This is a genomic window from Mycobacterium sp. NPDC006124 (assembly GCF_040614235.1).
Classification (GTDB): Bacteria; Actinomycetota; Actinomycetes; order Mycobacteriales; family Mycobacteriaceae; genus Mycobacterium.
The window spans coordinates 226,777-283,602 of the sequence record NZ_JBEXUA010000001.1 but is presented as its reverse complement, the minus strand read 5'-3'; the positions used below and the strand labels follow the sequence as shown (position 1 = coordinate 283,602).

Annotated in this window: 57 protein-coding genes (2 of these 57 cut by a window edge); 23 read left to right on the top strand and 34 right to left on the bottom strand. The window is 69.2% G+C overall.

The window, feature by feature from the left end:
- The 4 genes from ABZ195_RS01385 to ABZ195_RS01370 form a co-directional block, all read right to left on the bottom strand.
- Positions 1-1,082 carry the 5' portion of an amidase family protein gene (locus ABZ195_RS01385; protein WP_355214177.1) on the bottom strand. 388 nt of this gene lie to the left of the window's left edge, so the window shows 1,082 of its 1,470 coding nt (coding positions 1-1,082); its start codon is at positions 1,080-1,082; its stop codon lies beyond the left edge, outside the window.
- 117 nt (positions 1,083-1,199) lie between these two features.
- The gene (gene katG, locus ABZ195_RS01380; protein ID WP_355214175.1) at positions 1,200-3,443 is read right to left on the bottom strand and encodes a catalase/peroxidase HPI; all 2,244 of its coding nucleotides are present in this window, start codon (positions 3,441-3,443) and stop codon (positions 1,200-1,202) included.
- Positions 3,444-3,479: 36 nt separating this feature from the next.
- Positions 3,480-3,935: a Fur family transcriptional regulator gene (locus ABZ195_RS01375; RefSeq protein WP_355214173.1), complete on the bottom strand. Its 456-nt coding sequence runs from the start codon at positions 3,933-3,935 to the stop codon at positions 3,480-3,482.
- Positions 3,936-4,030: 95 nt separating this feature from the next.
- A complete protein-coding gene (locus ABZ195_RS01370) occupies positions 4,031-4,486 on the bottom strand; it encodes a MaoC family dehydratase N-terminal domain-containing protein (protein WP_355214171.1) in 456 nt (151 codons plus the stop codon).
- Between the two features lie 173 nt (positions 4,487-4,659).
- On the opposite strand from ABZ195_RS01370, the gene ABZ195_RS01365 reads away from it, so the two are divergent.
- From ABZ195_RS01365 to ABZ195_RS01350, 4 genes are read left to right on the top strand one after another with little or no spacing between them, the layout of a single operon-like run.
- Positions 4,660-5,826: a glycosyltransferase gene (locus ABZ195_RS01365; protein ID WP_355214169.1), complete on the top strand. Its 1,167-nt coding sequence runs from the start codon at positions 4,660-4,662 to the stop codon at positions 5,824-5,826.
- A complete protein-coding gene (locus ABZ195_RS01360) occupies positions 5,750-6,742 on the top strand; it encodes a hypothetical protein (protein WP_355214167.1) in 993 nt (330 codons plus the stop codon). The genes ABZ195_RS01365 and ABZ195_RS01360 overlap by 77 nt, the downstream gene beginning before the upstream one ends.
- Complete coding sequence (locus ABZ195_RS01355) at positions 6,739-7,560, top strand: galactosyltransferase-related protein (protein ID WP_355214165.1); 822 nt, start codon at positions 6,739-6,741, stop codon at positions 7,558-7,560. Before ABZ195_RS01360 ends, ABZ195_RS01355 begins: the two co-directional genes overlap by 4 nt.
- Positions 7,561-7,599: 39 nt before the next feature.
- A complete protein-coding gene (locus ABZ195_RS01350; RefSeq protein ID WP_355214163.1) occupies positions 7,600-8,283 on the top strand; it encodes a GAF and ANTAR domain-containing protein in 684 nt (227 codons plus the stop codon).
- Between the two features lie 10 nt (positions 8,284-8,293).
- On the opposite strand, the gene ABZ195_RS01345 is transcribed toward ABZ195_RS01350, so the two are convergent.
- Positions 8,294-9,001, bottom strand: a complete 708-nt coding sequence (locus ABZ195_RS01345) for a HemK2/MTQ2 family protein methyltransferase (RefSeq protein ID WP_355214161.1) — start codon at positions 8,999-9,001, stop codon at positions 8,294-8,296.
- Positions 9,002-9,150: 149 nt separating this feature from the next.
- On the opposite strand from ABZ195_RS01345, the gene ABZ195_RS01340 reads away from it, so the two are divergent.
- Together ABZ195_RS01340 and ABZ195_RS01335 are read left to right on the top strand one after the other, a co-directional pair.
- Positions 9,151-10,368 (top strand): FAD/NAD(P)-binding oxidoreductase, encoded by a 1,218-nt coding sequence (locus tag ABZ195_RS01340; protein ID WP_355214159.1) that lies wholly within the window; start codon positions 9,151-9,153, stop codon positions 10,366-10,368.
- Between the two features lie 51 nt (positions 10,369-10,419).
- A complete protein-coding gene (locus ABZ195_RS01335; RefSeq protein ID WP_355214157.1) occupies positions 10,420-10,812 on the top strand; it encodes a nuclear transport factor 2 family protein in 393 nt (130 codons plus the stop codon).
- Between the two features lie 58 nt (positions 10,813-10,870).
- Here ABZ195_RS01335 and ABZ195_RS01330 read toward each other — a convergent pair whose 3' ends face one another.
- The gene (locus tag ABZ195_RS01330; RefSeq protein WP_355214155.1) at positions 10,871-11,227 is read right to left on the bottom strand and encodes a VOC family protein; all 357 of its coding nucleotides are present in this window, start codon (positions 11,225-11,227) and stop codon (positions 10,871-10,873) included.
- 104 nt (positions 11,228-11,331) lie between these two features.
- Positions 11,332-11,511: a DUF6131 family protein gene (locus ABZ195_RS01325; protein ID WP_149483929.1), complete on the bottom strand. Its 180-nt coding sequence runs from the start codon at positions 11,509-11,511 to the stop codon at positions 11,332-11,334.
- A 110-nt stretch (positions 11,512-11,621) separates the two neighbouring features.
- Between ABZ195_RS01325 and ABZ195_RS01320 the strand changes: the two genes are divergently transcribed.
- Both ABZ195_RS01320 and ABZ195_RS01315 read left to right on the top strand, forming a co-directional pair.
- Positions 11,622-12,290 (top strand): response regulator transcription factor, encoded by a 669-nt coding sequence (locus ABZ195_RS01320; RefSeq protein WP_355214154.1) that lies wholly within the window; start codon positions 11,622-11,624, stop codon positions 12,288-12,290.
- 151 nt (positions 12,291-12,441) lie between these two features.
- Positions 12,442-13,650: a GGDEF domain-containing protein gene (locus tag ABZ195_RS01315; protein ID WP_355214152.1), complete on the top strand. Its 1,209-nt coding sequence runs from the start codon at positions 12,442-12,444 to the stop codon at positions 13,648-13,650.
- A gap of 8 nt (positions 13,651-13,658) precedes the next feature.
- On the opposite strand, the gene ABZ195_RS01310 is transcribed toward ABZ195_RS01315, so the two are convergent.
- Together ABZ195_RS01310 and ABZ195_RS01305 are read right to left on the bottom strand one after the other, a co-directional pair.
- Positions 13,659-13,913, bottom strand: coding sequence for a DUF6480 family protein (locus ABZ195_RS01310; RefSeq protein WP_355214150.1), 255 nt, complete (start codon positions 13,911-13,913; stop codon positions 13,659-13,661).
- On the bottom strand, positions 13,910-14,071 hold the full coding sequence (locus tag ABZ195_RS01305; protein ID WP_355214148.1) for a hypothetical protein: 162 nt from the start codon (positions 14,069-14,071) through the stop codon (positions 13,910-13,912). The genes ABZ195_RS01310 and ABZ195_RS01305 overlap by 4 nt, the downstream gene beginning before the upstream one ends.
- Before the next feature lie 102 nt (positions 14,072-14,173).
- On the opposite strand from ABZ195_RS01305, the gene ABZ195_RS01300 reads away from it, so the two are divergent.
- On the top strand, positions 14,174-14,827 hold the full coding sequence (locus ABZ195_RS01300) for a heme-binding protein (RefSeq protein ID WP_355214146.1): 654 nt from the start codon (positions 14,174-14,176) through the stop codon (positions 14,825-14,827).
- A 71-nt stretch (positions 14,828-14,898) separates the two neighbouring features.
- A complete protein-coding gene (locus ABZ195_RS01295; RefSeq protein ID WP_355214144.1) occupies positions 14,899-15,333 on the top strand; it encodes a nitroreductase family deazaflavin-dependent oxidoreductase in 435 nt (144 codons plus the stop codon).
- An 18-nt stretch (positions 15,334-15,351) separates the two neighbouring features.
- On the opposite strand, the gene ABZ195_RS01290 is transcribed toward ABZ195_RS01295, so the two are convergent.
- A complete protein-coding gene (locus tag ABZ195_RS01290) occupies positions 15,352-17,016 on the bottom strand; it encodes an ABC-F family ATP-binding cassette domain-containing protein (RefSeq protein ID WP_355214142.1) in 1,665 nt (554 codons plus the stop codon).
- Positions 17,017-17,082: 66 nt separating this feature from the next.
- Between ABZ195_RS01290 and ABZ195_RS01285 the strand changes: the two genes are divergently transcribed.
- Complete coding sequence (locus tag ABZ195_RS01285) at positions 17,083-18,075, top strand: glycoside hydrolase family 6 protein (protein ID WP_355214140.1); 993 nt, start codon at positions 17,083-17,085, stop codon at positions 18,073-18,075.
- Positions 18,076-18,077: 2 nt separating this feature from the next.
- Here ABZ195_RS01285 and ABZ195_RS01280 read toward each other — a convergent pair whose 3' ends face one another.
- Positions 18,078-18,755: an IF2 family translation initiation factor gene (locus tag ABZ195_RS01280; protein WP_355214138.1), complete on the bottom strand. Its 678-nt coding sequence runs from the start codon at positions 18,753-18,755 to the stop codon at positions 18,078-18,080.
- Between the two features lie 26 nt (positions 18,756-18,781).
- On the bottom strand, positions 18,782-19,339 hold the full coding sequence (locus ABZ195_RS01275) for a CsbD family protein (protein WP_355214136.1): 558 nt from the start codon (positions 19,337-19,339) through the stop codon (positions 18,782-18,784).
- 219 nt (positions 19,340-19,558) lie between these two features.
- Between ABZ195_RS01275 and ABZ195_RS01270 the strand changes: the two genes are divergently transcribed.
- Complete coding sequence (locus ABZ195_RS01270) at positions 19,559-20,368, top strand: DNA-formamidopyrimidine glycosylase family protein (RefSeq protein WP_355214134.1); 810 nt, start codon at positions 19,559-19,561, stop codon at positions 20,366-20,368.
- Here ABZ195_RS01270 and ABZ195_RS01265 read toward each other — a convergent pair.
- Positions 20,365-21,186 carry a YhjD/YihY/BrkB family envelope integrity protein gene (locus tag ABZ195_RS01265; protein WP_355214133.1) on the bottom strand — a complete coding sequence of 274 codons (822 nt, stop codon included), beginning with the start codon at positions 21,184-21,186 and terminating at the stop codon, positions 20,365-20,367. The genes ABZ195_RS01270 and ABZ195_RS01265 overlap by 4 nt on opposite strands.
- A 24-nt stretch (positions 21,187-21,210) precedes the next feature.
- Between ABZ195_RS01265 and ABZ195_RS01260 the strand changes: the two genes are divergently transcribed.
- Positions 21,211-21,885: a CDP-alcohol phosphatidyltransferase family protein gene (locus tag ABZ195_RS01260; RefSeq protein ID WP_355214131.1), complete on the top strand. Its 675-nt coding sequence runs from the start codon at positions 21,211-21,213 to the stop codon at positions 21,883-21,885.
- Here the strand turns inward: ABZ195_RS01260 and crtI are convergent.
- Positions 21,794-23,338 carry a phytoene desaturase family protein gene (gene crtI / locus ABZ195_RS01255; RefSeq protein WP_355214129.1) on the bottom strand — a complete coding sequence of 515 codons (1,545 nt, stop codon included), beginning with the start codon at positions 23,336-23,338 and terminating at the stop codon, positions 21,794-21,796. The genes ABZ195_RS01260 and crtI overlap by 92 nt on opposite strands.
- On the bottom strand, positions 23,335-24,453 hold the full coding sequence (locus ABZ195_RS01250) for a glycosyltransferase family 2 protein (protein WP_355214128.1): 1,119 nt from the start codon (positions 24,451-24,453) through the stop codon (positions 23,335-23,337). The genes crtI and ABZ195_RS01250 overlap by 4 nt, the downstream gene beginning before the upstream one ends.
- Positions 24,454-24,545: 92 nt before the next feature.
- On the opposite strand from ABZ195_RS01250, the gene ABZ195_RS01245 reads away from it, so the two are divergent.
- A complete protein-coding gene (locus ABZ195_RS01245; protein WP_355214126.1) occupies positions 24,546-25,337 on the top strand; it encodes a carotenoid biosynthesis protein in 792 nt (263 codons plus the stop codon).
- A gap of 10 nt (positions 25,338-25,347) precedes the next feature.
- Here ABZ195_RS01245 and ABZ195_RS01240 read toward each other — a convergent pair whose 3' ends face one another.
- Complete coding sequence (locus ABZ195_RS01240; protein WP_355214125.1) at positions 25,348-27,600, bottom strand: EAL domain-containing protein; 2,253 nt, start codon at positions 27,598-27,600, stop codon at positions 25,348-25,350.
- Positions 27,601-27,780: 180 nt separating this feature from the next.
- Between ABZ195_RS01240 and ABZ195_RS01235 the strand changes: the two genes are divergently transcribed.
- A complete protein-coding gene (locus ABZ195_RS01235; protein ID WP_355214124.1) occupies positions 27,781-28,521 on the top strand; it encodes an SDR family oxidoreductase in 741 nt (246 codons plus the stop codon).
- 10 nt (positions 28,522-28,531) lie between these two features.
- On the opposite strand, the gene ABZ195_RS01230 is transcribed toward ABZ195_RS01235, so the two are convergent.
- Positions 28,532-28,816, bottom strand: coding sequence for a hypothetical protein (locus ABZ195_RS01230; protein WP_355214123.1), 285 nt, complete (start codon positions 28,814-28,816; stop codon positions 28,532-28,534).
- Positions 28,817-29,085: 269 nt separating this feature from the next.
- Here ABZ195_RS01230 and malQ point away from each other — a divergent pair, with 269 nt between their 5' ends.
- A complete protein-coding gene (gene malQ / locus ABZ195_RS01225) occupies positions 29,086-31,089 on the top strand; it encodes a 4-alpha-glucanotransferase (RefSeq protein ID WP_355214121.1) in 2,004 nt (667 codons plus the stop codon).
- Here malQ and ABZ195_RS01220 read toward each other — a convergent pair.
- From ABZ195_RS01220 to ABZ195_RS01150, 15 genes are all read right to left on the bottom strand, one after another.
- Positions 31,082-31,762: a YoaK family protein gene (locus ABZ195_RS01220; RefSeq protein WP_355214119.1), complete on the bottom strand. Its 681-nt coding sequence runs from the start codon at positions 31,760-31,762 to the stop codon at positions 31,082-31,084. The genes malQ and ABZ195_RS01220 overlap by 8 nt on opposite strands.
- Positions 31,763-33,349 carry a gamma-glutamyltransferase gene (locus ABZ195_RS01215; RefSeq protein ID WP_355214117.1) on the bottom strand — a complete coding sequence of 529 codons (1,587 nt, stop codon included), beginning with the start codon at positions 33,347-33,349 and terminating at the stop codon, positions 31,763-31,765.
- A gap of 51 nt (positions 33,350-33,400) precedes the next feature.
- Positions 33,401-34,117, bottom strand: coding sequence for an amino acid ABC transporter ATP-binding protein (locus tag ABZ195_RS01210; protein ID WP_355214895.1), 717 nt, complete (start codon positions 34,115-34,117; stop codon positions 33,401-33,403).
- Between the two features lie 61 nt (positions 34,118-34,178).
- Entirely contained in the window at positions 34,179-34,970 is a 792-nt protein-coding gene (locus tag ABZ195_RS01205) for an amino acid ABC transporter permease (RefSeq protein ID WP_355214115.1), read from the bottom strand.
- A 3-nt stretch (positions 34,971-34,973) separates the two neighbouring features.
- Positions 34,974-35,816 carry an ABC transporter substrate-binding protein gene (locus tag ABZ195_RS01200; protein ID WP_355214113.1) on the bottom strand — a complete coding sequence of 281 codons (843 nt, stop codon included), beginning with the start codon at positions 35,814-35,816 and terminating at the stop codon, positions 34,974-34,976.
- A gap of 134 nt (positions 35,817-35,950) precedes the next feature.
- Positions 35,951-36,628 carry a TetR/AcrR family transcriptional regulator gene (locus tag ABZ195_RS01195; protein WP_355214111.1) on the bottom strand — a complete coding sequence of 226 codons (678 nt, stop codon included), beginning with the start codon at positions 36,626-36,628 and terminating at the stop codon, positions 35,951-35,953.
- A 94-nt stretch (positions 36,629-36,722) separates the two neighbouring features.
- Positions 36,723-37,736, bottom strand: a complete 1,014-nt coding sequence (locus tag ABZ195_RS01190; RefSeq protein WP_355214109.1) for a zinc-binding dehydrogenase — start codon at positions 37,734-37,736, stop codon at positions 36,723-36,725.
- A 13-nt stretch (positions 37,737-37,749) separates the two neighbouring features.
- Positions 37,750-39,261, bottom strand: a complete 1,512-nt coding sequence (araA, locus tag ABZ195_RS01185) for an L-arabinose isomerase (protein WP_355214107.1) — start codon at positions 39,259-39,261, stop codon at positions 37,750-37,752.
- Complete coding sequence (locus tag ABZ195_RS01180; RefSeq protein ID WP_355214105.1) at positions 39,258-39,971, bottom strand: L-ribulose-5-phosphate 4-epimerase; 714 nt, start codon at positions 39,969-39,971, stop codon at positions 39,258-39,260. The genes araA and ABZ195_RS01180 overlap by 4 nt, the downstream gene beginning before the upstream one ends.
- Complete coding sequence (gene araB, locus ABZ195_RS01175; RefSeq protein ID WP_355214103.1) at positions 39,968-41,659, bottom strand: ribulokinase; 1,692 nt, start codon at positions 41,657-41,659, stop codon at positions 39,968-39,970. The genes ABZ195_RS01180 and araB overlap by 4 nt, the downstream gene beginning before the upstream one ends.
- Complete coding sequence (locus ABZ195_RS01170; protein ID WP_355214101.1) at positions 41,656-42,684, bottom strand: LacI family DNA-binding transcriptional regulator; 1,029 nt, start codon at positions 42,682-42,684, stop codon at positions 41,656-41,658. Before ABZ195_RS01170 ends, araB begins: the two co-directional genes overlap by 4 nt.
- Positions 42,681-43,682, bottom strand: a complete 1,002-nt coding sequence (locus ABZ195_RS01165) for a sugar ABC transporter permease YjfF (protein ID WP_355214099.1) — start codon at positions 43,680-43,682, stop codon at positions 42,681-42,683. The genes ABZ195_RS01170 and ABZ195_RS01165 overlap by 4 nt, the downstream gene beginning before the upstream one ends.
- A gap of 7 nt (positions 43,683-43,689) precedes the next feature.
- Entirely contained in the window at positions 43,690-44,778 is a 1,089-nt protein-coding gene (locus ABZ195_RS01160) for an ABC transporter permease (protein WP_355214097.1), read from the bottom strand.
- A complete protein-coding gene (locus ABZ195_RS01155) occupies positions 44,775-46,313 on the bottom strand; it encodes a sugar ABC transporter ATP-binding protein (RefSeq protein WP_355214095.1) in 1,539 nt (512 codons plus the stop codon). Before ABZ195_RS01155 ends, ABZ195_RS01160 begins: the two co-directional genes overlap by 4 nt.
- Positions 46,314-46,409: 96 nt before the next feature.
- Positions 46,410-47,396, bottom strand: coding sequence for an ABC transporter substrate-binding protein (locus tag ABZ195_RS01150; protein WP_355214093.1), 987 nt, complete (start codon positions 47,394-47,396; stop codon positions 46,410-46,412).
- 282 nt (positions 47,397-47,678) lie between these two features.
- On the opposite strand from ABZ195_RS01150, the gene chvE reads away from it, so the two are divergent.
- Genes chvE through ABZ195_RS01130 form a run of 4 tightly spaced genes read left to right on the top strand, consistent with a single transcriptional unit; the run spans position 47,679 to position 51,806 of the window.
- The gene (gene chvE / locus ABZ195_RS01145) at positions 47,679-48,788 is read left to right on the top strand and encodes a multiple monosaccharide ABC transporter substrate-binding protein (RefSeq protein ID WP_355214091.1); all 1,110 of its coding nucleotides are present in this window, start codon (positions 47,679-47,681) and stop codon (positions 48,786-48,788) included.
- Positions 48,789-48,817: 29 nt separating this feature from the next.
- The gene (gene mmsA / locus ABZ195_RS01140; protein WP_355214893.1) at positions 48,818-50,326 is read left to right on the top strand and encodes a multiple monosaccharide ABC transporter ATP-binding protein; all 1,509 of its coding nucleotides are present in this window, start codon (positions 48,818-48,820) and stop codon (positions 50,324-50,326) included.
- The gene (gene mmsB, locus ABZ195_RS01135) at positions 50,327-51,565 is read left to right on the top strand and encodes a multiple monosaccharide ABC transporter permease (RefSeq protein ID WP_355214089.1); all 1,239 of its coding nucleotides are present in this window, start codon (positions 50,327-50,329) and stop codon (positions 51,563-51,565) included.
- Between the two features lies 1 nt (position 51,566).
- The gene (locus ABZ195_RS01130; protein ID WP_355214087.1) at positions 51,567-51,806 is read left to right on the top strand and encodes a hypothetical protein; all 240 of its coding nucleotides are present in this window, start codon (positions 51,567-51,569) and stop codon (positions 51,804-51,806) included.
- On the opposite strand, the gene ABZ195_RS01125 is transcribed toward ABZ195_RS01130, so the two are convergent.
- Entirely contained in the window at positions 51,803-53,404 is a 1,602-nt protein-coding gene (locus tag ABZ195_RS01125; protein WP_355214085.1) for a sensor domain-containing diguanylate cyclase, read from the bottom strand. The genes ABZ195_RS01130 and ABZ195_RS01125 overlap by 4 nt on opposite strands.
- A gap of 161 nt (positions 53,405-53,565) precedes the next feature.
- Between ABZ195_RS01125 and ABZ195_RS01120 the strand changes: the two genes are divergently transcribed.
- Entirely contained in the window at positions 53,566-54,501 is a 936-nt protein-coding gene (locus ABZ195_RS01120; protein WP_355214083.1) for an SDR family oxidoreductase, read from the top strand.
- 8 nt (positions 54,502-54,509) lie between these two features.
- Positions 54,510-55,352, top strand: a complete 843-nt coding sequence (locus tag ABZ195_RS01115) for a helix-turn-helix transcriptional regulator (RefSeq protein ID WP_355214081.1) — start codon at positions 54,510-54,512, stop codon at positions 55,350-55,352.
- Here ABZ195_RS01115 and ABZ195_RS01110 read toward each other — a convergent pair.
- Positions 55,349-56,284, bottom strand: coding sequence for a D-2-hydroxyacid dehydrogenase family protein (locus ABZ195_RS01110; RefSeq protein WP_355214079.1), 936 nt, complete (start codon positions 56,282-56,284; stop codon positions 55,349-55,351). The two genes, ABZ195_RS01115 and ABZ195_RS01110, sit on opposite strands and share 4 nt — an antisense overlap.
- Positions 56,285-56,427: 143 nt before the next feature.
- Between ABZ195_RS01110 and budA the strand changes: the two genes are divergently transcribed.
- A protein-coding gene (gene budA / locus ABZ195_RS01105; protein WP_355214078.1) for an acetolactate decarboxylase crosses the window boundary here: on the top strand, positions 56,428-56,826 show its 5' portion. It continues 330 nt past the right edge of the window; only the first 399 of its 729 coding nucleotides appear in the window; the start codon lies at positions 56,428-56,430; its stop codon lies off the right edge, out of view.

Below are 56,826 nucleotides of genomic sequence, written 5' to 3'. Positions count from 1 at the left end.
GTGTGCTCGTGGCGCCGCTCGACGGCGGCCACGTAGTCCACGCCGCCGGTCGCGCGGCCCAGGGCGGCCATGATGAGCGTGTCGCGCTCGAAGGAGTCGTCACCCGCTGCGGTCCGCCGCTTCGCCTCGGCGACCTCGTAGGCCACGTGGACGAACCAGGTGAGCAGGAAGTCCTTGGCGAGCACGGCGTCGTCGTAGGGCGCCCGGGTCAACTCCTCGACGTGGTGGCCGAGCTCGGTCAACGTCCGCACCGTGGCCGCCACCGCTTCGACGGCCTCCGGATGCGGTGCGGCCGTGATCGCCGACGGCACGCGGACGCCGATCCGGAGCCGACCCGGGTGCTCTCCGACGCACGACGAGAACGACGCCTCCGGAATCCCCGGCACGTACGGGCCGACCGGTTCACCCCCGCGAAGGACGTCGAGCATGCCCGCGGTGTCGCGGACCGTACGGGACACCACGCCCTGCACGGCCGCCCCGTGCATGGGTTCACCGTGCGCCGGCCCCGACGGCGTCAGTCCGCGTCCGGGTTTGAGGCCGACCAGACCGCAGCACGCCGCCGGGATGCGAATCGAGCCGCCGCCGTCGTTGGCGCCCGCACACGGCACCACGCCCGCCGCGACCGCCGCGGCCGAGCCGCCGGAGGAACCGCCGGGCGTGCGATCCGGATTCCACGGATTGTGGGCCGGCCCCCAGGCGACGGGCTCGGTGATTCCCTTCGCGCCGAACTCAGGGGTGTTGGTCTTGCCGAAGATGACCAGCCCGGCGTCGATCCAACGCTGCACGACGGTCGAGTGCTCGGTGGCAGGGGTGGACGTCAGCGCCCGCGAGCCTGCCGAGGTCGGCAGGCCCGCGTAGTCCTGCGCCAGGTCCTTGATCAGGAAAGGGACGCCGGCGAACGGGCCCTCGAGCTGCTCGGTCGGTGCCGCGGGCACGTCGCGGACGATCGCGTTGAGCTGCGGGTTGACCGCCGCGGCGCGGTCACGGGCCAACGCGAGCAGCTCCGCGGCCGACACCTGGCGTTGCGCGACCAGCTCGGCCAACCCCGTGGCGTCGTGGGCGCGGTACTCCTCGAAGTTCATCGTCCGACTGTAGGGGCCGCGAGCCCCACGCACCGCGAGTTCTAGGTCGCGCCCCGAGACGACGACCGGGCCGGATCCCGAGGGATCCGGCCCGGCGTCATCGTGCCGAGTAGGCGATCAGCTCAAGTCGAACCGATCGTTGGTCATGACCTTCACCCAGGCCGAGACGAAGTCCTCGACGAACTTGCCGGCGTTGTCGTCCTCGGCGTAGACCTCGGCGATGGCGCGCAGCACCGAGTTCGACCCGAACACCAGGTCGTTGACCGTGGCCGTCCACTTGAGCTGACCGGAGGCCCGGTCGGTGCCCTCGTAGGCGTGCTCGCCGGTCGCCGCCGACTTCCATGCCGTGTTCATGTCGAGCAGGTTGACGAAGAAGTCGTTGCTGAGCACACCCGGACGGTCGGTGAGCACACCGTGCTTGCTGCCACCGTGATTGGCGCCGAGGGCGCGCAGTCCGCCGATGAGGACGGTCAACTCCGGCGCGGTCAGGTCCAGGAAGTACGCCTTGTCGACGAGCAGCTGCTCCAACGGCGCCTTCTCTCCGGGCTTCGCGTAGTTGCGGAACCCGTCGGCTTGCGGTTCGAGCACCTCGAAGGACTCCACGTCGGTCTGCTCCTGCGAGGCGTCGGTGCGGCCCGGCGCGAAGTGCACGTCGATCTCGAAACCGCCGTCCTTGGCGGCCTTCTCGATCGCCGCCGAACCGGCCAGCACGATCAGGTCGGCCAGCGAGATCTTCTTGCCACCGGCGGCCGAGGCGTTGAAGTCCTGCTGAATCTTCTCCAGAACCGGCAGCACCCTGTCCAGCTCGGACGGCTCGTTGACCTCCCAATTGTGCTGCGGCTCAAGGCGGATCCGCGCACCGTTGGCGCCACCGCGCTTGTCGGTGCCGCGGAAGCTCGACGCCGACGCCCAAGCCGTCTTGACCAACTGCTGGACCGACAGTCCGGAGGCCAGCACCTTGGACTTGAGCTCGGACACGTCCGACTCGTCGACCAACGGGTGGTCGACGGCCGGCACCGGATCCTGCCACAGCTGCGGCTCGGCCACCCACGGACCGAGGTAGCGGGTGACGGGGCCCATGTCGCGGTGCAGCAGCTTGTACCAGGCCCGGGCGAACGCGTCGTTCATCTCCTCGGGGTGGTCCAGCCACCGCCGGGTGATGGGACCGTAGACGGGGTCGACCCGCATCGAGACGTCGGTGACCAACATCGTGGGCTTGCGCGGCGGACCACCGAAGGGATCCGGGATGATCGCCTCCGAATCCTTCGCCTCGAATTGCCAAGCGCCACCGGGGCTCTTGGTCAGCTCCCACTCGTTGCCGTAGAGCAGCTCGAGGTAGCGGTTGCTCCACTGGGTCGGGGTGTCGGTCCAGACCACCTCGAGACCGCTGGTGATGGTGTCGCCGGCATTGCCCGAGCCGAACGGGCACTTCCAGCCCAGACCCTGTTGCTCGATGGGTGCGCCCTCGGGCTCGGGGCCGACGTTGTCGGCGCTCGCGCCGTGGGTCTTGCCCAGGGTGTGACCACCGACGATCAGCGCGGCGGTCTCCTCGTCGTTCATCGCCATCCGGCCGAACGTCTCACGGATGTCGTGCGCGGCAGCCAATGGGTCCGGCTTGCCTTCGGGCCCTTCGGGATTGACGTAGATCAGGCCCATGGTGGTGGCGCCGAACGGCTCGGCCAGCTTGCGGTCGGAGTCGTTGGTGCCGCCGTAGCGCTTGTCGGTGCCCAGCCAGGTGTCCTCCTGACCGAAGAGCACCTCCTCGGGCTCCCAGATGTCCTCGCGACCGAAGCCGAACCCGAAGGTCTCGAAACCGGCTGATTCCAGTGCCACGTTGCCGGCGAACACCAGCAGATCGGCCCACGACAGCTTGCTGCCGTACTTCTTCTTGACCGGCCACAACAGTCGACGGGCCTTGTCCAGGTTGGCATTGTCGGGCCAGCTGTTCAGCGGGGCGAAGCGCTGGCTGCCCTGACCGCCGCCGCCGCGGCCGTCGTAGATGCGGTAGGTGCCGGCGGCGTGCCAGCTCATCCGGATGAACAGACCCGCGTAGCTGCCGTAGTCGGCGGGCCACCAGTCCTGCGAGGTCGTGATGACCCCGAGGACGTCGGCCTTGAGGGCCTCCGGGTCGAGGCGCGAGAACGCCTCGGAGTAGTCGAAGTCCTCACCGAGGGGGTTGCCCTTGGCCGGCTGCCGGTGCAGCACCGAGACGTCGACCTGCTCGGGCCACCAGTCCTGATTCGTCAGGGGCGCATGACCTTTGGGTTCCGGCGCCTTGATCGCCGGATTCTCGCTCTCGCTGTTGGAGCTCGTTCCGGACGCTGGGGCGGGGGGGCGGCTATCGGATGTATCGGTGGACACGACATTCCTTCCGGGGTTGACGAAACGGGCTGGGTTTCACGATCTGGATGGGAGAGGGCCAACTGTCGAGCAAGCGGGACAGTAGCCCCAGTAGATGACTTCTGCTTCGTCGACGGTGAACCCCTCGAGCTGGCCGTCGCCGTCGGCGGGTACCAGGCACGGCGCCTCGCCGACCGCGCAGTCGACGTCGGCGACGGCACCACACGACCGGCACACCACGTGATGGTGGTTGTCGCCGACCCGGGACTCATAGCGCGCGACCGATCCGGCGGGCTGGATGCGTCGGACCAAACCGGCGCCGGTGAGCGCGCTCAACGCGTCGTACACGGTTTGGTGTGACACCTCGGGCACGGCGGCACGGGTGGCGCGCGTAATCGTCTCGGTGTCGGCGTGCGGGTTCGCGTACACCGCGCCGAGGACCGCGAGCCGGGGCCGCGTCACCCGGAGGGACGCCTCGCGCAAGAGTCGCTGAAACTCGGTCGGCGAATCCACGTCCTCCGTTCTAGTCCGCTTTCTGGAATCAGTCAAGAGTTGTTCACGAGGGTTTCGCACCCGTTCACCGTGCGCTCGTGGCGCGGCCGGCCCGATCAGTCCTCGTCGGACTCGGTGCGGCCGGCCATCGTCGTGAAGTCCTCCTGGACCGTCTCGTCGTCCTGGTTGACGATCCAACTGCGAAGGGTCAGCACGTCCGCCCCGAAGGCCCGGCGCAGCGAGTCGATGCGAATGCGGCAGCGCAGGACGTCACCGGCCTTGATCGGAATGAGGAACTTCAGCCCCTGCTCGGCCTGGATCAGCCGCTCGTCGTGGATGGGGATGTTCGCGTAGTCGAAGAACGCCATCTGGGCGTGATAACCGAAGACCGAGATGAACGTCAGCGGCGCCAGGATCGCGTCGTGGCCGAGCGCCCGGGCGGCGTCCTCGTCGACGTAGGCGGGGTCGACGTTCTTCACCGCGACCGCGTACTGCCGGATCGCCTCGCGGCCGACCACGTAGTGATCGGGGTGCTCGTAGGTCATCCCCACGATGTCCGGTGACAGCGCCATGACTGACGAATGTAGCTGGCACGTGACGGCCCCACCCGTGCCCGTCCGGCGTTCTGCCGGGGCGACGTTACAAGTCGGGTCAACCGGGTAAGTGACGGGGCGCGTGGTCCGAACGGTGGATCATCATTGGAAGGAGTGCGTGTGGCCGTGGCTGGTGACGAACGGGTTCGAGCGTGACACCAGTCCTGGACATCGCCCTCATCGCACACAATCGGTTCCCCATCCGGCAACCCTTGGCCGGTGGACTGGAAGCCCACATCTGGCACCTGGCGCGCGCGCTCGCCGAGGGTGGCCATCGCGTCACCCTGTTCGCCGCGGCCGACTCCGACCTGGGATCGGATCTGCCCGGGCTGACGATCAGCCCGCTACCCCGCAGCAGCGCCGCCGGCCGACCGTTCCCGCGACCGGGCGCGGTGTGGGAGTCCGACCAGTACGCCTTCCTCGATCTGATGCGCAGACTCGTCGACCAGACCGAGCGGCGATTCGACGTCATCCACAACCATTGCCTGCACCACGTGCCGATCCACCTCGCACCCCGACTGCGCACACCGATGCTGACCACCCTGCACACCCCACCGCTGGCGTGGCTCGAATCCGCCCTCGGCACGACGGGCGGGGCCGGCTCGTCGTTCGCCGCGGTGAGCGGTTACACCGCCGACTCCTGGCGCCACGTCGTCGCCGATCGAATGCACGTGGTGCCCAACGGCGTCGACCCCGTGTGCTGGCCGCCGGGCCCCGGGGGTGACTACCTGGTGTGGTCGGGCCGGATCGTTCCCGAGAAGGGAACCCGCCTCGCGATCGCGGCGGCGGCGCGGGCCGGGCGCCGGCTCGTCCTGGCCGGGCCGATCGGCAACGCGGAGTACTTCCGCGAATACGTCGAGCCCAGACTCGGCGACGACGTCCGTTACGCAGGGCATCTCGACCAGAATCGGCTGGCGTCGCTGGTCGGCTGCGCCGCGGCGGCGTTGGTTACCCCGCTGTGGGACGAGCCGTACTGCCTGGTTGCCGCGGAGGCCGCGATGTGCGGCACGCCCGTCGTCGCGTTCGCCCGCGGCGGGATACCCGAGGTGATCGACTCCCAGAGCGGTCGACTCGTCACCCCCGGTGACGTCGCGGCGATGGCCGCGGCGATCCCCGAGGCCATCGGGCTTCCGCGAGAAGCCGTGCGCCACAGCGCCGTGATGCGATGCAGCGCGCGCTCCATGGTGACGCGATACCTCGCGATCTACCGCAACCTCATCGACGAACGGAAAGCGGCCGAACATGATTGGCTACTACGTGCATCACCACGGTCGCGGGCATCTCGCCCGGGCGACCAGCATCTGCGCACGCCTGCATGAACCCGTCACCATCCTGTCGTCGCTGGACGTCCCGGGGCAGCCGGGCGTGGAGACGGTCCGCCTTCCCCGCGACGACGGACGTGACTCCGGCACCTCCTTCGACGACGTGGACGCCAATGGGGCGCTGCACTGGGTCCCGTTGCACCACGGCGGTTTACGCGACCGGATGGCGATGATCGCCGACTGGGTGGCCACGCACCGGCCCAGGGTGATGATCGTCGACGTCTCGGTCGAGGTGACGATGCTGGTGCGGTTGCTCGGCGTGCCCGTCGTCGTGGTCGCGATGCCCGGTGAGCGCACCGACCCCCCGCACGAGCTGGCCTACCGGGTGGCCGAGCACATCCTGGCGGCGTGGCCGTCGACCCTGTACGAGCCGGCGTGGCTGGCGCCTCACGTGGCAAAGACGACCTTCGTGGGCGGCATCAGCCGCTTCGACGGCCGCGCGCGTCCGTCGCGTACCGACCACGACCGCCCCGGCGTGCTGGTCCTCAACGGCTCCGGCGGCTCGGACCTCGACGTCGGTGCGATAAGTCTCTGTGCAACAGCACATCCGGAGTACCGGTGGTCATCCCTCGGGGTGGCCGGCGGCCCGTGGGTCGAGGATCCCTGGCCGGACCTGTGCGCCGCGGACGTCGTGGTGTCCTCGGCGGGCCAGAGCTCGGTCGCCGACATCGCCGCGGCCCGCCGCCCGGCGATCATCATCGCCGCCGAACGTCCGTTCATCGAGCAACGGGCTACGGCAGGGGCGCTGGAGCGCGCCGGTCTGGCGGTGGTGCGACCGCGGTGGCCCGAGATGTCGGATTGGCCCGGCTTGATCGCCGACGCGCGCGCCCTGGGCTCCACCTCGTGGGACCGCTGGCGGACCGCCGATGCAGCCGACCGGGCGGCGGCGGTCATCGAACGGATCGCAGCGTGAACACGGCGGTCGTAACGGCGGTTCGCGGCCGCGGCGCCCACCTCCGCCGGCAACTCGACGGCCTCGACCGCAGCGTCATCCCGGCCGGACATCACGTCGTCGTGGCCGTCGACGACGACGACGTCGCACGCCAGGTGCGCGGCTACCGTACGACGGTGGTGCCGTTGCGCTCGGGGTCGCCACGGATCCCGATGGCGCACGCCCGCAATCTCGGCGCGCGGGTGGCGCTCGAGGCGGGAGCCGAACTTCTCGTCTTCCTCGACGTGGACTGCATTCCCTCGGTCGACATGATCGGGTACTACCAGCGAGCCGCCGCGACGCCGGCCCACGAGGGGGCGCTGCTCTGCGGCCCGGTCACCTATCTCCCGGCGCCGGGGCCCGGCGGTTACGACCTCGATCGGTTGTCGGAGTCGACCGCTCCGCACCCGGTGCGACCGGCGCCGCCGGCGGGGGTGACGGTGGCCGGCGAGGAGTACCACCTCTTCTGGTCGCTGTCCTTCGCGGTCACGGCCGCGGTCTGGCAGCGCGTCGGCGGCTTCTGTACCGACTACGTCGGCTACGGAGGGGAGGACACCGACTACGCCCAGCGGGCGGCCACCGCGTCGGTCGGCCTGCGCTGGGTCGGCGGCGCGCATGCCTACCACCAGTTCCACCCGGTCTCCGATCCGCCGACCGAACACCTGGCCGACATCGTCGCCAACGCGACGACGTTTCATCGCCACTGGGGGTGGTGGCCGATGCAGGGGTGGCTCGACGCCTTCGAGCAACGGGGGCTGATCTTCCGCGACCGGCACGGCGCACCCCGTCTCACCGCCTGACGGCTGTTTGGCGGCGATCAGACGGGGGCATTCGGTGAGGTGTCGCAACCGACGAACCACGACCTCGCGCTCCGCATGGCCGAGCTGGCGAGAAGTCTGGTCCCGAAGCCCAGCTTGGACACGATCCTGGCCGAGGTGACTGCTGCGGCCGTCGACCTGATCCCCGGAGTCGACACCGCGGGCATCCTGCTGCTGGAGCGCGGAGGCAAGTTCAGCTCGGTCGCGACGACGTCGGAACTGCCGGCCCAACTCGACATCCTGCAGGTCACCTTCGACGAGGGGCCCTGCGTACAGGCCGCCCTCGCGGACACCGTCGTCCGGACCGAGGACTTCCGTCTGGAGACGCGTTGGCCGCAGTACTCGCCGGCCGTGGCGGAGATCGGCGTGCTCAGCGGATTGTCGTTCAAGCTCTACACCGCCGACCGCACCGCAGGCGCACTCAACCTCTTCGGCTTCGAGCCCAACCAGTGGAGTTCGGAGGCCGAGACCGTCGGCACCATCCTCGCCGCCCACGCCGCGTCGGCCATCATCACCACGCAGGCGCAGACCCAGCTCAACGCGGCGCTGCTGAGCCGCGACCGCATCGGCCAAGCCAAGGGCATGATCATGGAGCGCTTCGGCGTCGACGCCGTCCGCGCCTTCAGCATGCTGCGGCAGCTGAGCCAGGAGGGCAACGTCAAGCTCACCGACATCGCCCAGCGGGTGATCGACTCGCGCGTCTGACCCGTTCGGTTCAGACCCGGTCGGCCCTGACGACCGCGAGACGCTCGACGCGTCGGCCCACCTCGAGCATTCCGATCCGCTCCAGCCAGTGCGCCCGCGCCGTCAGCACGGGCCCGAATGGAATCCACTGCTCGGCGACCACGCTCGCTCGCAGCCCAGCCGCGGTCAGGCCGTCGACCGTGCGGTCCACGTGTGCGAACTCGGAGTGGACGACGAAGATGGAGCCGCCGTCGGCCAGCAGCTCGGGGGCCCGCTCACACAGCGGGTCGAGAATCCGGCGCCCGTCGCGTCCGGCGTTCCACGCCGTCGCCGGTCCCGCCGACTCCGACACCGGCGCGTCGTCGGCGCCGTCGTCGAACGGCACGTAGGGCGGATTGCAGGTGACGACGTCGAAGGGCTCGAATTCGACTGCGCGCGTCCATGATCCGCGATGCACCTTGACTGCGAGCCCCGCCGTCGCGGCGTTGCTCCTGGCGCAGTCGACGGCAACAGAGCTCATCTCGAACGCCGCAACCGTCGCCGCACCCTGCTCGGCCGCGGCCAAGGCGACGACGCCGCTGCCCGAACACAGGTCCGCGACCCGGTTTCCGGCGGCCCGGCCGGAGACACGCAGCGCGCCGATCAGCAGCGCCGAATCCTCCTGCGGCGGGTAGACGCCGGTCGGTACGCGGATCGGGCCGGAACGGTCGATGAGTTCGTCGGTGAAGATCGTGGTCACTAGGTAGCTCCGTCACATCCTTGGGGGCGGTGCTTGCGACATGCCCCGTCGCCGGCGCTTTAATCTCCGCAACGCAAACGAATCACCGCGAGCCACGAGGTTTCAGCCCGGATGAGCGTGAAACCGGCTGGCACGGGTAAGGCTCCGACATGGCCTCACCGATCGGGAACGTCGACGCGAGTTTCGACGTCGTGGTCGTGGGTGGAGGCAACGGGGGCATCAGCGCCGCGGCGCGTCTGCTGCGCAAGGGCATCGCCGACGTCGCGGTCCTAGAACCACAGGTCGTGCACACCTACCGGCCCCTGCTCTCCTATGTCGGTGGCGGCCGAGCCGACCTGCGCAGCGCCGAGCGCACTCAACGATCGGTGACGCCCGAGGGCTGCACCTGGCTTCGCGATTCGGCCGTCGCCGTAGACGCGGAGGCGAGAACGGTGCAGCGTGCGTCGGGGCGGATGCTCCGCTACCGCGATCTGATCCTCGCTCCGGGACTGGTGCCCGACACCGACGAACTTCCCGGCGTCGACGCGGCGATGGATCACCCCGCGGTCGCGAGCAACTACCTCGACGCCGCCGACAAGACCTGGGATCTGGTGCGGCGCCTTCCAATTGGGAGTCACGCCGTCTTCACGGTGCCCCGGTCCCCGGTGAGTTGTACCGGCACGACCATGAAGCCGCTGTTCCTCGCCGCCGCATACTGGCGACGAATGCGCCGGCTTCCCGGCATCGACATGACCCTGGTGGTCGACCGTCCGACGCTGCTGGAGGCCCCGCGGCTGGACGAGCGAATTCACGAGGAGCTACGCGAACTCGGTGTGACGGTGCTCCTGAAGACCGGGGTGACCGGGTTGTTTCCGGCCGACTCTCACATCACCGTCACCAGCCGCCGCGACGGCACGGTACGCCCGATCGCCTACGACCTGCTGCACCTGGTGCCGCCGTTTCGCGGACCCCAATGGCTGGCCAACTCCGGCTTGGCCGCCGAGGACGCCTTCGGTGTCGCCGACGTCGACCCGGCGACGATGCGGCATCGCCGCCACCCGAACGTGTGGGGAGTCGGAGACGGGGCGAGCGTGGGCACCGATCCGTCGGGAGGGGCTCTGCGGCCGCAGGTCTCGATCATGGTGGACAACCTCGTGGGCGCACGCGCCGGTCGGCCCGCGTCGGCGGACTACGACGGGTACACCGTCGCGCCGATCGCCACCGACGACCACCATCTGATCACGGGCGAATTCACCAGGGACGGCGTGCTGGCCCCCTCGCTGCCGTCGTTCCTCGATCCGCTGAAGTCCCGGCGGGCGGCATGGGCGTTCGACCGCTACGGGCTCCCGCAGATCTACTGGAATCTGTTGCTGCGGGGCAGACTCTGACGTCGACGTCATCTTCGGTTGGCCGACGTGGGCGCGGGTACGTGCCCAAACATGGATGATCTGACGAAGAAGTTCGTCGCCGCCCTCGACCAATTGCACCGGGACGGCAACGCCGAGTCCCTGGTGGACCTGTTCGGTGCCGACGCGACGTTGAACAAGGCCGGGATGCCCCACGGGCAGACTGGGCGAGACGGTGCGCGCACGTTCTGGGAGCAGTACCGCCGCGTCTTCGGCGACATCGGCTCGACCTTTCATCACGTGGTCACCGGCGACGGCATCGCGTTCCTGGAGTGGACGTCCAACGGCACGCTGCCCAACGGTTCGGAGATCGCCTACGACGGGGTCAGCGTGCTGGAATCCAACGGCGGTGAGGTGATCGACGCGTTCCGCACGTTCTACGACACCGCGGCGTTCCTGGAGAAGCAGAGCGCCATCCGGTCCTGACCCGCAGACGGCGACGAGCCCCACTCCCAACGGGAATGGGGCTCATCGCATTCGGGCATCACTCCGACGGCGGCTCGAACAGCTGCAGATCATTGCCCTCGGAGTCCTTGAAGGTCGCGATGCGGCCCCAGGGATGCTCGCTGACCTCTCCGACGAACGTCACGCCCGCGTCGGTCAACCGGACGAGTTCGTCGTAGAGGGTGCCGTCGGGCTGCAGCGTGAGGACTGCCCCGCCCGTGCTCTCGCCGTGGGTCTCCTCGCGGCCGTTGAGCCCGATGGACACGCCGTTGGCGTCGAGTTCGGACCAATCCTCGCCCTCGCTCTTGACCTTCAGACCGAGAGTCTCGCCGTAGAACTTCAGCGCCCGACTCATGTCTTCGACGGGCATCCACACCGTCGCCACACCACTAGCCATTGTTCCTCCAGTCGTCACCGATGTACCTCAGGTGCACTTACCCGGTGACGGGATCGCTACACCCGTTGAGCGGCAACACTTTCCCGGAGCGAGAACGGTCGGCCTCAGTAGTAGTGCCGCCGGCCGCCGACGGCCCGCCCACGGGATCCCAGCAGGGCCAGCACCACGCCGACGACGAGCAGGATGACGCCGACGACGAGGAGCAGGTGCGCGAAGGCGAAGGTGGGAATCAGGCTCGGCAGGATGAAGCCGAGAACGATGAGGACGATTCCGAGAACGATCATGACGGTTCCCCTTTCGGTGGGCTGCGTGCCGAGCGGTGCTCGACCCACGTTCGATGAAAGACCCTTTGGGGTGGTCCGGATACACCCCTAGGGCGGTAATGTCCCTCCCCGTGGCCACCGACGACGCACGTCCGATCACCGTTGCACTGGTCGACGACTACGACGTGGTCGTGATGGGCGTGGCCAACATGTTCGACAACTACCGCGACCGCGTCGTGGTGGCCGAACTGGACACGACGATGGGCGTCAGCGACGAGGTCGACGTCGTCCTGTACGACTCGTTCGCCCAGCCGGAATCCGACCACCACGAGATCGGCGTGCTGGTCGCCAACCCACGGGCTCGTCGAGTCGTGGTGTACACGTGGAACTTTCATCCCGATCTGATCGAGAGCGCCAAACGCCATGGCGCTCATGGCTATTTGTCCAAGACGCTGCCCGCCCGCGACCTCGTGGCCGCACTCGAGGCGGTACACGCCGGCGAGATGGTGATCAGCGAGGCGCCGGCTCGCAGTCGCAGTGCGGTGGGCCTGGACTGGCCCGGCCGCGGCGAGGGGTTGAGCGACCGCGAGTCGGAGATCCTGGCCCTGATCACCCAGGGCAAGAGCAACGCCGAGGTGGCGGCCCTGACCTATCTCTCGCCGAACACCGTCAAGTCCTACATCCGCACGATCTACCGCAAGATCGACGTCACCAGTCGCACCAAGGCCGTGCTGTGGGGCGTCGACCATGGCTTCACCCCGGACCACCACCGCATCGAGCACTGGAAGGGCGGCCCGTGATCGGTGCGGGTGGGACGAATCTTGGCGTTCCCGTCGACCGTGATCCTCGGTAGAGTCGGCCGCTAGCCGACGCGACCGAGACCCCGTTACGTCGAGAATCTGGCAAACCCGCACGGAGTTGCCAGGCATGGTCGGGCGGGGGAGGTCGACGGTGAGGTCTCTTCGGTGGTGGTGGCGTCAACCGGACCACTTCGACTGGCTCAGCGCATTCCTCCACGTGCGCCGCATGGCGACGATGACGCGCGGGGTGATCGTCGCGGCGACGTCGTGCCTGGCCGCGGTTCCGTTCGTCATTCTGTTCGGGTCCGCGCCGCCCACCTCATCACTGCAGCAGACGTTGAGCGTGCTCGCCGGTGTCGGCGGACTCGCAGGCGCAGCGCTGTGGTTGCATCGGTTCCCGACGAAGAACCAGTCGATCGCGTACTCCGTCACGGCCAGTCTCAGCATCGCGTGCGCCGTCCTCGCCCAGAGTGATCCCCTGACGGCAATCCTCGGCTGCACCACCTTTGCGACGATCTCGGGCTACATCGCCCTGTTCCATACGCCCGCGCTGATGGTGGCGAACCTGATGGTCGTCGTCGCCGTCTCGGCCGTGCCCGCCGTGGCGCTGGTTGCCGCCGACGGCTACGTGCGCACCGTCAGCGCTTGCGCGGTGGTGCTGATCGGCAGCGTGGTCGTGCCCTACGGCGTGCAGATCATCGTCCACACTCTCGGCGTCGACCTGCTAAAGGCCGACCGCGACCCCCTGACCGGGCTGTACAACCGCCGCGCCTTCCTCCGGCGCACCGCCACGCTCACCGCCGTCAACGAGCACGGCACCCTGCTGATCGCGATGATCGACCTGGACCGATTCAAGCGCCTCAACGACACCCACGGTCATCACCACGGTGACCGTGCCCTGGCGGCGGTCGGCCGGGCGCTACGCGACCATGCGCCGCGCGGTTCGGTGATCGGACGCGCCGGCGGTGAGGAGTTCCTGGTGGCCGTCGACCTCGGAGACGACGACCCGTGGGTCGTCGGGCGGGGCCTGTGCCGGGCCGTCGAGGTGCTGCCCTTCGCGACCACCGCCAGTGTCGGCACCGCGTGCGCGCGGTTCGGCGAGACGTCGACGCAGGACGTCCACGACGCGATCACCGACCTCATCGCCGCCGCCGATGCCGCGATGTACGACGCGAAGCGCAACGGCGGCAACCAGACTCGTCACTACGGCCGCCTGGTGACACGTCATGACGCGGCGGTGCGGCACCGAACGTGGAGTCCCACCACCCGTCGGTGGGAAGCCCTACCGACCGCCGACACACCCCGGCCGGACCCGAGTCCGCACCGACGACGTGACCGCGACCGGTTCGCGTCCTGGTGACCGCCGGGTCACCACCGGTCCAGAACGCCCGCCACCTGGAGCAGGTAGACCACCGAGACGACCAGGAAGATCGCAAAGATCACACCGACCGCGATGAGTGCAGCCACCGCCACCGGCGTCATTCGGGTGCGCGGGGGAGGGTTTCGGTTCGCCGACTGCGACGTCGAGCCGGAGTCCGGCGGAGTCTCACCGGGCTCGACCCCGTGGGCGTCGCCGACCGTCGGGATCTCGACGGGATCGGGGTCTGGTGGCACCGCCGTCATCGCCGCGGCACCGACCCGACCGCATGGGTCGCCGCGGCCGCCGGGGCCATCAGCACGAGCAGCGGCACGTGCGACTGTCCGAGGACGAGTCGCCCGCCGCCCGGGCGGACGAACGCCACCGCCCTGCCGAAAGCGCTGGTCACAGTGCTCAGTGTCATGGCCACCCTCCTATCCGATTGGTGCTGACCACATCCCCGCCTGCGCGGGGTCTCAAACGCCGGCGGCGATTGCGACGCGCACTGCGCGGGTACCGTCGAGACATGACCAACCCCCTGAACCAACTGACGAACGTGGTGACTCAGGTCGCCGAGTCAGTGCTCGGGATAGTCGGCATCCGGGTTGGCACCGAGGAGCCGCCGCACGACACCGAACGGCTGCCCGGCGGTCTCGAGATTCGCCGCTACCGACCCCGCATCGCCGCCGAGACGACCGTCGAGGCCCCCGAGGAGCGGGCCCGCAACGAGGGATTCCGCAGGTTGGCCGGCTACATCTTCGGCGGCAACGGCGGCTCCGACGAGATCGCCATGACGGCGCCGGTCAGCCAGGCCGGATCCGGCGGGCGCAAGATCGCGATGACCGCTCCGGTGGCGCGCTCCGGTGACGACGAGAGCGGCTGGGTGATTCGCTTCTTCATGCCGTCGAAGTGGACGATGGCCACCCTTCCCACCCCCGACGACGACAGGGTGCGACTCGTCGAGGTGCCGGCGGAGACGGTCGCGGTGCTGCGCTTCACCGGCGACCGCGGCTCGGCCACGATCGCCGCCAAGTCCGATGAACTGCGCAAGGCGTTGCACGACAACGGAATCGAAGCCGTCGGTGAACCGCAGGCGTGGTTCTACGATCCGCCGTGGACGCTGCCGTTCCGCCGCCGCAACGAGGTCGTCGTCTCCGTCCGGTCCGATCCGGCCACCTGACTTCCTGGCGGGTCCACGAACTCGCACCGGGAACCGGGAATGAATCACCCGCCGTCGGTGTTGTGCGCCCCGTGACTGACAATGCCGAAACCGAAGCCGAACTGAGCCCCACCGACTGGGTGCGCGACCAGACCAAGCGCATCCTCGAGCAGGGCACCACCGACGGCGTCGAGGTGCTCGACCGTCCGATCGTCCTGTTCACCACCACCGGGGTGAAGTCGGGCAAGAAGCGCTACGTGCCGCTGATGCGTGTCGAATCCGACGGCAAGTACGCCATGGTCGCCTCCAAGGGCGGAGATCCCAAGCACCCGTCCTGGTACTTCAACGTCAAGGCCAATCCCACCGTCGACGTGCAGGACGGCGAGAAGGTCATGACCCTGCAGGCCCGCGAGGTCGACGGCCCCGAGCGCGAGCAATGGTGGAAGCTGGCCGTCGAGGCGTACCCGCCCTACGCCGAGTACCAGACCAAGACCGATCGGCAGATTCCCGTCTTCGTCCTGGAGTGACGCGTCCCAGGGGCTGGTCTACCGTTCGGTGACCCTCCCGCGGTCCACCATCCACGTGCGGTCCAACCGCACGTTGTGCAGCATCCGGCGGTCGTGCGTCACCAGTAGCAGCGCACCGTCGTAGCCGTCGAGCGCCTGCTCGAGTTGTTCGATCGCCGGCAGGTCCAGGTGGTTCGTCGGCTCGTCGAGCACCAGGACGTTGGTCCCGCGCGCCTGCAACAGCGCCAGTCCGGCGCGGGTTCGCTCACCCGGCGACAGATCGTCGACGCCACGCTCGACGTGGTCGGCGCGCAGCCCGAACTTCGCCAGCAGCGTGCGCACGTCGGCGGTGGTCCAGTCCGGCACCCGATCGGAGAACCGGTCGACGAGACGCCCGGCCCCGGTGAAGTCGGCGCGGGCCTGGTCGACCTCGCCGATGGCGACGTTCGCCCCGAGGCTGGCCCGGCCCCGGTCGGGCAGCTGACGTCCCAGCAGCAGCCGCAGCAACGTCGACTTTCCCGCGCCGTTGGGGCCGGTGATGCCGATCCGTTCGCCGGCGTCGACCTGCACCGACACCGGACCGAGAACGAAGTCCCCCTGCCGCAATACGGCGTCGGACAGGGTGGCGACGACCGAGCTCGACCGCGGCGCGGCGCCGATGGTGAACTCCAGGTTCCACTCCTTGCGGGGCTCGACGACCTCCTCCAGACGCGCGATGCGGCTCTCCATCTGCCGCACCTTCTGCGCTTGCTTCTCGCTGGACTCGGTGGCCGCACGCCGCCGGTTCTTGTCGTTGTCCGGCGCCTTGCGCATCGCGTTGCGAACACCCTGGCTCGACCATTCCCGCTGCGTGCGGGCGCGTGCCACGAGATCGGCCTTCTTGTCGGCGAATTCGTCGTACTGCTCACGCCGGTGGCGACGGCCGATCTCGCGTTCCTCCAGATAGCTCTCGTAGCCGCCGCCGAAGACCGTCGTGGTGTTCTGCGCCAGGTCGAGTTCGAGCACGCGCGTCACGCTGCGGGAGAGGAACTCGCGGTCGTGGCTGACCAGCACAACCCCGCCGCGGAGGTCGTGCACGAACTGCTCGAGCCGGTCGAGGCCGTCGAGGTCGAGATCGTTGGTGGGCTCGTCGAGCAACACCAGGTCGAAGCGTGACACCACCAGCGCCGCCAACCCCACGCGGGCCGCCTGGCCACCCGACAGCGCGGTCATCGGGGTGGCGTCCGGTCGCACGTCGGTGGTGTCGAGCCCGAGGTCGGCCAGTACCGCAGGCAGCCGCTCGTCGAGATCCGCCGCACCGCTGGCGAGCCACCGGTCCAGGGCGGCGGCGTAGACGTCCGCCGGGTCCGCTCCCCCCGGTCCAGCGCCCTCGTCGGCCAGGGCGGCCGCGGCGGCGTCCATGGCCAGCGTCGCGGCGGTGCAGCCCGCGCGGCGCGCGACGTAGGCGGCGACGGTCTCCCCGGGCACCCGTTCGTGCTCCTGCGGCAGCCAACCGACGAACGCGTCGGGCGGGGCGAGGCTCACCGTCCCCTCGAGCGGTTCGAGGTCCCCGGCCAGGATGCGCAGCAGCGTGCTCTTGCCCGCACCGTTGGCGCCCACCACTCCGACGACGTCACCCGGTGCCACCGTCAGGTCGAGCCCCTCGAAGAGCGTGCGGTGGGCGAATCCGCCTGCCACGTCCTTCGCGACGAGCGTTGCAGTCATGCGGTCATCGTCTCACCGGGAGGCGATTGGCACTCGAGCCGCCGGGCCGTTAGCTTCTCCAAGGTGATGACCTCAGCTGCCGGTGCAGTCGCACGGTGGATCTCCCCGTTCCTGGCGGTCGCCGCCGTCGCCACCACCGCGCTCGTCGCGCAACCCGTCCACGTCACCGGCGCTCCTGCGGTGCGACTGGCCGCCGACGGGAACCCGTTGGCCACGTTGCCCTTCTACGTGAATCCGAACTCGAAGGCGATGCGCGCCGCCAACGGCGCGGGGAGCCCCGAACTGACCGCGATCGCGAACACGCCGACCGCGTACTGGATGGACCACCTGTCCACCCCGGCCGTCGACGCCAAGTACATCGCCGACGCACAAGCCGCCGGCACCATGCCAATCCTGGCGCTTTACGGCATCCCGCATCGGGACTGTGGCAGCTTCGCCGCCGGCGGGTTCGGCTCGGCCGGGGCCTACCGCGGGTGGATCGACACCGTGGCGGCCGACATCGGCGGCGGCCCGGCGGCCGTCATCCTCGAACCCGACGCCCTCGCGATGGCCGACTGCCTCTCCGGTGACCAGCGACAGGAACGCTTCGACCTGATGAGCTACGCGGTCGACTCGCTGACCCGCAACCCGGGCACGGCCGTGTACGTCGACGCCGGGCATTCCCGGTGGGTCAGCGCCGACGAGATGGCGGCGCGGCTCAACCAGGTCGGCATCGCCAAGGCGCGCGGCTTCAGCTTGAACACCGCCAACTTCTTCACCACCGGCGAGGAAACCGGCTACGGCGACGCCATCTCCGGCATGGTCGGCGGCAAGCCCTACGTCATCGACACCTCACGCAACGGCAACGGCCCCGTCGAGGGTGACCCGCTCTACTGGTGCAACCCCAGCGGCCGCGCTCTAGGAGCTGCTCCCACCGCCAACACCGGCAACGGCAACATCGACGCGTTCCTGTGGGTGAAGCGCCCCGGGGAGTCCGACGGCTCGTGCCGTGGATCCGCCGGGGCGGGCACCTTCGTCAACCAGTACGCCATCGACCTGGCCCGCAACGCGGGCCAATAGAGCTAGTCCTTGGCGGCGCGCTCGGCCTGACGCTTCTCCTTCTCGACTTCGGCGAGACGTTCGAGGCGGTCGGCGTCGGCGCGCTTGGTCCGAGCCGCGTCCCGCCTTTGCTGCGCGTCTTCCAGGGTGTCCTCCGCGGCTGCGGTGACCCGCTTCTCGGCAGAGGAGATGCGCTGCTCGTCGGCGCGCTTGGCCGCCTCGGCCTGCTTCCTGAGGCGCGCGGCAACGTCGTCGGCCTCCTTCTTCGTGTCACCGGCCCGCTTCTGGGCGGCCTCGGTGGCGGCGCGCTTGCGCTTGTCCGCAGATGCCTTCGCCTCGTCGATGGCCCGCTCCTTGGCGGTCCGCGCGTCGCGAACGCCGTCGACCACCTCTTGGCGCGAGGACTCGAGCTCCTCGTCAGCCCGTTGGACTTCGGCATCCGCCGCCGCCTCCAGGCGAGCGGCCCGGGCGAGTTCGTCGCTGCGCTTGGCCAGTGACGCGCCGCGCCGCGTGAGCCGGGCGTCGCCGAGGGCATTGCCGATGGTGGCGTCGAGCACCCCCAGCGACCGCTCATAGGCCAGCCGCGCCGGCGCCTCGACGTCCATCCGCGCCACTACTCGCTCCTCGATGAGCTGCAACGGAAAGCGGATGAACTCGTACTGGAACCGCAGGATGGTGCGGGGAATGGTCACGATGCTCATGTCTGAATCCTTGGGGTGGTCGTCGTTCACGGCAGGTCGGCGGCGTCGGTCAGGTTCTCGGCACGCCGTCTGGCCTCTTCGGCCTCGGCACGAGCGGCCGCCGCGTCGTCGACGGCAGCTCGATGCTCCTCGACGGCGTCGGTGGCATCACTGGCGGCGGCCCGAACGTCGACGCGCTCCTGCGCCGCGGCTCGTTCCTCTTCGCGCTGCGCGTCGGTCTCGGCCTGGGTGGCCGCATGCTGCGACTCCTGCTGGGCGGTCCGCTCGGCGGCGGACTTCTGTCCGGCCTGCTGTGTCACGATCGAACTCTCGACCGAGGCGGTGCGCGCGTCGACGGCGATTCGCTCCTGCGCCCCCTCGAGCCTCGCCTCGGTGGCACGCTGACGGGCCTCCTCGGCCTCGGCGTCGGCAACTGCCTGAATGCTGTTGGCTTCCTTGCGTTCTCGAGCCTGAGTCTGCTCCAGCTGTCCCTCTGCGGTCAGCGAATCGTTGCCCGTCATGGCGCCTGCGATTTCCTTGGCCTTGCCCTTGACCGAGTCGATCAGGCCCTTGCGCGCCTCGTCGGACATGTCGTGCTCACTCATGAAACTCCTCTGGCATCCATGCGGTGTACCAATCGGCCCGCACGGTGCAGATGCTCGGATCGCGGGAGGTTGAAACCCCGTCGGGCATGTGACCTGACGCGCGCGACTCCGAATCGCGCACGCCCCGTGAGCCTTCGACGGCGTTTCAGCCCCCTGGCGCCGGGTACTCGGCGGGGTCGTCGATTGGAGGCGGCATCGTCGAAATGCAGGTGACGCGTCGTGCCCGAGGGTGACACGGTCTACGCGCTGGCCCGGCGCCTGGACGCCGCACTGCGCGGCCGGACGCTGACCCACGGGCGGCTACGGGTTCCCCGGCACGCCACGGCCGACCTGGAGGGGCGCACGGTGCTCGGCCACGACACGCACGGCAAGCACCTGTTGACCCGATTCTCTGACGGTCTCACGCTCCACACGCACGTGCTGATGTCGGGTTCGTGGACGGTGTCTGCGACCGGTCGCTGGTTGCCGAGGACCGTCATGCCCGACGTGCGGGTGGTGTTGCGCACCGACGGCCCCGCGGCCTACGGCGTCGGGATACCACGCGTGGACCTGCTGCCGACGCGCGACGAGGCGCTCGCCGTCGGTCATCTCGGTCCGGATCCCCTGCGCGCCGACTGGGACCTCGACGAGGCCGCCCGGCGGGTGTCCGCCGATCCCGCCCGACCCGTCGTCGCCGTCCTGCTCGACCAGCGGTGCGTGGCCGGGTTCGGCAATCTCTGGGCCAACGAGCTGTGCTTCCTGCGCGGCCTCGGCCCGTGGACGCCGGTCGGGAAGGTGGACGTCGTCGCGCTGCTGGAGCTTGGCGCCCGGGCGCTTCGCCATTCGGCCACCACCCCCGGTGCCATGCAGGTCACGACCGGCGCGCGCCGCAAGGGCGAGCAGCACTGGGTGGCCGGGCGCGCGGGGCGACCCTGTCTGCGCTGCGGCACCACCGTGCAGGTGGTCGCCGAGGTGAGCAACGATCCGGAGCGCCGGCGTACCTGGTGGTGCCCGACGTGTCAGCCCGGGCCACCGCGTCCGACCCGTTAGTCAGCGGAATCGCGTAGCGCCTCGTCGAGCACGACGGTCACCCGGAAGCCGCACAGCACCAGGATGTGCACCACGAAGAGCCACAGCGCCAGCGCCGAGACAGCGCCGACGATGGGCAGCCCACCGAATGGCGCCGACCACTCGACGGGGATGGCCAGGAACAGGATGAAGCCCTGCATGAATCCGGCGAGGATCGCACCGCTGGAGAATGCGCCGATCACCAGCGCGCGCGGGGCGATGCGGCCCGGACCGATGAGGCCGAACACCCCGACCAGCGCCGTCGACACCGTCACCCACACGACGTGGAACGCCACGACGACGCCCCACACGAGCGACCATCCGCTGCCCGCGTACAGCGGTCCGACGTACGGCGCGGCCACCAGCACCGCCAGCACCAGGAACGGGGCGACGGCGGCGACCCCGAGCAGACCGGCCCGCCCCCGCCAGCCGGTGAGGGTGTCGCGGGCCGAGGACATCTGCACGAACGCCCGGCGCAGCCCCTCGCCGTACAGACTGGCCGGGAACAACACCACCAGCGCCTGCACCCACGACATCGACAGGGCAACCTCGGTCAGCTTCCGCAACGCCGCCGGGGTTCCATGGCCTTGGGGCAGCCCGTCGATGCCGGCGTTCATCGCGGCGGTGACGGTGTCCGGGCCCACCAGTGCGCCGACGGCCCACAGCGACGCCAGAGCCAGCGGCACCAGGCCGATCACGCCGAAGTAGGTCGCGCCCGCGGCCCAGAGCGCGAGGTCGCTGCCGGGAAAGGTCTTGCGCACCCCGGACGCGAGTTCGCGGGCGCGGCTCGCCGCGATCACCGGCTGTCCTGGCAGTCTTGGTTCATGGCGTCACGGCGTTCCGACGACGAGGAGTGGTCGGACTTGCACGGCGGCGTGCGACCCTCGCCGGTCGTCCGCGGCTGGCTGCGCATGATTCGGTTGTTGGCATCCGGTCCGATTATCCGCGTCCCGCCCGATGCCCTGTCCGTGGCCGGGGTCCTGGTGCTGGCCGGGGCGTGGGCGGCAGTCGTCGGCCCGGGTTGGCCCGGGCTGGTCGTGCCTTTGGTCGTCCTGGCCGGCGTCTTGGACGGCCTCGACGGAGCGGTCGCGTTGCGGACCGGTCGGGCCCGTCCGCTGGGAGCGGTCGTGGATTCGGTCGCCGACCGCGTCGGCGACGTAGTGCTCGGAGCGATCCTCCTCGCGATCGGGGCCCCGACCCCATGGGTGCTGGCCGCGGTGACGCTGGTGTTCCTGCTCGAGTACCTGCGGGCGCGAGCGCAGGCGGTGGGCATGCCCGGCGTCGGCGCGGTGACCGTCGCCGAACGTCCGACCCGGCTGATCGTGGTGGCCATGGCCGCCGGCGGCGCCGCGGTGTGGCCCTCGGGCCTGCCGGCGCTCGGCTGGGGGTGGGGCGTCACCTTCGCCGTCACCTGGACCGTCGTCGGCGTCGTCGGCCTGGCTCAGCTGCTGCCCGGGATTCGGCGGACGGTTCCGCCGACGTTTCCGCCGGTCCGATGAGGGTGGCGACGATCTCGGCCGACATCAGCACCAGGGGGATGCCGCCACCGGGGTGTGCCGAGCCCCCGACCAGATAGAGCCCCGGGATCGGGCTGCGGTTGGCGGGTCGACGCAGCGCAGCGCGCGGTCCGTGGGAGGCGGTGCCGTAGATCGCGCCACCCGGCGCTGCGGTGCGTCGTTCCAGGTCCGCGGGGGTGATGGTCTCGACGAACCGCAGGCGCGGGCGGACGTCGACCCCACGGTCGGCGAGCACGTCGAGCACGCGGTCGGCGTAGCGCTCGCGCAGGCCCGGCGCATCCCAGTCGACGCCCCGGGCGGGATCGTGAGCGGGCGCGTTGACCAGCACGAACCATCCCTCGGAGTCGTCGTCTGGTCGCAGGGCCGGGTCGTCGGGGGCGTGCACGTAGACGGTCGGGTCCGGCACCGGCCGCGGGTGGCGCCCGAAGATCGCGTCGAACTCGGCGTCGTAGTCGTCGGGGAAGTACACCCGGTGGGCGGCTCCGGGTCGTCGTTCGGACAGGCCCAGCAGCAGCACGAATCCGGCCATCGAGCGGGAGGCGCCCCGCAGCGACCGTCGCATCGCCGCGGTGCGGTCGCGTGGCAGGAGACGGTGGTAGAGGACGGCCGCGTCGGCGTTGCACACCACGACCTCGGCGGGCACGTCTCGTCCGTCGACCCGTACGCCGGTGGCCCGGCCACCCGCCGTGGTCACGGCCTTAACCTCGGCGCCGGTGTGGAACTCGACGCCGAGTTCGACGCAGCGTGCCTCGAGCGCGTCGACGATGCGCCGCAGCCCGCCCGCCACGTACCAGGCGCCGAACTCCTGCTCGACGAACGACGTCACGGCGAGCACCGCGGGCGTACGACGCGGGTCCGACCCGGAGTAGGTGGCGTACCGGTTGAGCCAGGTCCGCATGCGCGCGTCGGGCAGCATCCGGCGGCCGAGGCCGTCGATGGTCTGCCACGGCGCCACCGTCATCAGATCAGCGGGCCGCAGGCTCATCCGAGCCAGCGCGGACAGCGAGATGGGTTGGCGCAGAACGGGTTCCTCGACCAAACCCCACAAGCGCCGCGACCGCTCGTGCAGCCTCAGCCACGATTGCCCGGCGCCCGTGCCGAAGGCCTCGTCGAGGGCGGCGGGCACGGCGGCCGCGTCGTGCGGCATCGCCAGTTCGGTGCCGTCGGCGAAGCGGTAGGAGCTCGCGGGGTCGACCGTCGTCGGCGTCAGCCCGCCCGGACCGCCGGTGTCGGCGAACAACCGCTCGAGTGTGGCGGGAACGGTCAGCAAGGAGGGACCGGTGTCGAAGACGAAGCCGTCGCGCTCGACGACGCCCAGTTTTCCGCCGACCGTGTCGGCGCTCTCGTAGACGATCGTGCGGTGCCCCGCGGCGGCCAGACGCGCCGCGACGGCCAATCCGCCCAGCCCCGCGCCGACGACTACCGCGCGGCTCATACCGCGCGTCCCTTCCACCGCAGCGTGCCCCGGACGCGGCCCACCCACGACGACGCCAGCAACCCGAGCAGCACCACCACCGAGACGGGGTGGGCGACGGCGTCCCCGGGGCGTCCGCCCCATCGGCGCACGAGCACCCGACCCGTGACAGCGGCGGCGTACCCGACCACGCCGGTGCGCGACCCGGTGACCGCGGCGGCGGCAGGCAGGACGTACACGACGGTCAGCGCCGTCGCCACCGCGAGCGCGCCGACCGGCGAGCCGAAGGCCGCCCACAGCGACTTGCGGTAGCCGGCGCTCAGTTCCCGGCCGGTGGCGTACATGTGACAGGTGGCCAGGCCCGACCCGTCGGCCAGGCCCGTGCGCCCGCCCGTCGAGCGCACGGCGCGGGCCAGGCCGATGTCGTCGAGAACCGCCCCCGAGACCGATTGCCACCCGCCGGCCCGCCGCAGACTCGCGGCGTCCACCAGCAGGAATTGTCCGTTGGCCGCCGCCATGGACGGCCTCGCGGACCGCTCGGCCAGTCTCAGCGGCAGGGTCGTCGACCACGACCAGGCCAGCAGCGGCTGGACCAACCGTCCCAGCGGACCCGTGGCGACCTGGCGCGGCCACGGGCACAGCAGGTCCAGGGGCTGGGGGCCGCGCAGCACGGCCACCGCGGCGGCGACGGCGTGCGGCGCGAGGACCACGTCCGCGTCGACGTAGACCAGGGTCTCGCCCCGGGCGGCGGCGGCGAGCTGCGCGCACGCATGCGGCTTGCCGAGCGCGTCGCCGGGCGGCGCCGTGCCGGCGATCACCCGCACCCGCGGATCGGGCCCGGCGGCCGCCCGAACCACGTCGGCGGTCCCGTCGGTGGAGCCGTCGTCGAGAACCAGGATCTCGGCGTCGAGCAGACCGCGCTGGGCCAGGAGCGAGTCGATCGTGGGGGTGATGCGGTGGGCCTCGTCGCGCGCCGGCACGAGCAGCGACACCGGGGAGGTCACCGGCGAGGGGTCCGCGGGCGGGCGGCGGAGCAGCCGGAGGTTGACCGCCTGATGCGCCGTGCCGAGGCAGGCCAGGGCAGAGCCCGTCGCGACGAGAGCGCGAAGGGGTTTGGCCGGACGTGCGAGGGGCACCTTGAAACCCTACGGAGTCGCGTCTGGCGGCAACGCCGGTGGGGCACGGGTAACCTCGGCCTTTACGAACTCTCGACGGTGGAGGTGCGCTCGTGGCCCTGGCCGAGCTCCGTGCCCCGACCAGTTCGCGACACGCGGTGTGGGCATTGGTCGCGGCCGCCGTGGCCAGCCAGATCCTCTTCCCCCTGATGCCGGAGTCGTGGCGCACGCCCGTGACGATCGCGAGTGTCGTCGTGTTCTTCCTCGCCAGCGTGGCCGACGCGTACCGGGTGCTGGGCGCGGCGGGTGCGGCCGTGCTGGTGGCGGTCGCCGGTGGCGGCGGCCTGGTCGCCGAGTCGGTCGGGGTGGCCACCGGCTGGCCGTTCGGTCAGTACGCCTACACCGGCACGCTCGGACCCGAGGTGCTCGGCGTGCCCGTGGTGGTGCCGATGGCGTGGGTGATGATGGCGTGGCCCGCGTTGGTCGTCGCCCGGACCCTGGCCCGCAACGCCATGGCGGTCACCGTAATCGGAGCCCTGGCGCTCACGACGTGGGACGTGTTCCTCGATCCGCAGATGGTGGCGGCGGGCCACTGGCGGTGGTTCGACCCCGAGCCGGGACTCCCGCTGATACCCGGCATTCCGCTGACGAACTATCTCGGGTGGCTCGCGGTGTCGGCGTTGGTCCTGGGCACGCTCAACGCCCTGCTGCGCCGTCCCGCACGGCCGTCGGCGCCCGCGGCGACGCTGTACCTGTGGGTCTACCTCTCGTCGGTGCTCGCCCACGCGGTGTTCTTCGGGCTGCCCGGCTCAGCGGTCACCGGCGGGGTCCTGATGGGGGCCGTGGCGATCCCGTTCGCCGTCGCGCTCGCGCGTGGCCGCGCTCGTCGGCCGGCCGAGGCCTGAGCGCGCGGGGTCAGACGCTCGTCAACTCCCCCATGGCCGTCGCCCGGCCGAAGAGGTAGCCCTGGGCCAGCCGGCATCCGGCCGTGAACACGGTCTCGGCCTGCCGCTCGTGTTCGATGCCCTCGGCGATCACGTCCAGGCCGAGTGCCGAGCACAGTCCGACCACCGACCGGTACAGCGCCAGGCCACGGTCGGGCTCGTCACCGACCGCCATGCTTCGGTCGAGCTTGACCACGTGCACGGGCAGGGCGTGCAGATAGCTCAGGGAGTTGAACCCGGCGCCGAAGTCGTCCAGGGCGATCCGGATGCCGAGCGCACCGAGCCGTTCCATGGCGGCGGCACCTGCGCGCAGGTCGACGATCGGCACCGTTTCGGTGATCTCCAGGACCAGCCGGCCCGGGTCGACGCCGTGGCGGTCGAGGGTCCGCATGACCTGGTCCTCGAAACCCCGGTTGCCGAGCCTCGCGGCGCCGACGTTGACGTGGATGACCAGTGGCGAGTCGGCCTCCTGGATCTCGCGGCAGGCCAGGTCCAGCACCATCGCGTCGAGCGCGGCGCCGAGTCCAGCGCCCTCGGCGACGGCCACGAAGGTGGCGGGCGGTATCTGCATGCCGTTGGGGGCGGACCACCGGGCCAGCGCCTCGACGGCCACCAGCCCTCCGTCGGGCAGACTCACCACGGGTTGGTATGCGAGGCTGAAACCTGGCGGGACCCCACCTGCGGCGCGCCTCAGAGTCCCGGGGAAGTCGACCACCACGTCCGAGGACGGTCGGTACACCACGGCGGTGTCCTTGCCGAGCCGCTTGCCGGCGTACATCGAGACGTCGGCTTGGCGCATCAGCTCGTCGGCGGTGGGCACCGGATCGTCGGCACCATGCTCGACCAGCCCCATGCTGGCCCGGACCCCCACCGAGGACCCGTGGACGGCGAACGGGTCCCGCAGTGCGACCCGCAGACGATCGGCGACCTCGTCGGGCGGGCCGTCGTCGTTCTCGATCAGGATCGCGAACTCGTCACCGCCGATGCGGGCCAGGATGTCCCCTGGGCCGATGCTGCGGCGGAGCCGCTCGCCGACGGCACGCAGGAGTTCGTCGCCGGCGGCGTGGCCGAACTGGTCGTTGACCTCCTTGAAGTCGTCGACGTCGACGAAGACCAGCAGGAACGGTCCATGGCGGATGGCGGCGTCGAGACGCTGGCCGAACAGCAGCCGGTTGGGCAACCCGGTCAGCGCATCGTGGTTGACCTGGTGGGCGAGGCGGCGCTGGGCGTCATAGAGCCGCTGGGTCAGTTGGCGGGCGGTCACCACGGCCACGATCTGCCGTGCGGCGACGAGCACCACCATGGCCATGCAGAGCCACACCACGACCGGCGGCGCGGGCAACCCGAGGAGCACGTGCGCACCGCACAGCAGCAGGATGCTGAGGAATCCGAGGTAGGGCCACACCAGCTGAGCCCAGTCCATCACCGCGTCGCCTGCGCCGTCGTCGCGCGGCTGGGGGTCGAGCACCGCGTAGGCAATCATCAACGGTCCCAACACCGTTCCCGCTCCGCCCCACACGTCGGGATGCGGTACACCGATGCTCCACAGGTAGGCGATCAAGCGGTCCGAGCCGGCGATCAGGACGATGCCGCCGGCCAGTGCCAGGTAATTCCTGCGATGCAATCGATCACGCCGGTAGTTGGTCGCCACCATGACCGCCAAGACGACGACGAACAGTTCGAGCACCGAGTAGGCGGCGACGACGGCGCCGTCGTCGGACCGGGGCAGGGTGACGGTCGTCGTGGCGCCCAGCCCGCCGATGAAGACGAGGATCGAGAATGCCGCCACGGCGACCAAGCCGTCGAGGACGGCCAGCGACAGCGATCCGCGCAGCGGCCCGCCGCGCCGCAGGCTGGGCCAACCGCCGCTGTGCACCAGCAGCACCATGGCGAAGAACGACAGGATGGGTGGACCGAAGTAGAGGATCACAGCCGGCAGCGGAGCGCTCGACGACGACTGGTCGCCGAACCACCAAAACGCCTCACCGCCGAGCCAACAGGCAAAGGCGGCGATCACCAGCACGCGCCAGGCTCTCGCGATGCCGCGGGTCCGTCGCGCCGCGGTCACCGCGCAGATCAGCGCGCTGGTTCCGACCACCGACTGCAAGACCAGGGCGACGATTCGGGCGACGTGCCCGTCGTAGGGAGCCGTGGCGTTGGCGACGACCAGAACGGCGACGGCCGCGAAGACGACGAGGCGGAGTCGACCCCCAGAAATCGACACGGAACCCCCGTTTCGTCGATGCCGGCGATGGCCCATCTTGGCATGGCACCCCGTCGCCGCGACTCCCACTCGCAACATCCACTAGGCCTTACTGTGACCTTAGGTTTTCCTTATATTCCTTATTTTCGGTGTACCGTCATCGACGACGCCCGGCGATCATCTCGACGGAAGGACCCGCACGTGCACCACGTATCCGAACGAATCGTCTTGGTGACGGGGGCCTCGAGGGGCATCGGCGCGGAGGTCGCGCAGCAGCTCGCCAGCCCCGATACCCACGTCATCGTCAACTACCGCGAGAAGGCCACGCGGGCCGAGGGCATCGCCGCGGCCATTCGCGACGCCGGCGGCCGCGCGTCCACGATGGGCGCCGACATCTCCGACGAGGCCGACGCCACGGCGATGATGGCGACGATCGAGGCCCGCTTCGGTCGTCTGGACGCCTTGGTGCTCAACGCCTCCGGTGGCCTGGAGATGGGAGCCGACCCCGGCTACGCCATGCGCCTCAACCGTGACGCGCAACGACGACTCGCCCAGCTGGCGGTGCCGCTGATGCCCGTCGACGGCCGCATCGTGTTCGTCACCAGTCATCAGGCGCACTTCTTCCCCAACAAGGCGGTGCCCAAGGGCTACTCGGCAGTCGCGGCGAGCAAGCGCGCCGGCGAGACCGCGCTCTATGCCATGCGTTCGGCGTTCAGCCGGGCCGGCGTGCGGCTCACCGTGGTCTCCGGGGACATGATCGACGGCACCATCATCGTCCGGCTGCTGCAGCGCCGCGATCCCGACGCGGTTGCGGCCCGCCGCACGCATGGCACCCTGCCGACGGTGCACGAGTTCTCCGGGGCCATCGTCAGTGCCGTCACGATGCCGAGCCCTCCGGGGATCGTCTACGTCGGCGGTTCCGACTACCTGATGACGGCCTGAACCCCGCGCGTCAGGTCCTCGGCGCGTCCCCCACGGCGCGCTCGAGAATGGCGCCGAAGTCCCGGTGTCGGTCGTAGTCCTCGAGCCAGCCTCGCAGCATCTCCACCATGTCGCCGGGCAGCGCGATGCGTTCTCGGGCAACCACTTCGAGCACCCGACGGAACACCGGGGAGTAATCGCCGACACCGAGGTCGACGAACGCGGTGGTGCGCTCCTCGGCAGTGAGGTGAGCGTGGACGTGGTCGACGAGGTCCCAGGCGAGTGTGGACTCTCGCGGACGGTCGGTGGCCTTCACTCGTGAGAACCTTCGCAGCTGGCAAGGCGGAGGCGCCGGCATCTCGTGGCTGTTCGACTAAACCGGGCGAGGACGTACGCGTTGGGCAGTGACGACCTTATCCCGAATCAGCCCGAACCGCTGGTCGTGTGGACCCTCGGCGCCGGCTCCGGCGTGGGCGGTGTACCCAGCGGTTTCGTGGGTATGTAGCCCACCGTGCCCCTTCCCCGTCGGTCCGCCCGCTGCCGTCTCCACCGGTGCCCCCGCCCGTCGACCGCGGATCGTCGGTCGTGAGCGCCGATCCCACGCCGGTGTCGGAGGATCTGCGCCGGATCGCCGAGGCCCACGGTGTCGCGACGTCCTACCGCAACGAGCGGCGCGTCCCGGTGGAGGTCGACGCCGACGTCGTCGTCAAGGTGCTCTCGCTGCTCGACGTGGACGCCAGCACCGACGCCGCCCGCCAGGCCGAGTTGGCGCGCCTGGAGGAGGTGGACCGTGCCGGAATCTTGGCCCCCACGGTGGCCGTCCGGTTGACCGGTGAGCCGCAGCCCCTTCCCGGGGCGGTCGAACTCGTCGACGAGGACGGCACGCGAATCGCCGTGCAGGACGAGCTGCCCGCCGACCTGGTTCCCGGCTGGTATCAGCTGAACACCCGCGACGGTCAGCAGGTCACCCTGGTCGCCGCACCACCGAAAGTGCCTGTGGCCCAACCGACGTGGGGCTGGATGCTCCAGCTCTACGCCGTGAGGTCGGAGCGGTCTTGGGGCATCGGCGACCTCGGCGATCTCCGCGAGTTCGTCGAGTGGACCGCCCGTGGGCACCACGCCGGCGCGGTGCTGCTCAACCCGCTTCATGCGCCCGGGCCGACCCACCCGGTGCAACCCTCGCCCTACACCCCGTCGAGCCGGCGGTTCGCCAACCCGCTCGCGCTGCGCATCTCCGACGTGCCCGCCTATGACCGCGCCCCCGACGACGTCCGTGCCGAGGTCGACGCACTCCGGGTGTCGGCGAAGACGCCGCGCGTCGACCACGACCTGGTGTGGGCGGCGAAACGGGATGCGCTGGAACTGCTTTGGCGCTCCGAGGGGCGGCCCGACCCGTTCGGCGACGGATCGGAGACGATTTCGGCGGGCCTGCGCGACTGGGCCACCTACTGCGCGCTGGCCGAGCGGCACGGCGGCCGCTGGAGCCAGTGGCCCGAACCGCTGCGCGACGTCGCGGGCGCCGCCGTCTCGGACGCCCGCCGCGACCTGGCGCCCCGGGTCGCCTTCCACGCCTGGGTGCAGCAACAGTGCGCCGAGCAGTTGGGCGCCGTCCGCGCCGCGGCGTCCGAGGCCGGCATGTCGCTGGGCATGCTGCACGACCTCGCGGTGGGCGTCGACGCCGACGGCGCCGACGCCTGGGCACTGGCCGACGTACTCGCCGCCGGGGTGAGCATCGGCGCGCCGCCGGACAACTTCACTCCGCGTGGCCAAGACTGGGGGCTGCCGCCCTGGCGGCCGGATCGGTTGGCCGCCACCGGTTACGCCGCGTTGCGTGACATGCTCCGCGCCGTGCTGGCCCACGCCGACGGGCTGCGCATCGACCACGTCGCCGGGCTGTGGCGCCTCTGGTGGATTCCGCCGGGCGACGGTCCCGACCGCGGGACCTACGTGCACTACGACGCCGACGTCATGCTCGCGGTGCTGGCACTGGAGGCCCACCGTGCCTCGGCGATCGTCGTCGGCGAGGACCTGGGCACCGTGGAACCCGAGGTCACCGCCGCGCTCGCCGACAACGAGATGCTGGGCTGCGCGGTGTCGTGGTTCACCAGGGACGTCGACGCCCCCGGCGAACCGCTTCTGGCACCGGGTGATTGGCCGACGCGCGCCGCTGCGAGCATCTCGACTCACGATCTGCCCACCGCAGCGGGTTTCCTGCGGGCCGAGCACGTGCGGGCTCGCGCGGACCTGGGTCTGCTCGACGACGTCGCGGGCGAGCAGGCGAACGCCCGCGCCGAACGGACCGAGTGGCTGGCCATGTTGCGGGCGCAGGGACTGCTGCCGGGCGAGGACGTCGAGCCCGAACCGGACGAGGCCACCATCATCGTTGCGCTGCACCGGTTCCTGGCGTCGACCCCCAGTCAGCTCAAGCTGGTCTCGCCGTACGACGTCGTCGGTGAGCCACGACAGCCCAACCTGCCGGGAACCGTCGACGAGTACCCGAACTGGCGGTTGCCGCTGCCGCTGACCCTCGAGCAGTTGCAGGCCGATCCCAGGGTCGCCGAGATCGCTTCGGTGTTTCGGGTCAAGTAGCGCGTTCCCAGAAGCGGTGGCCGATCACCGCGGTCACCAACGTCGCGAAGGCCGCGACGTAGACGGGAACGCAGATGTGCAGCTTCATCATCAGTCCGCCGAGCAGGGCACCGGCGAAGATCGCGACGACCGCCCACAGTCGGCGGTGGGTGAACCAGGCCAGCCCGCCCATGAAGAGCGTCTCGCTGGCATAGGAGGTGATGGTCGAGGTGACCACGACCGTGGTCATGTCGGTCACCGCCAGGAAGCGGGCCATCGAGGCCTGGGCGCCCATCGCGACGGCGATCGTTGCCGCAGCGGCGATTCCACCCGCCGACTGCCCGCTCACCGGGATCAGCAGCAGTGCCGTCGCGACCGCGGTGAGAAGCAGGACGTTGACGCCCAGCGTGGCGGTGACGACGGGTCCCCACCCCCGTTGCCGCCCGCGGATCAGCCGGCCCGCGACGGCGGCCCCGGCGACGTATCCCATCAGGGCGATCAGCGGGCCGGCGACGGGCAACCCCTCCTCCGCGGCGATGCCCATGCCGAGGATCACGACGTTGCCGGTCATGTTGCCGGTGAAGACGCGGTCCAGGCCGAGATACCCGACGGCGTCGAGGACCCCGGTCACCACCGTCAGCGTCATCATCAGCCACACGTGCAGATGACGGCGCACCAGCGGACGCGTCTGCACCTACGGCATCCTACGGTGACGGGCGTACTGCACCACCATTGCCGAGCCGTCGGCGCGAGGGTCTGCGGCGGCCGTCAGTTCCCCACCCGCACCGATGCGAACCACGTTGGCCTGCCCCAGACTCTCCGAGTGCCGGGGCACCTCGACGGTCTCGAACGACGACGCGCGCAGCGACGCCACGGCATCGGCGTCGACGTCGGCCTCGACGACGACGGAGTCGTCCGTGCAGCCCATCGCCTGCTGACCCACCACGGCGCGCGGCGCCGCGACGGCGTCGGCCGCGGTGGCGCCGTCGAGCATCCGCAAGAACACCTGGGTGAGGATCTGGGGTTGCCCCTGACCGCCCATCGTCGAGAGCACCTGGCGCAGTTCGCCGCCCTGGGTGACGATGACGGGCATCAGCGTGTGCAGCGGTCGCTTGCGCGGAGCCAGCACGTTGGGGGATCCGCCGTCCAGCGAGAAGCTGGTCCCGCGGTCGTGGAACAGGATTCCGGTGTCGGGGTCGACGAGTCCGGATCCGAAGGCGTGGTAGACGCTCTGGATCAGCGAGACCGCCCACCCGTCGCCGTCGGCGGCCGCAACCCCGACGGTGTCGCCGCGGGGCACCGATCGCGCGGCGACCGCGTCGCCGACCGGGGTGGCGGCCCGAAGATCGTCGTGGACGAGGGCCCGCACGTCGACCGAAGCGACCCGCGGGTCCGCCAGATACCGAGACCGCAGGCGGTTGCCGTGGTGGAACGCGCGCATCAGCGTGCCGAGGTCGTCTCGCAGCGGCGAACCCGTGTGGAACTCCTCGACGGCCGCCAACGCCCGAAGCATGATGAAGCCGTGGGTGTTCGGCGGACTCGTCGACACGGTCAGGCCCCGGAAGCCGACCGAGACCGGCGGGGTGATCTCGGGCCGGAAGTCGGCGAAGTCGGCGCGTTCGAGGACCGATCCGTGCGAGCGCAGGTAGCGCACGCTGGTCGCGGCGAGGTCACCGCGGTAGAACGCGTCGGGGCCCTCGTCGGCGAGGGTCGCGAACGTGGCGGCGAGGGCCGGTTGGCGCAAGTCGTCGCCGGTCCGCAGCAGGCGCCCGCCCGGACGAAAGAGCCGGTCGAAGTCCTGATGATCGGTCAGATCGGCGTTCTCGGGATCCGCGAGGTGCGCACCGAGGGACTCCGCGATCGGCACTCCGATGTGGGCGGCGTGGCGGGCGGGTTGCATCAGCCGCTGCCACGGCAGGCGACTTCCCATGCCGTGCAACGTCTCCCAGCCTCGCACCCCGCCGGGCACCGTGACGGTGTCGGCACCGCGGGCGGGCAGCTCGGCGCCGTGCTTGGCGCGCATCGCGTCGGCGTCGGCCGCCGCACCGGCCCACCCCGAGGAGTTGACGCACGTGACGGTGCCGTCGGGACTGCGCACCAACGCGATCAGGTCACCGCCGAGGGCGACGTTGTGCGGGTACACCACGGTCAGAACGGCGGCTGCGGCGATGGCCGCGTCGATCGCGCTGCCCCCGTCTCGAAGCGCGTCGGTCGCCGCGTCGGTCGCGAGGGTGTGCGGGGTGGCGACGGCACCGGTGAACGACGTGGGGGAAGCGGGCACGACGGACGTCCTCTCTGGTGAAGGGTGACGGGGTGGACCGGGGCCGACCGGTCAGTGGATGGTCGACAGGAACGTCTTGGTGCGTTCACTCTTCGGATGCGCGAACAGCTCGTCGGGTGGGGCGTCTTCGATGATGCGCCCGGCGTCCATCACGATGATGCGATCGGCGGCGTCGCGGGCGAAGCGCATCTCGTGGGTCACCACCACCATGGTCATCTGTTCGCGGGCGAGTTCGCGCATGACCTCGAGGACCTCGCCGACCATCTCGACGTCGAGTGCACTCGTCGGCTCGTCGAACAGCATCACCTTCGGCCGCATCGCCAGCGCACGGGCGATCGCGACGCGCTGCTGCTGGCCGCCGGAGAGCTGGCTCGGCCGCGAATCGGCCTTGTCCGCCAGGCCAACTCGGTCCAGGAGCGCCAATGCGTTCGTGCGCGCCTCGTCCTTGGACTGGCCGAGCACGCGCACCGGCGCGTTCCAAACGTTCTCGCACGCGGTCATGTGCGGGAACAGGTTGAAGTGCTGGAAGACGAAGCCGATCTCACGACGTCGGCGGGCGAGCTCGGTGGTGCCGATCTTCTTGCCCTGCGCGCCGTGGGCGATGGACACGCCTCCCACGAGTACCTCACCACTGGAGAGCTCCTCGAGGTGGTTGATCGAGCGCAGCAGCGTGGTCTTTCCCGCGCCGGACGGTCCGATCAGCACCACGACCTGGCCGCGCTCGACGTCGAGGTTGACCTCGTCGAGCACCCGCTTGCCGCCGAGCATGCAGCAGGCGTTGCGCACCGAGACGATCGGTTCGGTGGTGCCGGTCATCGCTTCTCCTGAGTCATCCATGGGGTTGCAGCGTCGGGGTGGCGGCCGCCGCACGCCGCGCACCGAGCAGTCGCGAGGTGATGGGGACGCGCTGTTCGATGCCGAGCTGGCGGGCCAGCCGGTTCTCGATCCAGGCCTGGATGAAGGTCCAGATCGTGGTCAGCGCAAGGTAGTAGATCGCCGCCACGATGAAGATCTCGAAGGTGTGGAACGTCGCGGAGCTGATCGACTGCGTGACGAGGAACATTTCGCTGACGCCGATCACCGACAGCACCGAGGTGGTCTTCATCATGCCGTTGAACGAGTTGCCCAGCGGCGGAACCATCACCCGCAACGATTGCGGCACGATGATCCAACGCATCAGGCGGCCGGGTGTCATGCCCAACGAGGCCGCAGCTTCGAACTGACCCTTGGGCACCGAATCCAATCCGGCTCTGACGATTTCGGCGATGTAGGCGCTCTCGTTGACCATCAGCCCGATGACGGCGGCCTGTACGGCGGCCTTCAACGACAACCCGAGGAAGGAGACGTCGTTGAACTGGTAGATGCCGACGGCGGCGAATCCGGTGTAGATGATCACCAGTTGCACGAGCAGCGGTGTCCCCCGGATGACCCAGATGTAGACGCTGGCGACCCCACGCACCACGGCGAACGACGAACGCCGCATCAGCGCGATCACCAGGCCGAGCAGAATCGCCAACACCATTGCCACCAGGGAGATCCCGATGGTCAGCGCCAGCCCGTCGAGGAACGTGTCGCTGGGGGTGAACAGCGACTTCCAGAAGAATTGCCAGTCGAATTCCACGAGCTACTTCTTGATGCTCAGGTCCGACATGCCCCACTCGCCGAGGATCTTGTCGTAGGTGCCGTTGCCTTGCAGCGCCGCCAGGGCCGTGGCGATGGCGTCGTGGAGTTGCGTGTCGTCCTTGCGCGTGGCCGCCCCGATGTCGATGGTGCCGAACGGCTGTCCGATCGTCTTGATCTTGGCGCCGGTCTTGGTCTCGTAGTAGCCGAGGGTCTCGGCGGTGTCCATGAAGGCGTCGACCTGACCGTTTTGCAGTTGCTGCAGCGACACGTCGGCCTGGTTGCTGCGGTTGACGTCGACCGCGGGTTTGCCTGCCCCGGTGCACTTGTCGGATTGCTCCATGGCCAGAGACTCCGCCGTCGTCGCCACGGCGACCATGACCTTCTTGCCGCAGAGGCTGTCGTCGAGACCCGTGACGTCGGCAGGCTCGTTCTCCGAGACCGCGATACCGGTGCCGGACTTCACGTAGGGCACGAAGTCGACGACCTTCTCTCGCTCGGGCTTGATGTAGAGCTGCGCCATGATGACGTCGCACTGCTTGGCCTGCAGGGTGGGGATCACGGTGGCGAACGAGGACTGCACGAAGTCGGACTTGAGTCCCATCTCGGCGGCCAGCGCCTTGCCCAGGTCCACTTCACTGCCGACGAGTTCGCCCGATTCGTCGTGGTAGACGTTGGGTGGCGTGCCGTCGTTGGGCGCACAGACCTTCAGCGTGCCGGCCTGCAGGATCGCCGGAGGTGCCACCTTCGCCGGGCCGCTCGGCTCCGGCGCGGCGGTCTTCGACGACGAACAGGCGACCAGCGGCAGGGCCGCTGCTGCCATGACGGCGATGAGCGCTCTCTTCACATTTCCTCCCAGGGTCGGCGCCTGCGGGTGACGTCGGTCACCAGCTGGCCTATCGAACGATAGGGCAGCATCGGCCGAAGCGCGACCCCTACGTCGAATGTTTAACCTGGCCGTCACGAGGACGGCGCGGACGCTCAGCGGGCGGCCGCGACCTCGAGGGCATGTAGGCGCGTCCGCGTCACCTCTTGCAGGGTCGGCAACCGCGACTGGTCGGCCAACAGCGACCGCAGCACGAAGTCCGCCGCCTGCAGCGGCCGCTCCTGCCGCATCCGTCCAGACGGTCCACCCTGTTCACGCAGGGTCTCGAACAGCACGCCGTTGATCGCCCGCTGGACGAAGCTCGGCTCGAACGTCACGAACTCACCGGCCTCGCAACCACCGTCGACCACTCTCTCCAGCTGCTCGTGGAACAGCGCGATGCCCTCCCGCTCGGCGGCGAATTCGTCGAGTGCGAGCACCGCGTCCTGATACAACCCGCGCGCGTCGAACGGTTGCGCCAGGATCTCGCGGACGTCGCATGCGATGGCGAAGTGCAGTTTCTCGGCCCACGTGGACTGCTCACCGAGACGCTCGTTCATCCTGGCGATGGAGGGACCGAGATCCATCTCGACGAGGGCGCGGAACACCTCGTGCTTGGCCTGGAAGTGATGGAACAACGACGGCTGACGGATCGCCACCGCCTCGGCGATGTCTCGGGTCGAGGTACCGAAGTAGCCGCGCTGGGCGAACAGGACGGAGGCCGCCAGCAGGATGCGGCCCCTCGTCGAGTTCCAGTCGACGGTCTTCGGCTGCCAATCCTGCCCGTACTTCACCGTCCCACTCTGACACACCGTGGGGTCCGGCACGCGGTCCGCACCCGAAAGTCGATGTGGCCTAACGCGATCGGTCGAACCGGCGACGGTCCCGTCACCGTGACGACGAGACGGACACCACGACCTTGTCACCACGTCGCTCCGCGGCCGACCGGAAGGCCTTGGCCGCCTCGGCCAGCGGGTGTCGTTCGGTGACCAACTGGTCGAGGTCCAGACCGTCGGCGGCCAAGGCGATCGCCCGCGGATAGGTGTCGTTCATGCGCCTCACCATCGCGAACGTCAGCCCCTTGCGCCGGGCGACCGCCGCGGGAAACGCCGAGTCGTCCTGCGACGGGATGCCCGCCAGTGCGATTCGCGCACCGGGGCGGGCAGCTGCGACGGCGGTGGCGATCGCGGCGTCGGTTCCCGCGATCTCCACCACGACGTCCACGCCCCGGCCGTCGGTCGCGTCGAGCACCTCCTGCGCGCCGCGTTCGTCGGAGAACACCGCGTCGGCCCCGCTGCGCAGGGCGGTCGCCCTGCGGTGCTCGAGGGGTTCGGTGACGAAGACCCGTGCCGCACCCTGACGACGCGCCACCTGGACCGTCAACGCTCCGATTGGTCCGGCGCCGACGACGAGGACGTCCGCGCCGGGTCGCAGATGACTCACCGCCACGGCGTGAATCGCGACGCCGAGCGGTTCCAGCAGCGCTCCGGCGTCGTCGCCGACCTCGTCGGGCAGCGGATGCAGCAGGTGATCCGGCCAGAGGAGCTGCTCCTGCATCGCGCCGTCCAGGGTGCCGTGTCCGGCGAATTGCACCGTGGGACAGAGATTCTCATATCCCATCCGGCACATCTCGCACGATCGGCACGCGATCGCCGGGTCGACGGCGACCCGGCGCCCGGCGTGCGGTCCGGTCAGGGCGACGGCGGCGAATTCGTGTCCCGGTACGACGGGCCGCTCGATGCGGTTCTCGCCGATGCCGCCGTCGGTGAACCAGTGCAGGTCCGACCCGCAGATGCCCACCGAGGTGACCGCGACCAGCGACCAACCGGCCGGGGCGTCGCCGGGGGTGGCTTCCTCGGCCACCCGCAGGTCGCCGACGTCGTGCAGGCGGGCGGCGATCATCGCGGCCGCACGCTCACAGCCCGGCGGCGACGTGGTGGTACACGTCGTTCCACTTGAGCTCGTGTTGGAAGCCGCGCACCGTGGTGGCGTCGTCGATGACCAGCAGTTCGGTGTCCGTCATGGCGGCCAGGTCGTCGATCGCCTCGGCGTCGACGGCGGTGGACATCACGGTGTGGTGCGGCGCGCCGGCCATCAGCCACGCCTCCGCCGAGGTCGACCAGTTCGGCAGCGGTTCCCACACCGCACAGGCGACGGGCAGGTTCGGCAGGTCCTGCGTCGGCTCGACGACGCGTACCTCGTTGAGCACCAACCGGAATCGCGAGCCCATGTCGCAGATGCCGAGGATGATCGCATCGGACGGGGTCGCGGTGAAGCGCAGCCGGACCGGATCCTCGCGGCCGCCGATCGACAGCGGGTGCACCTCCAGGGTCGGCGTGGCGGCCGCGATGCTGGGACAGACCTCGAGCATGTGGGCGCCCAGGATCCGCTCCCGACCCGGGGTCAGGTCGTAGGTGTAGTCCTCCATGAACGACGTGCCGCCGGGCAGTCCCTCGGCCATCACCTTCACGGTGCGCAACATCATCGAGGTCTTCCAGTCGCCCTCGCCACCGAACCCGTAGCCGTCGGCCATCAGGCGCTGTACGGCCAGCCCGGGCAGCTGGCGCAGCCCGCCAAGATCCTCGAAGTTGGTGGTGAAGGCGTGGAAGTCGCCATCCTGAAGGAACTTTCGCAATCCGAGCTCGATTTGGGCGCCGTGCCGCAGGGAGGCGTGCCGGTCGCCCCCTGGCAACAGTTCGGCGGCCACCGCATAGGTGCCCTCGTACTCCCGGACCAGCTTGTCCACGTCGGCGGGGCGGACCCGCTCGACGTACTCGACCAGGTCGTTGACACCGTAGGCGTCGATCGAGGCGCCGAAGTGTGCCTCGGCCTCCACCTTGTCGCCCTCGGTCACCGCGACGCCGCGCATGTTGTCCCCGAAGCGCGCGACCTTCATCGTCGACAGCTCGGCACGGCCCAGCGCCGCACGCACCCAGGTGCCGATCCGCCGGCGGGTGGCCGGGTGGCTGACGTGTCCGGCCACGGTCTTGCGCGGGGTCGACAGTCGCGTCTGGATGTAGCCGAACTCGCGGTCGCCGTGGGCGGCCTGGTTCAGGTTCATGAAGTCCATGTCGAGGCTCTGCCAGGGCAATTCGACCCCAAATTGGGTGTGCAGGTGCAGTAGCGGCTTGCGCAACGTCTTGAGGCCGCGGATCCACATCTTCGCCGGCGAGAAGGTGTGCATCCACGCGATCACGCCGATGCACTCCTCGGAGGCGTTGGCCTCGGCGAGGATCTGGGCGATGGCATCGGAGGTCGTGACGACGGGCATCCAGCGCACCTCGACCGGGATCTCGGAGCTGCCGTCGAGTTGATCGGCGATCTGGCGCGACTGATCGGCGACCTGATCGAGGATGTCGGGTCCGTAGAGGGACTGGCTGCCCGTGATCAGCCACACCTGGCTGGTGACGAGTCGGGACGCGATCATCGCTGGTTCTCCTGAGTGGTCGTGGATGGTTGGTCGGCCTGGCCGTAGACGTTCTGATACCGCTCCCACAGGGCGGTCACGTTGGCGGCGTCGATGCGTGAGGTGGTGCCCAGCTGGCGGCTGATGTGCACGGTGCGGGCCACGTCCTCCACCATGACGGCAGCCTTCACCGCGTCGCGTGGCGTGCGGCCGATGGTGAACGGACCGTGGCTGTGCATCAATACGGCCGGAGACCTGCTGTCCCGCAACGTCTCCACGATGCCGCGACCGATCGAGTCGTCACCGATGAGGGCGAACGGACCCACCGGCACATCGCCGCCGAACTCGTCGGCGATCATCGTCAGCACGCACGGGATCGGCTCGCCGCGGGCCGCCCACGCGGTGGCGTAGGTGGAGTGGGTGTGGACGACGCCGCTCACCTCGGGCATGTGCCGGTACACGTAGGCGTGCGCCGCGGTGTCCGAGGACGGGTTGAGCTCGCCGTCGACGAGGTTGCCGTACAGGTCGCACACCACCATGTCGTCGGCGGTCATGGACTCGTAGTCCGCACCCGAGGGCTTGATGACCATCAGGTCACTGTCCGGGACGCGGGCGGAGACGTTGCCCGCGGTCCAGATGACGAGGTCGTAGCGGGTCAGCTGGGCGTGCAGATCGCAGACCTCGCGGCGCAATTGGGCGATGACGCGGTTGGTCTCGGTGGTGACGGTCATCGCGACGCCCCCACGGTCTCGAGCGATCCGATGCGACGCAGCCGGCGCATCATGTCGTTGCCCCGGCCAAACCAGTCGTAGAGCGTGACGTACTCGCGGTACAGCTGGTCGTAGAGTTCCTTGTTCTCCGGAATCGGGGTGTAGGCGTTTCGCACTCGTCTACCCATCTGCTTGGCGGCGGCACGGACGTCGGGGAACGCGCCCGCGGCGGTGGCGGCGTGGATCGCCGAACCCAGCGCGGGTGCCTGCGTCGACGGCACCGTCGAGAGCGGCAAACCGACGACGTCGGCGTAGATCTGCATCATCAGGTGGTTCTTCAGCAGGCCGCCGGCAACCACCAGCTCCGTCACCGCAACGCCGCAGTCGACGAAGGTCTCGACGATCATGCGCGTCCCAAAGGCAGTGGCCTCCAACAGGGCTCGGTAGGAATCCACGCAGGTGGTCTCCAGCGTCTGTCCGACGATCACGCCGGACAGTTCATGGTCGACCAGCACCGAGCGGTTGCCGCTGTGCCAGTCCAGGGCGACCAGTCCATGTTCGCCGATGCGCTGTGCGCTGGCCAGTTCGGTCAGGTGCTCGTGCAGCGACTGGCCACGGTTGCGGGCCTCGATCTCGTAGCGCTCGGGCACGCAGTTCTTGATGAACCAGGCGAAGATGTCACCGACACCGGATTGCCCGGCCTCGTAACCCCAACTGCCCTCCAGGATTCCACCGTCCACCGCACCGCACATACCCGGCACGTCGCGAAGCACGTCGGAGTTCATCACGTGGCAGGTCGACGTGCCGATGATCGCCACCAGCTGACCGTCGTCTAGGGCGTCGGCCGCCGCCACCGTCACGTGCGCGTCGACGTTGCCGACGGCCACCGGGATGCCCTCGGGCAGTCCGGTCCACTCCGCCGCCTCTGCGGTGAGGGTGCCCGCCGACTCGCCCAGTCGTCCGATCGGCTGGTCGAGCTTGTCGGTGACGAAGGTGGCGAAGTCGGGGTTGAGCTCGGCGAGGAACTCCGCCGACGGGTAGCGACCGTCCTGCCGAATTCCCTTGTAGCCGGCGGTACACGCGTTGCGGACGTAGCTGCCGCACAGCTGCCACACGATCCAGTCCGCGGCCTCGACGAAGCGTTCCATCGTCTCGTATACCTGGGGGTCGTCCTCCAGGATCTCCAGCGCCTTGGCGAACTCCCATTCGCTGGAGATGAGTCCGCCGTAGCGGGGTAGCCAGGACTCGCCGCGTCGAGCCGCGACGGCGTTGATGCGATCGGCCTGCGGCTGAGGCGAGTGGTGGCGCCACAGCTTGGCATAGGCATGCGGCCGGTCGGCGTACGCGGGCAGTTCGCACAGCGGGGTGCCGTCGGCCAGCACGGGAACCATGGTGCAGGCGGTGAAGTCGGTGCCGATCCCGATCACGTCGCGTGGGTCCACACCGGCCTTCCCGACGGCGGCGGGGACGGCCGTGCGCAGCACCTCGACGTAGTCCGCGGGGACCTGAAGGGCCCACTGCGGCGGCAGTCGACGGTCGTCGCCGGGCAGCGTCTCGGAGACCACGCCGTGGGCGTAGACGTGTTCGGCCTGTGCCAGTTCGTGGCCGTCACTCACGCGCACCACCACGGCGCGCCCGGACAGGGTGCCGAAATCAACTCCGACCGTGTACTTTTCGGCGGCTTTCTCGATGGTCGTCTCGACCGTCATCGGTTCTCCTCGTACGTAGCCGTGCTGTGACGGACGATCAATTGCGGGGGTAGCAGTGGGACGTTGGTCGTCGACCCGTCCAGCGTGGCGGTGACGAGGTCGATGGCCCGGCGGCCGATGGCCTGGAAGTCCTGCCGGACCGTGGTCAGCGCCGGGTTGAGATAGCCAGCCTCGGGGATGTCGTCGAATCCGACGACGCTGACGTCCCTCGGCACGACGAGCCCGGCCTCGGCGAAGGCGTGCAAGACGCCGATCGCCATTTGGTCGTTGGCCACGAACACCGCGGAGGTCTCGGCCCGGCGGGCCATCTCGCGGCCGATCTCGTAGCCGCGGGCCGGCGTCCAGTCACCCTCCCAGGGCTCGCGCACCTCGAGTCCCGCGCCGCGCATCGCCTCCTCGTAGCCGGCGCGGCGGCCCTTGGCCTCGGTGTAGCTCAACGGCCCCAGGACGTGGTCGATCTCGCGGTGGCCCAGGTCGATGAGGTGCTGGGTGGCTTGGCGGGCGCCGTCGATCTGGTCGACGCCCACGCTCAACCCCCGGCCGGACAGGTCACCCTCCACCACGATCAGCGGAACACCGGGGTCGGCCGAGGCCACGACGGCCAGCGCGTCCTCCTGGGCGGCGATCATCACGATCGCCTCGACCGCCTGGCGCGCAAGGTAGTCCAGCGCGCCGGCCAGTTCCTCGACGGTCACCTCGGCGAGTGGCACCAGGCTGGAGAAGTACCCGGCCGCACGCGCGGCCTCCTGGACGGACCGCTGGATGCTCGACGGCCCGTAGAGCGCGCTGTTGGTGCCGACGATGCCGATGATGCCCGACCGTCGGGTGACCAACGCGCGCGCCGCCGTGTTGGGCCGGTAGCCGAGTTCCTCGATGGCCTGTTCGACCCGGGCCTTGGTCGTGGGCCGGATGCTCGGCGAACCGTTGATCACCCGGGAGACGGTTTGATGACTGACACCGGCGAGGCGTGCGACGTCGGCCATCACCGGTTTCGGCGTCGCGGGTTGCAGGGGGTGGGCGCTCATCCGGGCTTCCTCACCAACAGTCGTTGAACCAACACGAACGCCAGGAGCAGCACGCCGGTCATGATCCGAGTCCAGTAGGAGTCGAGATTGGCTGCGGTGACGAATGTTTGGATGGTGCCGAGCACCAGCACCCCGATCAGCGAGCCGAGCACGAAGCCCACGCCGCCAGACAGCAGCACGCCACCGATCACGGCCGCGGCGATGGCGTCGAGTTCCAGGCCGATGCCGTTGAGGCTGTAGCCCGACAGCTTCTGCACCCCGAGAAGCAGGCCGGCGAAGGCAGCGCACAGTCCGCTGATCGCATAGACCGACACCCGCGCCCGGGACGCGTTGAGCCCCATCAGTTGTGCGGACTGCCGGTTGCCACCGACGGCGTACACGGTTCTGCCGAAGCGGGTTTGGTGCAGTACGTAGACCGCGATCGCGACGACGGCGAGGGCGGCCACGACCGTCCACCGGATGAACTTGTCCTCGTACAGGTAGACGTAGTTCAGGCCGAACTGGCGCAGGATCGGATCCTTGATCGGCAGCGTGTCCACGCTGATGACGTAGCAGAGGCCGCGGGCCAGGAACATTCCGGCCAGCGTCGCGATGAAGGGCTGAACGTCGAAGTACTCGATGACCAAGCCCATCATCAGGCCGAGCACCGGTCCGACCACCAGCACCGCGGCGACGGCCAGCGGCATCGGCCAGCCAGCCTTGAGCGCGGTGGCGAGGATGACGGTGGACAGCGCGACGACCGAGCCGACGGACAGGTCGATGCCGCCGGTGAGGATGACGAAGGTCATCCCGACGGCCAGCACGATCAGATAGGCGTTGTCCACCAACAGGTTCAGGAACACCTGTGTCGGGCTGGCGAAGTCGTAGCGGGCCACGACGGCGGTGAACATCACCACGAACAACACCAGCGACGCGAGCGGCGAGAGATACCGGCCCCGAATGCGCCGCATGACCTCGGCGATGTCGAACCGTGGCCGGTCGGCGGTCTGAACGCTCATGATTCCCTCACTTCGCAACCATCGACGTGGGTGCCGACACCGACACCTGTTGCCCGGCGACGACGTCGGTCTCGGCGTGGCCCGTCGGCGCGGTCGGTCGTCTGCGGCGGCGCGACACCAGGGCCCGGAACTTGGGCGCCTGAAGCAGGCACACCGCGATCACCACCAACGCCTTGAACACCAGCGTGGTCTCGGGGGTGATGCCGGCGGTGTAGACCGTGGTAGTCAGCGTCTGAATGATGAGCGCCCCCAGGATGGTGCCCGTCAGGCTGAAACGTCCACCAAGCAGCGAGGTTCCGCCGATCACCACCGCAAGGATTGCGTCCATCTCGATCCACAGCCCGGCGTTGTTGGCGTCGGCGGCCGAGATGTTGGAGGCGATCATCAACCCGGCGACACCGGCGCACAGCGCGCAGAACACGTAGACGGCGAAGACGATCGTGCGATAGCGCACGCCGGCGAGCCGGCTGGCCTCGGGGTTGATGCCGACCGATTCCAGCAGCATGCCAAGCGCGGTCCGCCTGGTCAGCAGTCCGACGAGTGCGAACACGCTGAGGCTCACCAGGATCGCCACCGGCAGCCCGAAGACGAAACCGGTGCCGAGGATCTTGAACGGGGCGCTGGTGACGGTGACGATCTGACCGTCGGTGATGAGCAGTGCGATACCGCGACCGGCGGTCATCAGCACCAGGGTCGCGATGATGGGCTGAACGCCGAACACCGATACCAGCATGCCGTTCCACAGGCCGAGACCGACGGCGACGCCGAGGGCGATGCCCATGGCCGTGATCACGGTGCCCGCCCCGGCCGGGTCGTCGGAGGCCGCAATGTGTGCACAGGCCAGCGCCCCGCTGACCGCGACCACCGCCCCGACCGACAGGTCGATGCCCCGCGAGGCGATGACGAGGGTCATCCCGAGCGCCACCAGCATGGTGGGGGCGCCGTTGCGCAGGATGTCGATGACGCTGCCAAACAGGTGGCCGTCCTGAACGCGGACACTCAGGAAACTCGGCGTCACGATGACGTTGACGACCAGCAGCGCGACGAGCGCGAGCACCGGCCAGATCAGGGGTGACGCCGCGAGCTTCTTCCTCATTGGTCCCCTCCGGCCGCGATGAGGGCGGTGAGTTCGCCGACCGTGCGTTCCGAGCCGACCTGCGCGACACACGCGCCGTCGCGCAGGACGGCGATCCGGTCGCTGATCCGGGCGACCTCGTCGAGTTCGGCGGAGATGAACACCACGCCCATGCCGTCCTTGGCGAGATCGGTGACCAGTCGCTGGATTTGGGCCTTGGCGCCCACGTCGATCCCGCGCGTGGGCTCGTCGAGGATGAACAGCTGCGGTTCGGTGATGAGCCAGCGCGCGAGCAGAACCTTCTGCTGATTGCCGCCGCTGAGGTTCTTGACGGGGATGCCAGGGTTGCGCGGCCGGATGTCGAGCGCCTCCATGTAGCGGTCCACGAGGTCGTCCTTGGTCTTCTTCGACAACGGTCGGGCGAAACCGCGGCGGGCCTGCAGGGCGAGCACCAGGTTGTCGCGCACGCTGAGGTCGCCGATGATGCCCTCGCCCTTGCGATCCTCCGACGAGAAGGCGAGTCCCTTGGCGATGGCGGCGCGCGGTGAGCGCATCGCGTCGGTCGACCCGTTGACCGATACCTTGCCACTGCTTGCGCGATCGGCGCCGAACAGCAAGCGCGCCAACTCCGTTCGCCCGGATCCCAGCAGGCCCGCCAGGCCAACCACTTCGCCACGGTGGACGTCGAGGTCGACCGGCGCCAACCTGGGCTTGCGGCCAAGGCCGCGGGCGCTCAGCACCGGTTGGCTGGATTCGGACACCGAGGCCCTCCCCGAACTGCTGTCACCGATCTCCTCCAGCACGTCGAGCTCGTGACCGAGCATCGCGGCGACCAGCTGGACCCGGTCGAATTCGGAGGTGGGGTACTCCCCGACCAGACGGCCATTGCGCAGCACCGTCATTCGGTCCGAGATCGCGTAGACCTGTTCGAGGAAGTGGGACACGAACAGAATGGCGGTGCCGCCGTCTCGGAGCCGGCGCATCACCCGGAACAGTTCGGCGACCTCGTCGGCGTCGAGGCTGGAGGTCGGTTCGTCGAGGATCAGGACCCGCGCGGAGATCGCCGTCGCCCGCGCGATGGCGACGAGCTGCTGGATGGCGATCGGATGCGCGCCCAGGGTGGAGCCGGGGTCGATGCTCAGATCGAGTTGGCCCAGGAGTTCGGCGGCGCGGCGCTTCATGGCCCGGTAGTCGATGCTCCCGAAGCGTCGGGGCTCACGGCCGAGCAGGATGTTCTCTGCGACGGTCAGATTCGGGCAGAGGTTCACTTCTTGGTAGACGGTGCTGATCCCGGCGTCCTGAGCCTGGCGCGGGCCGGTGAACCGTTGTTCGACCCCGTTCACGGTGATGGTGCCCGCATCGGGGTCGTACACACCGGTCAACACCTTGATCAGGGTCGACTTGCCGGCCCCGTTCTCACCCATCAGCGCGTGGATCTCGCCCGGGAGGAGGCGGAAGTCGACGGCGTCGAGCGCCTTCACACCCGGGAAGTCGATCGTGACGCCCTGCATGCGGACCACCGGCGAGGCGGCGGGCCCGGCGTGGGGTGTGGTCATCGGTGAATCCTTACCGGTGGTGGTCGACGCCGCTCGGAGCGTTGCGGGGGGCTGCTGCGTCCGAGCGGCGTCGACGGTCTTCTTCGTGGTGTGCTGCTAGTACTTGCGGTCGGGCAGGGCGGCCTTCGCCTGCTGCTGGTCGAAGGTCTGATCGGGGGTCACGATGCGGGCGGGCACCGCCTCTCCGGCGACGACCTTCTTCGCGATGTCCATCAGTTGCGGCCCGAGCAGCGGGTTGCACTCGACGAGGAAGTTGAACTTTCCGTCGGCGGTGGCCTGCATGCCGTCGTGGGTGGCGTCGATCGCGACGATCTTGATGTCCTGACCGGGCTTGAGACCGGCGGCCTCGATCGCTTCGACGGCGCCGAGACCCATGTCGTCGTTCTGGGCGAAGACCATGTCGATCTTCGGGTTGGCCTTGAGGAACGCCTCCATCACCTGCTTGCCGCCGGACCGGGTGAAGTCACCCGACTGGGAGGCGATCACCTTGAGGTTCGGGTTGGCCTTGATGGCGTCGGCGAATCCGGAGCTGCGCTCCAGCGCCGGGTCCGATCCCGTCGTGCCCTCGAGCTGGACGATGTTCACCGGGCCGGGTGCCGATGCGAAGTTCTTCACCGTCCACTCCCCTGCCCACTTGCCCTCCTGGACGAAGTCGGCGCCGAGGAAGGTCTTGTAGACGTCCTTCTCCTGGGTGTCGACGGCGCGGTCGGTGAGGATGACGGGGATGCCGGCGTTCTTGGCCTCGAGCAGGACCGCGTCCCATCCGGTGCGCACCACCGGGCTGAAGGCGATGACGCTGACCCGCTGCTGGACGAAGGAGCGGATCGCCGAGATCTGGTTTTCCTGCTCGCCGTTGGCGTCGGAGAACTTGAGGTTGACGTCGGCGGCCTTGGCCGCGTCCTGGATGGACGTGGTGTTCGCCGTGCGCCAGCCGCTCTCTGCGCCGACCTGGGAGAAGCCCATGGTGATCTGGCCTCCCCCACCACCGCCGCCGGAACCACCGGATGGCGCCGGTCCGCTGCCGCACGCTGCGAGAACGCCGACTGTCGCGATGCTCAGCACCGCGGTGAGGACTCTCTTCACAACAACTCCTTCGATCATTCGGATTGCCGGGCTCGGCACGTTGCCGGCGTGTGGTCCACGTGCCGCGGAGGGGCGGAAGATGAATGTGACCGGCGTTACACCGTCAGGATGTTAACGCTCACATTCGAACGGTGTCAACGATTTGTTAGCGCTCACATCGACGCGCCGACGGGCTTGACAAAGACGTGAGCGGCGTCACAAACTCCATATGTTAGCGCTCACATGGGCGTCCGCCCCGGCCCGTGAGACCGCGGTGCGAACCCACTCAGTCTGGAGGAATTCATGCGTCAGGGCATCGTTCGAGTACTGGGGGTTCTCACCCTCATCGTGGCCGTGGTGGCCGCGCTGTCGGGCTGCGGCCGGTCGACGACGTCGGATCAGCCGCAGGCCGGCACCGGTCAGCGGTCCGGCACCATCGGCATCGCCATGCCGACCAAGTCGTCGGAACGCTGGGTCGCCGACGGCAACAACATGGCCGAGCAGTTCAAGAAGCTGGGCTACGCCACCGACCTGCAGTACGGCGACGACGTCGTGCAGAACCAGGTGTCCCAGATCGAGAACATGATCACCAAGGGCGTCAAGGTCTTGGTCATCGCGCCGATCGACAGCTCGTCGCTGACCGACACGCTGCAGCGCGCCGCCGACGCCAAGATCCCGGTCGTCAGCTACGACCGGTTGATCCGCGGCACCGAGAACGTCAACTACTACGCGACGTTCGACAACTTCAAGGTCGGCGTCCTGCAGGCCACCTACATCGCCGACAAGCTCGGTCTGGCTCAGGGCAAGGGCCCCTTCAACATCGAGTTGTTCGCGGGATCGCCCGACGACAACAACGCGACGTTCTTCTTCAAGGGCGCAATGAGCGTTCTGCAGCCCTACATCGACAGCGGCAAGCTCGTGGTCAAGAGCGGCCAGACCTCCTTCGACCAGGTGGCCACGCTGCGCTGGGACGGCGGACTGGCGCAGTCGCGAATGGACAACCTGCTGAGCAAGGCCTACACCAGCGGACGGGTGGACGCGGTCCTCTCTCCGTACGACGGCATGTCGCTGGGCATCATCTCGGCACTCAAGAGCGCGGGCTACGGCACGCCGACCAACCCCCTGCCGATCGTCACCGGTCAGGACGCCGAGCTGGCGTCGGTGAAGTCGATCATCGCCGGCGAGCAGACGCAGACGGTGTTCAAGGACACCCGTGAGCTCGCCAAGGCGGCCGTGCAGATGGCCGATTCGCTGCTCACCAATGGCAAGCCCGAGACCAACGACACCACCACCTACGACAACGGCGTGAAGGTCGTGCCCTCGTTCCTGCTGCAGCCCGTCAGCGTGGACAAGACCAACTACCAGAAGGTGTTGGTCGACTCGGGCTACTACACCGCCGGACAGCTGGCGTGACGGTCTCCGACACCGCTCCACTGCTCGAAATGCGCGGCATCACCAAGCGTTTCGCGGGGGTCACGGCGCTCAGCGAGGTCAACCTCGCCGTGCGCCGTGGCGAGATCCACGCGATCTGCGGTGAGAACGGTGCCGGCAAGTCGACGCTGATGAAGGTGCTCAGCGGGATCTACCCGGTCGGCAGCTACGACGGCGAGATCGTCTTCGACGGTCAGCCGGGCGACTTCAAGGACATCAGGTCCAGCGAGCGCCGTGGCATCGGCATCATCCACCAAGAGCTCGCGCTGGTGCCGGTGCTGTCGATCGCCGAGAACATCTTCCTCGGCAACGAACACGCCTCCGCGGGGGTGATCAGCTGGCACGAGACCATGACCGACGCCGCGCGGCTGCTCGCCCGCGTGGGGCTCTCCGAGAGCCCGCGCACCCGAATCGCCGACATCGGGGTGGGCAAGCAGCAGCTGGTCGAGATCGCAAAGGCCTTGTCCAAGAAGGTCAAGCTACTCATCCTCGACGAACCCACGGCCGCGCTCAACGACGAGGACAGCAGGCATCTGCTCGACCTCATCGTCGAGCTGCGCGACCAGGGGCTGACGTGCATCATCATCTCGCACAAGCTGGGTGAGGTGATGCGCGTCGCCGACGACATCACCATCCTGCGTGACGGCCGCACCATCGAGACACTGCCGGTGACCGACGATCTCACCGAGGAGCACGTCATCCGCGGCATGGTCGGTCGCGACATGACCGACCGCTTTCCCGAACGCAGCGACCACCCAATCGGAGAGGTCACCTTCGCGATCGAGGACTGGACCGTCTACCACCCGTTGGATCAGCAGCGCAAGGTGGTCGACGGGGTGTCCATCAACGTCCGCCGCGGCGAGGTCGTCGGGTTGGCCGGACTGATGGGCGCGGGCCGCACCGAGCTCGCGATGAGCGTGTTCGGACGCAGCTACGGCAAGAAGGCCGGCGGCAAGGTGTTCAAGGACGGCAAGGAGATTCGTACGCGCACGGTGCCCGAGGCCATCGCCCACCGGATCGCCTACGCCACCGAGGACCGCAAGCACTACGGGCTCAACCTGATGGACGACATCGCGCGCAGCGTGACGTTGGCCTCGCTGCCCAAGGTCAGCCGGGCGTCGGTCATCAACGAGCACGAAGAGACCGTGGTCGCCGAGCGGTTCCGCAAGGACATGCACATCAAGGCGACCTCCGTGCGGGCGACGACGGGCAATCTCTCGGGTGGCAACCAGCAAAAGGTCGTGCTGAGCAAGTGGATCTACGCCGACCCCGACGTGCTGATCCTCGACGAGCCGACCCGCGGAATCGACGTCGGTGCCAAGTACGAGATCTATACGATCATCAATTCCCTTGCCGCCCAGGGCAAGGCGGTGATCGTCATCTCCTCGGAACTACCCGAACTGATCGGTCTGTGCGACCGCATCTACACCCTCAACGAGGGACGGCTGACCGGTGAGGTCGCCCGTGCGGATGCCAAGCAGGAGACCTTGATGCGATACATGATGAAGGGACGCAGCTAGATGACCACCACCCCCACCGTGAGCACCGCCTCGAGCGCGCCCACGCCGACGCCGCCCCCGGCGTCACCGGGCGAACGGCTGCGCGCGGTACTGCAGGGCAACTTCCGGCAATACGGCATGGTGGCCGCGCTCGCGGTGATCGTCATCCTGTTCCAAGTCTGGACCAGCGGCATCCTGCTGAAGCCGCTGAACGTCACCAACATCGTCCAGCAGAACGGTTACATCCTGATCCTGGCGATCGGCATGGTGATCGTCATCATCTCCGGGCACATCGACCTGTCGGTCGGCTCGATCGCCGGCTTCGTCGGGGCGATGTCGGCGGTGCTGATGATCCGCAACGACATGCCGTGGCCGCTCGCGGTGGGTCTGTGTCTGCTCCTGGGCGCACTCATCGGTGCATGGCAAGGGTTCTGGATCGCCTACGTCGGCATCCCGTCGTTCATCGTGACGTTGGCCGGCATGCTGGTCTTCCGCGGGGCGACGCAGTACCTCCTCGAGGGCCAGTCCATCGCCCCGTTCCCGCGCAGCTTCAGTCAGGTCAGCAGCGGCTTCCTGCCCGAGATCGGCGGCGGCGGTGGGCTCTACCACTGGCCGACGGTCATCCTCGGCGTCTTCGTCATGGCAGCGGCGGTATGGCAGCAGGTCCGTCAGCGCCGCACGCAGTCGCGCTACGGCTTCGACGTCTCGCCGCTGGGCTGGTTCGTGTTCAAGTGCGCGGCCATCGTCGCCGCACTGGCGGCCTTCACCCTGCTGCTGGCCAGCTACCGCGGCGTTCCCGTGGTCGGCATCATCCTGGCCGTCGCCTTCGTGATCTACGCATTCGTCATGCGCAGCACCGTCTTTGGGCGGCAGGTGTACGCCGTCGGCGGCAACGAGGCAGCCGCTCGGCTGTCGGGCGTCAAGAACAAGCGCGTCACGTTCCTGGTGTTCGTCAACATGGGGCTGCTGTCGGCGCTGGCTGGTCTGCTGTTCGCGGCGCGGCTCAACTCCGCCACACCGCAGGCGGGCATCGGCATGGAGTTGGAGGCCATCGCCGCGGCATTCATCGGTGGCGCGTCGGCCAGTGGCGGCGTCGGAACGGTGTTGGGCGCCATCATCGGTGGCTTCGTCCTCGGCGTCCTCAACAACGGCATGTCGTTGATCGGCATCGGCAGTGACGTCCAGCAGGTCATCAAGGGCCTGGTCCTTCTCGCAGCCGTCGGCTTCGACATCTACAACAAGAAGAAGGGTGGGTCCTGAGGTGGCCGACGGATTCATCGCGGATCGGTTCGCGCACGACATCGTCACCTTCATGCGCAGCTGGGCGCCCTACGGCGGCCCACCGGCGGACGAGGTGCTGCCGGAATTCGGCTTGACGCGAGACCAATTGGTGGCGCGGTACCACGAGATCATGGCTGCGGCCGCCGCGCGTCGCCGTCCCGTCGGCCGCCCCGCGCCGGGCGGGTTCGCCCGTCCGTTGCGGCGGCCCGTCGGCGACTAGACGCCCGTGCTGGCACAGTGATTGGCCAGCACCCGGACATAGGGTGCCACGGCGTCCAGCTTGTGTCCGGGCCTCGAGAAGATCTCCAGCAGATGCCCGCTGCCGGCTGAGCGCACCCCGACGGCCAGCACCGCGTGATAGCCCAGGTCCGCCAGCAGGGTCGCCTCGGCGGCATCACAATCCTTGCGCCCGATGTCGGCGATGAATGCCGTACCCGGGCAGGCCATCACCCGGGCGGTCCACGGATAGTCGGCCAGCGCGTACACGGTGCCCACGTCGATCCTCCGCAGCTTCGCCAGACCGGAGTACTCGTCGAGCACGCTGTCCACGCCACGGATCGTGCGGATGCACGACTCGTCGGCCGTGGTCTCCGAGATGGCCCAGGCAGCCGCATTCACCGCGTTGTGCACCTGCATCGCAAGCACTTCCAGTGCGGCGACGACGTCCAACGGGGCGTGCTCGTCGAGGATGGCCAGGACGCGGGGCACCAGCAGATCGATCGCCGCCCTCCAGTCCTCGGGCGCGCCGGTGCGCCGACTCGGACCGGTGACCGTGGGCCTGTCCACCCCGACGTTGTAGCGCCCCGGTCCTAACCGCTTGGCGTCCAGCAGTGCGGCGTCGGCGGCGGCCAGCAGATCCCGTCCCGACGCGGTGTGGGCTCCCGACACGGTCGCACCCCAGCTGAGGGAAACGTCCGTACCCAGGATTCGCCGCACGCGGTGGCTGGTCTCGCTGGCCAGGTGCTCGGCTGCGTCCAGAGTGCGGTTCGGCATCAGCACGCAGAACTCGTCACCGCCGAGGCGGACGGCGGTAGCCTCGCCGTCGGTGGACGTGACCTCCCCGAGGACCGCACCCACCTGGCGCAGCAGCTCGTCGCCCGCCGGGTGTCCGTCGCGGTCGTTGATCGTCTTGAACCCGTCGAGATCGCCGACCAGCAGTGCCACCGGGGTGCTCTGCCAGTCCACCTCGTCGAACCTGCGGTCGAGTTCGCGCCGGTTGGCCAGCCCGGTCAGCGGGTCTTGATGGGCGAAACGCCATACCGTGCTGAACAGTTCGGAGCGGCCGATGGCCACCGCGGCGTGCGCGGCAATGGCTTGCAGCAACTGGACGTCGTCGGGTCCGAATCGTCGGCCGTTCACGCCGGTCACCCACAGCTCACCCCACATGACGTCCTCGTGCATGATCGGAACCGCGAGTTCGCTCTCCTTGCCGAGGCGTCGAAGCCACTGCGCCTCGACGGGATTGGCCTCGGCGTCGTCGACGGAGAAGACGTAGGGCTGGCCGTGACGCAGCAATCGCATGACCGGACCGTCGTCGCGGACGTCGTAGATCTCGGCCTTCGGCCACCGCTGCTCGTCGGGTCCGAGCGTGCCGACGTTGATCAGCGTGCGCAGCTGGGTCTCTGGCTCCCATCGACTGATCGACACCGAGGCCGCCTGCAGCGCCAGCAGGGCCTGCTCGGCGATCACCTCGAGGGCCTCGTCGAAGTAGCCGGCCCGCAGCACGGCGCGCGAGATGCGCAACAGCGCACGCAGGACTGGCGCGTCGGCCATGTCGATCTCGAGATCCCGCGCGCCGTCGTTCGACTCATTCCCCACCGCGTTCGACGCACGTCGCCGCTGCAACGCCCAATCCGGCACCCGCGCCCCTCCACTATCACCCCATGTGCGAACCACGGATCCTACCGTCGGCACCTGGGTACTCAGCCACGGATCTTCTGACCCTGGTTGTCGCCCCCGGCGACGTATCGAATGAGGGCATGAACTCAGACGAAGTAGACGTACCGAACCTGTCCGGACGGCTGGCCGTCGTCACCGGGGCCAGCGACGGGCTTGGACTGCACCTGGCCCGCGGACTTGCCCAGGCCGGCGCGGAGGTCGTCATGCCGGTTCGCAACCTCGGAAAGGGCGCGGAGGCGGCGGCGACGATCAGACGGGCGGTTCCCACGGCCGCCGTGTCGACCCGCCCACTCGATCTGTCCTCGCTGCAGTCGGTGAGCGGCCTGGCCGAGTCACTGCTCGCCGAGGACCGCCCCATTCACATCCTGGTGAACAACGCCGGGGTCATGACGCCGCCGCAACGACGTGGGACGGTGGACGGATTCGAGGTGCAGTTCGCAACGAATCACCTCGGTCACTTCGCCCTCGTGGGCCAGATCCTGCCACTGCTGCGCCGGGGAGCCGCCCGCGTGACCACCCAATCCAGCGTCGCCGCCGCGCAACACGGCGTTCACTGGGAGGACCTGCAGTGGGAACGCGGATATTCGACGGCCAAGTCCTATTCGTCGTCGAAGATCGCGGTGTCGCTGTTCGGCATGGAACTCGACCGTCGCAGTCGAGCGGGCGGGTGGGGAATCAGCAGCAACGTCGCCCACCCGGGGGTGGCCGCCACCAATCTGCTCGCCGCGCAGCCGGAACTGGGCCGCGCGAGTGACGGCCTCTCGGTCCGCGTGATCCGCACCCTCGCCCGGCTCGGGATGCTGGGCACCGCGGAGACGGGGATGCTGCCCGCTCTCCACGCGGCGACCAGTCCCGACGCCGGCGGAGGAAAGTTCTACGGTCCCAACGGCTTCCGGCAGCTGCGTGGTCGACCCGCCGAGCAGCTCCCGTACCCGAACGTGGCAGACGAGGCGGCGGCGGCACGGATCTGGTCGATATCCGAGTGTCTCACCGGCGTGCGCTTCCCGACGGGTTGACTGTGACCATGGACCGTGAACAGCTGGCCGACTTCCTGCGGAGCCGGCGCGAGGCGCTGCAACCCGAGGACGTCGGGCTCGGGCGGGGTCGGCGGCGGCGCACCGCAGGGTTGCGCCGCGAGGAGGTCGCCGCCCTGAGTGACATGTCGGCCGACTACTACAGCCGCCTCGAACAGCAACGCGGACCGCGGCCGTCGACGTCGATGCTGGCCGCGCTGGCCCGCGGTCTCCGGCTTTCCCTCGACGAACGCGACCACCTCTTCGCCCTGGCCGGGTTCGCCGCCCCGTCGCGGGCCGCGAGCGTCGACTACGTCGGCCCGGGTCTGATGCGGATCTTCGACCGGCTGAACGACATTCCCGCCGAGATCGTCACCGCGCTGGGCGAGACGTTGGCCCAGACCCCGGCCGCGGTTGCGCTGACGGGTGACCTGACCAGCTACACCGGGCTCTACCGCAGCATCGGCTACCGCTGGTTCGCCGATCCCCACGGGCGGGACCGCTACCGTCCCGAGGACCACCATCGGCTCTCGCGCGGGTTCACCGCCGGTCTGCGCGCGGCCCACACGAAGCCCGCGACGCGAGACCGCGCAGCCGTGTACCGCGACGCCCTCCTCGAGCGCAGTCCCGAATTCACCGAGCTGTGGCACCGCCACGAGATCGTCGTCGCCCACGAGCAGCACAAGCACATCGTGCATCCCGAGCTAGGCGAGCTGGAGTTGCAATGCCAGGTGCTGACCGATCCCGACGGGGGTCACTCTCTGCTCGTCTACACCGCCACTCCCGGCACGCCGAGCCACGACAACCTGGCCCTTCTCGGCGTCATCGGCGGGCAGTTGCCACGCCGCGGCTAGTCCGCGGCGCTGGCCAGCCATTCGGTGATGCTGGCGACCACGTCGCGGTAGAAGGTGCGGTACAGATCCTGGGCGACGTAGCCGACGTGCGGTGTGACCAAGGCATTGGGCAACGTCCGCAACGGGTGGTCGACGGGCAGGGGTTCGGTGTCGAAGACGTCGAGCGCGGCCCCGCCAATCGTTCGGTTGGCCAAGGCCTCGACCAGCGCGGCTTCGTCCACGATGGGACCGCGTGAGGTGTTCACCAACCACGACGTCGGCTTCATCTGGCCGAGTTGGTCGGCGCCCACCAGGCCGCGGGACCGGTCGCCGAGCTTGAGGTGGATCGTCAACGTGTCGGACCCGGAGAAGAGGTCGTCCTTGGACACCAGCCGCGCTCCGGCCTTCTCCGCGGTGTCGGCGTCGAGGTTCTGACTCCACGCCACGACGTCCATCCCGAAGACGTTGCCGAGGCGGGCGATCTCGGAGCCGATGTTGCCCAGGCCGAGGATGCCGAGAACCTGACCACGCAATTCCCGTCCCACCGTGGTCTGCCATCCCCCGGAGCGGACGGAGGCGCACTCGTCGACGAGGTGGCGCGAACTCGCCATGATCAGCGCCCACGTCAGTTCCACGGTCGAGGTCGGGTCGTACCCGGTGTTGGTGACGACGACGTCGTGGTCGGCGGCGGCGTCGTAGTCGATCGCGGCGTTGCCCGGGCCGGTGGAGGCAATGAGCTTGAGCCGGGGCAGGCGTTCGATGATCTCGCGCGGCAGCGGGGTGCGCTCCCGCATCACGCAGACGACGTCGAACGGCTCGAGCCGGGCCACCAGGTCGTCGGCATCGGCGAGGTGGTCGCCGAACACCGTGACCTCCGCCTTGGCCTCGACGGCCGACCAGTCGGCCGTCGACAGCGCTACGTCCTGATAGTCGTCCAAGATCGCGATCTTCACGTGGGGTCCCTTCCGAGGCGGTGTGATGGCCTTACCCACGATCTCACCGGGTGACGCCTGCGCCGGCATACCCGCTAGCCCCCACTGCGAGTTGGGGGCTACCGTCGACGCCTCCGACCCGCCTCGTGGGCGAGGGTTGAGCCATGGTCCCGCACAGCCCCGAACCGAACGCGATCTACCAGACGGCGACGATGGAGGCACTGCTCGACGGCGTCTACGACGGCGACGTGATGATCCGAGAACTGCTGAGCCACGGCGACTTCGGTCTCGGAACCTTCAACGGTCTCGACGGCGAGATGCTGATGCTCGACTCGGTGTGCTACCAGCTCCGGTCCGACGGCAGCGCCGAGCAGGCCGGCCCAGACGAACTCGTTCCCTTCGCCGTCGTCACGCGATTCCGTCCGCAGCAGACCATCGAGGTGACCGAGGAGTCCGACCGCGCGACCGTGACCACGCTGGTCGACGAGCGTGTCGAGAGCGCCAATCTGATGGTCGCGGTGCGCATCCGCGGCGACTTCGCCTCGGTCCGCACCCGCACCGTC

What these genes read in the sequence shown, in the direction of transcription:
- ABZ195_RS01310 (WP_355214150.1), bottom strand. Translation starts at nt 13,913, where the DNA reads ATGACGGCGGTGCCACCAGACCCCGATCCCGTCGAGATCCCGACGGTC.
- ABZ195_RS01275 (WP_355214136.1), bottom strand. Translation starts at nt 19,339, where the DNA reads ATGAGTGAGCACGACATGTCCGACGAGGCGCGCAAGGGCCTGATCGAC.
- ABZ195_RS01260 (WP_355214131.1), top strand. Translation starts at nt 21,211, where the DNA reads ATGGCGTCACGGCGTTCCGACGACGAGGAGTGGTCGGACTTGCACGGC.
- ABZ195_RS01325 (WP_149483929.1), bottom strand. Translation starts at nt 11,511, where the DNA reads ATGATCGTTCTCGGAATCGTCCTCATCGTTCTCGGCTTCATCCTGCCG.
- ABZ195_RS01280 (WP_355214138.1), bottom strand. Translation starts at nt 18,755, where the DNA reads ATGAGCATCGTGACCATTCCCCGCACCATCCTGCGGTTCCAGTACGAG.
- ABZ195_RS01360 (WP_355214167.1), top strand. Translation starts at nt 5,750, where the DNA reads ATGATTGGCTACTACGTGCATCACCACGGTCGCGGGCATCTCGCCCGG.
- ABZ195_RS01305 (WP_355214148.1), bottom strand. Translation starts at nt 14,071, where the DNA reads ATGACACTGAGCACTGTGACCAGCGCTTTCGGCAGGGCGGTGGCGTTC.
- mmsB (WP_355214089.1), top strand. Translation starts at nt 50,327, where the DNA reads ATGACCACCACCCCCACCGTGAGCACCGCCTCGAGCGCGCCCACGCCG.
- ABZ195_RS01300 (WP_355214146.1), top strand. Translation starts at nt 14,174, where the DNA reads ATGACCAACCCCCTGAACCAACTGACGAACGTGGTGACTCAGGTCGCC.
- ABZ195_RS01120 (WP_355214083.1), top strand. Translation starts at nt 53,566, where the DNA reads ATGAACTCAGACGAAGTAGACGTACCGAACCTGTCCGGACGGCTGGCC.
- ABZ195_RS01160 (WP_355214097.1), bottom strand. Translation starts at nt 44,778, where the DNA reads ATGAGGAAGAAGCTCGCGGCGTCACCCCTGATCTGGCCGGTGCTCGCG.
- ABZ195_RS01115 (WP_355214081.1), top strand. Translation starts at nt 54,510, where the DNA reads ATGGACCGTGAACAGCTGGCCGACTTCCTGCGGAGCCGGCGCGAGGCG.
- araB (WP_355214103.1), bottom strand. Translation starts at nt 41,659, where the DNA reads ATGACGGTCGAGACGACCATCGAGAAAGCCGCCGAAAAGTACACGGTC.
- ABZ195_RS01180 (WP_355214105.1), bottom strand. Translation starts at nt 39,971, where the DNA reads ATGACCGTCACCACCGAGACCAACCGCGTCATCGCCCAATTGCGCCGC.
- ABZ195_RS01335 (WP_355214157.1), top strand. Translation starts at nt 10,420, where the DNA reads ATGGATGATCTGACGAAGAAGTTCGTCGCCGCCCTCGACCAATTGCAC.
- chvE (WP_355214091.1), top strand. Translation starts at nt 47,679, where the DNA reads ATGCGTCAGGGCATCGTTCGAGTACTGGGGGTTCTCACCCTCATCGTG.
- mmsA (WP_355214893.1), top strand. Translation starts at nt 48,818, where the DNA reads ATGCGCGGCATCACCAAGCGTTTCGCGGGGGTCACGGCGCTCAGCGAG.
- ABZ195_RS01165 (WP_355214099.1), bottom strand. Translation starts at nt 43,682, where the DNA reads ATGAGCGTTCAGACCGCCGACCGGCCACGGTTCGACATCGCCGAGGTC.
- crtI (WP_355214129.1), bottom strand. Translation starts at nt 23,338, where the DNA reads ATGAGCCGCGCGGTAGTCGTCGGCGCGGGGCTGGGCGGATTGGCCGTC.
- ABZ195_RS01290 (WP_355214142.1), bottom strand. Translation starts at nt 17,016, where the DNA reads ATGACTGCAACGCTCGTCGCGAAGGACGTGGCAGGCGGATTCGCCCAC.
- araA (WP_355214107.1), bottom strand. Translation starts at nt 39,261, where the DNA reads ATGATCGCGTCCCGACTCGTCACCAGCCAGGTGTGGCTGATCACGGGC.
- ABZ195_RS01210 (WP_355214895.1), bottom strand. Translation starts at nt 34,117, where the DNA reads ATGCTCGGCGGCAAGCGGGTGCTCGACGAGGTCAACCTCGACGTCGAG.
- ABZ195_RS01285 (WP_355214140.1), top strand. Translation starts at nt 17,083, where the DNA reads ATGACCTCAGCTGCCGGTGCAGTCGCACGGTGGATCTCCCCGTTCCTG.
- ABZ195_RS01370 (WP_355214171.1), bottom strand. Translation starts at nt 4,486, where the DNA reads ATGGCGCTGTCACCGGACATCGTGGGGATGACCTACGAGCACCCCGAT.
- ABZ195_RS01155 (WP_355214095.1), bottom strand. Translation starts at nt 46,313, where the DNA reads ATGACCACACCCCACGCCGGGCCCGCCGCCTCGCCGGTGGTCCGCATG.
- ABZ195_RS01170 (WP_355214101.1), bottom strand. Translation starts at nt 42,684, where the DNA reads ATGAGCGCCCACCCCCTGCAACCCGCGACGCCGAAACCGGTGATGGCC.
- ABZ195_RS01340 (WP_355214159.1), top strand. Translation starts at nt 9,151, where the DNA reads ATGGCCTCACCGATCGGGAACGTCGACGCGAGTTTCGACGTCGTGGTC.
- ABZ195_RS01330 (WP_355214155.1), bottom strand. Translation starts at nt 11,227, where the DNA reads ATGGCTAGTGGTGTGGCGACGGTGTGGATGCCCGTCGAAGACATGAGT.
- ABZ195_RS01190 (WP_355214109.1), bottom strand. Translation starts at nt 37,736, where the DNA reads ATGATCGCCGCCCGCCTGCACGACGTCGGCGACCTGCGGGTGGCCGAG.